Here is a 43,139-nt window from a genome sequence, read left to right as displayed (position 1 = left end):
TGACCTGCCAGAGCACAAGACGCGCATGACCATCAAGAGCCAGACCCATAAAGGCGACGGCTACAACGAACTGCGTTTCGAGGATGAGTTGGGCAGAGAGGAAGTGTTCATCCATGCCGAACGGGACCAGAACAACATCGTCAAGCATGACGAGACCACTCGCGTGGGCAATGACCGTACCGAACGTGTCGAACGTGACGAGACGATCTCGATTGGGCAGGACCGCTTCGAAGAAGTTGCCCGTGACGAAGCAGTCAACATTGGCCAGAACCGGGTACATGAAATCGCCAACGACGACAGCCTGAGCATTGGTCGTACCCATACCATCACCACAGGCAAAGACCGTATCGAACAGGTTGGCAACCACCGGCAAGACACCACCAAAGCTAACCACACGGTAGAAATCGGCGGCCACCTGGAACAGGTAGTGGCCGGGCACAACACCTTGCAGACCGGCGAAGCCATCCGACACACCACCAAGGTTTATGACATTCAGGTCAGCGAAAGCCTGACGATCAGGAGCCCGGCCGGTCTTTTACGGGTCGACGGCGCTGGCATCACGCTGGACGGCCTTGCGCTCGCCTTCAAGGGCCCAGTCAGCCAACAGGCCAACGGCACCCAGCGTCTGACGTCCACCACTGGCATCCCCGAACCTGGCGAACCCATTTGCCTGAGCTGCCTGCTGAAAGCAATCGCCGACGGCCACAACATGATCCGCATGGAGGGAGGCAACTGATGCCCAGCCCATTCATCAGAGCGCTGGTTAAGGTGCTGCGAACGTCCCACCAGTATCGCCTTAGCGCGGTCGTGGAAATGGCCAATCTTTCACCCCAGGTCCGAGAAACGCTGACCCAATACTATTCGGGTCGCTGTTGGCCTTTGTTGCAACAAGCACAGTTCAGCAAGTTACGCGCGGTGGGCCCCTGGCTGTTCGGGTCCAGGCCCGGCTCTGATGTTTCGGCCCAGTACGATTTTCAGTGGCAGCTGGAGCAAGGTGCACCTGGTGCAGTCAGTGGTTGGATAGTCAGCGCGCTACCAGCCGCCGAGCTTGCGCGGCATTTGAGCCAGGCCAATACCGTCACCGGTCCGGATGGCCACGCTTACCTGTTGCGTTACCACACTTCGGCTGCCCTGCAAGTGCTGGATACGTATCGCGAGTCGCCTGGCGTGAGCGAATGGCTGGCGCCCATCCACTACTGGTGGGCCCCCGTTGCACATCCACACAAAAAGTTATGGGTACAAATCACGGGTGGCGACCAGCCTCAGGCGCTGCAGGTCCCGCCAATCACTTTGGGTGAACACTGCTGGGCAGCCTTGGCAGGTGACCCGCTCAGCTATCAGCTTGCCGAGCTACTGAAGCAAGAGCCGTCCTGCCCAGCCTTGTCCGCTGTTTGCCACGGTACGCGGGTAGACCTGATCCAACACTACCTGGACCAGGCACGCGAGCAAGGTCTGGACCGTGAGCAGGACCTGATCAGCTTTGTGCTGCTGATGGCCCGCGACGCAGACCAGCTCAGCGAATCACCTGCCTGGCAGGAAGCAATCACTGCTACACGCGAGCAACGTACTCACCTGATTGAAAACGTGCAGCGATGCCTGCGCAAAAAGGACTAAGGCACACCCAATGGACTCACTGACCGAAACCCTCGAACTGTGCCGGCGCATCACCACCGGCTACCGCCCCGCCCTGCGCAACAGCCCCGTCGCCGACTGCACCCGCCGCTTCGAGTTGCTGCCCCTGCGCTACGCCGCCGTCGGCGGCAACCCGGCGCAACGCGCTCGCCTGCCCAAACTGCCGGGCTACCTCAGCCCCTTCCAGGACGTCGGCGAGATGAGCCACTCCAGCTACGCCATCCGCCCCCTGCGCGAAGGCTTTCTCTACCTGCTGATCAAGCGCCACAGCGCAGCGGCCCACGAGTGGCACAGCCAGTACCGCGTCGCGCCCAACGGATCGCTGCAATACATCAGCGCCGACGCGCCCTGGGAGCCCGCTCCTCTTGCCGGCAACCTGGACGACATCATCCGCAGCTTCGGCTGGACCATCACCCTCTACGACCTCGACGATATCCAGGAACTGCGACCGCTGTTCAGCCCTTCTCCGCTCACCCCGCGGATGCTCGACAACTACCGCCTGCTTGAGGACGAGTACCGCAACAGCCTGCCCGCCATCGATATCGCCCGTTTCATCCAGCCCTCCGAGGCCCCGCCGCAGCCCCACGTACTCAAGCACGATCAACTGAGTTGGGTAGCCGACTTCAAGGCCGAGAACGATGCCGATCTGCAAGCGCTGCTGGACCTGCAACCCTTCAACAACGACCAGATCGTCTCGCCCCACGCCTCGCGGCAAGCCCTGGCACCGCTGGTAAACCAGACCAAACCCCGTGGCGCCGCCATCGTGATCGAAGACGCCATCGGCATTACCCAGGAGCTCAATGCCTGGCGCAATGCCGCGGTCGATGATGTGAAGACCCTGTGGCTGGAACGCACCGTGGAACCCGGCGTGGACAACGAGCGCAAACTGCTGGTCGCGCAGTCGTTTCTGGAGATCGAGAAGCTCTACCCGCAGATGATGGCCGAGCAGATCGTCAAGCGCGAAGTCATGGCCGAAAACGTACGCAACCAGCCCTACGTACATGCGGAAATCTACGCGTTTTCCGAACGGGCCAGGCAACAGGCTGATGCACACGACGAACGCATGAAGCCCCACCTGGCGCAGTTCGAGCGCGACGTCCGCGTCAAGGTACAAGTCCGGCAAGAGGCCGGGGAGTTCAGCAAGAAGTTCGACCAGAAGTACGGCCACCTGGTCGACCGCCAGGCCATGCACGATCAGCTCGACGGTTTCGAGCAGGCCATGCAACACGCCCAGCAAGCCGCCGAAGACCGCGCCAAGGACCATGCCCGCTGGGTGATCAGCGAACGCTTGCTGCAAGCGCTGGACCGCTACGACAACGCCGACCTGATCAGCGGCCTGGCCTTTGCCGAGCAGACCGGCCAGTGCGTGATCGGCATGGAGTTGAGTGACTGGGGTACGAAAGTGCTGGACCACTGGTGGCGCAGTGACGTGGCCGAGCGGGGCAACCTGGCGCTACGCGGCATCAGCTATAACCAAAACGATATCCGGGAAGAGCTTGCGGCGCTGATTGAGGCCGCCAAGGCCGAACCACCCGCAGAATCATCCTTCATGCTGCGCGAAGCGCTCGCCCGGCAAGCGCACATCGCCGCAAATGCCTTCGGGCGTATCAACTCGCTGTACGAGGAACTGCAAAAGCGTAACAACACCGCCAGTATCGGCCTGCATGCGTGGTATGTGGCGCTTGGGCGACAGGTACTGCGTACCGGAGCACCCAACAGTGCCGACCGGGCGCTGCACCATGGCCTGCGGCTGACGTTGTTTGCTTCGGTGCATGAAACAGCGGTCGACATTCGTCTAAGCGAAGCTGCGCGTAGCGGGCACGCCATTGACCCACAACGCAGCGGTGGCCAGGTTGCACGCTTTCTGGACCAGGCCTGGGCTGAAGGCTTGATGCAGGCAGACGGCCAGAAGAGTGACTTCTACAAAGTGCGGGCTGCCGGTCTGGTCTGCCTGCTGGAAGGCATGCTGATGGCATTCAAGGCTCGCGAATTGCCGGACAGTGATGCACGAGTTAAGACCGAACTCTTGGCAGCCGCGATGACCACGGCTGCGGCGGGCTTCGAAATCGGGGCCAGCTATGTGGACCAGGTCGTAACCCGATACGGCGCTAAAAGTGCGACCGGGAAAGGGGCAGCAGCGACATTGGGAAGGTTGAAACTATGGGGCGCTGGATTGGCGGGTATCGGAGGTTCGCTGCTAGCGTGGTGGGATTTCACTGATTCAGTTGAGCATTTCAATAGCAGCCTGAGTGGCGCTTCCAAGCGGGCTGAAAAAAACTCCAGACTCTTAGCCGCTACGTATTTTGCAAGAGGGATGGCCACAATAACCCTTTCACTGGCAGAGTTAGGAACAGCAGTTGCGATTGCAAAACCTCTCTTCGACTATCTGTCTCGGAGTGCAAAAATAAAAGCCGTGCGTATGTTTTCCAAATCCATGAGTATTCTAGCAAAAAAACTTGGAACCCAAGCCGCTCGCCTACTGCTTGCGCGCTTGATACTAGGAGCATTTTGGGTAGGGCTGGCCTTGACGATAATAATCTACATATTCGAAGACGACGCACTGGAAAATTGGTGTAAGCGCAGCACTTACCGTTTAACAAAAAGCTCAAAGCCCTATTCGGACGAAGAAGAATTGGCAGAACTTTACTCAGCTCTTAATGAGGTCCTGTAATGTACTTGGTCGAATGGGGATTCTGGAAAATGGCCACGGAGTCCGAGGCCGCACGTAAAGCATACGAAGCGGAACTGACCGCCAAAGAAAAGCGCGATAGCCAGGATTTATATGAAAACGAGATAGAGGAAGAGATGCACTTCCGATCGGTCAGTGACAAACCAGACGCAAGAGGCCCTGTTTACGCTTTCAACGAAATTTTTTTTGAAATGCGCTGTGGAGGTTCAGAGGAAAAACGCGGTCTCATTACGCTCGCCACATTCGGCGCTGTTGCTCCAGCCCTGATTCTCGGAATTATCATGACCACGGGGTTTGTTTGGATGGACATCACCGACCCTGAAGGTCGTTCCTTCGTCACTATCCTTGCTACACTTATAATGCTCTCAGTTACTTCGACCACACTCTACCTTTACTCAAAATATGGAATACACCTAACCAGGCTAGAAATGCTGACCAGCCGCCATTTGCTGATTCGCTTCAATCGAAAGACTCAACAGGTCCATCTTCATCGCCCCAGCTACTGTGGGGGGATAGTAACCTTCCCATGGAAATCAACGTGGAGCACAGCCATCAGTCCAGAAGATGATTGGCTCAGCTCCGGAATACGTCTTGCCCTAATCTGGCACCCGAGCCGTACCGACCTCCCGCACATGGAAATAGCCCAGATCGGCAAACAAGGCCAAGGCGGCAGTGAACTCCGTGACGAGTGGGAGTTCATCCGCCGCTACATGGAAGAAGGCCCACACGCAGTCCCCCGCCCTCGCCTGAGCACCCAGCTACCCTCGCCCATCCAGGCCTTCAGCGCCCAGTTTGAAGGCCTGGGCCGCTTCTTCCGCAAAAGCAGCTGGCTGTTCAAGGTCGTCCTGCTAATGGTCTGGCCCGCCTTCGTCATCGTCGGTACCGGCCACTGGCTCAGCCTGCTGCTGTGCTGGCGGCCACGCTGGCCAAAGGTGATCCGCGAGGCCGGCATGCCTGGGAAACCCGTTCCACCGGTAACGACCTTGAGCGACTACCCGCCCGCCATTCAAGAGCGCCTGCTCGCCAACGCCGACCGCTGGCAACTCAAGCCTGGCAAGCGCCCCGAGAGAAAACCACGCAAACGGCGTACGCCCAGAAAACCAAAGGAAATCAGCTGATGCCATCTGCCCCCCTGAAACTGGAGCAATGGTGCAAACGCAGCACTTACCGCTTAACAAAAAGCTCAAAGCCCTATTTGGACCAAGAAGAACTGGCAGAACTATACGCAGCTTTCAATGAGGGCCTGTAATGTACTTAATCGAATGGGGATTCTGGAGAATGGCCACTGAGTCCGAGGCTGCACGTAAAGCATTCGAAGCGGAACTGACACCCAGAGAAAAGCTCGATAGCCAAGATTTATATGAGAACGAGATAGAAGAAGAAATGCACTTCCGCTCCATCAGTGACACCCCAACCTCTAGAGGCCCTGTTTTTGCTTTTAACGACACCTTTTTAGAAATGCGCTGCGGAGGTTCAGAAGAAAAGCGTGGACTTATCACACTCGCAACGCTCGGGGCTATCGCCCCCGCGATCGCTGCCGCACTCATCACAACCACTGGCTTTCTATGGATGGATATCACGGATCCTGAGGGGAGATCCGCAGTCACGCTTATCACCACAGTTATAATGTTCTCGGTTACGTCAGCCTTACTCTACCTTTACTCGAAGTATGGAATCCACTTAACCCGATTGGAAATGCTCACCAGCCGCCACCTGCTCATTCGGTTTAATCGAATAACTCAGCAGGTCCACCTCCATCGACCAAATTATTGCGGTGGCATCGTAACACTCCCATGGAAAGCAACGTGGAGCACAGGCATCAGTCCAGAAGATGATTGGCTCAGCTCCGGAATACGTCTTGCCCTAATCTGGCACCCGAGCCGTACCGACCTCCCGCACATGGAAATAGCCCAGATCGGCAAACAAGGCCAAGGCGGCAGCGAACTCCGTGACGAGTGGGAGTTCATTCGCCGCTACATGGAAGAAGGCCCACACGCAGTCCCCCGCCCTCGCCTGAGCACCCAGCTACCCTCGCCCATCCAGGCCTTCAGCGCCCAGTTTGAAGGCCTTGGCCGCTTCTTCCGCAAAAGCAGCTGGCTGTTCAAAGTCGCCCTCCTCATGGTCTGGCCCGCCTTCGTCATCGTCGGTACCGGCCACTGGCTCAGCCTGCTGCTGTGCTGGCGACCACGCTGGCCAAAGGTGATCCGCGAGGCTGGCATGCCTGGTAAACCCGTTCCACCGGTAACGACCTTGAGCGACTACCCGCCCGCCATTCAAGAGCGCCTGCTCGCCAACGCCGACCGCTGGCAACTCAAGCCTGGCAAGCGCCCCGAGAAAAAACCACGCAAGCCGCGTACGTCGAAGCCAAAGAACACGCCAACCGGGTAATGCTCAAAACTCGACCGCATACCCCACAATCACCCGGTTCTCATCCGCCGCATCGGCAAAGTTCGAGCGCATGCTCGCATTACGCCAACGCAGCGATACATTGCGCAGCGGCCCCGACTGCACCACGTAGGTGATATCCGTGGTCCGCTCCCATTCCCGCCCTTCGCCATCACCGGCCGCCAACGCCCGGCCTTTGCTGCTGGCGATGCGCTGCGGGTCCACCTGATCGCCCTTCACATAGCGCACATTGAAGGTAAGCCCCGGAATACCCAAGGCAGCAAAGTTGTAGTCATACCGCAGCATCCAGGCCCGCTCGTTCGCCAGGGCAAACGTGCTGACCTGCTGTTCGCTGAACAGCCAGGTATCGGTGCCCCCCACGTAGGCGTACGCCGTATCACCTCGCACTTTCTGATAACCACCGCTGAGCGTATGGCCTTGAACGCTATACCCGAAGTTGGTGCTGAGCGCCTGGTTGTCGACTTCGCCGAGCATTGCACGGCCCTGCTCCCGTGCGTTGAACCAGCGCCACTCGGTGAAGACGTCCCCCGGGCCTAGGCGGGCCTTGAACTTGAACCCGGCAAAATCTCGACGGAACAGGTCCTCCAGGGTACTGGTGTGCAGGCTGAGGGAGAGGTTGTTCAGTGTTTGGTAGTCAGCACCTGCGTAATACAACCGGTCACTGGTGACCGTTGCCGAATAGGCCCCTTGCTGCGCCATGGCCGTCAGGTGCTCGTAGTCGGTGGAGTCGCGCAACTTGGTGGCATCGACTTGCAGCAGGGTAAAGGTAAACCGGTCCAGGTCCTTGCTCACCAACAGCGCACCGTTGAACCACTGAGGGAACAGTCGGCTGTTGTTGGACGCCAGCAGCGGTAGTTGCGGGCTCAGGCCACCGACTTTCAATTCGCTCTGCGCCAGCCTGGCCTTGAAGGTAGCGACAGCCTTGGCGTAGTCATCCACGGCTCTTTTGTCACTGCCACGTGGCAGCAGGCCGGTGCCGCTGCGGTCGGGCGAGGAATCCAGCTTGACCCCCAGCATGCCTGCCAGGTCCAGGCCAAAGCCGAGCACGCCGTCGGTGTAGCCGGACTGCAAGCGCAGCATAAAGCCCTGGGCCCATTCCCCACGCCGGGATTGGCTGGCGCTGTCACCGTGAAAGTCGCGGTCGAAATAGAAATTGCGCAGTTCCAGGTTGCCACTGCCGTCCTCGACAAAGGCGGCCTGGGCGGTTTGCCAGGCGTAGCAAAGCGCCGCGAGCATCAGCGATGCTCGCCGGGAGGTATTGATCATGGGTGTGCCTTGTTCTTGTTGTTGTTCGCGAAGGCTCGGCGCCAATCAGTTTTTCGGGTTGCGCACGTAGCGCATCACCACCAGGCAGGCAATCAGGATCAGCGGGGCAATGGACAGCATGCCCATGGAGGTGCTGCCGGTAAGGTCATTGATCTTGCCCACCATCACCGGTGCAACAATGCCGCTCAGCTGCCCGACCGAGTTGATCGCCGCCGTACCGGTGGCAATCGCCAGGCCCGAGAAAGTCGATTGCGGGATGGTCCAGAAGATCGGGATGGCAATGAAGGTGCCTGCGGTGGCCAGCACCAACGCGGCCATCATTGCCACCGACGAGTCGGAAAACAGGCACGCCAGCAGGTAGCCGACAGCCGCTGCAAGCAGGCAATACACCAGGTAGCGCTTGCGCTCGCCGGTACGGTCGGAGCGGCGGGTCAGCAACACCATGCCGATGCAGGCCACCGCGTAAGGCAACGCAGACAGCACACCGACCCAGAGCATGTCCTGCACACCCGATGACTTGATCAGGTGCGGCATCCAGAAGTTGAGGCCATAGGACGCGGTTTTGACCACGTAGTAGATGAACGCCATGATCGCCACTTCGCGGGTCAGCAATACCCGCCAGATCGAGCCGAGAATGGGCTTTTCGGTGCGTTTGTCCTGGGCCAGGTTTTCCTTCAGCAGGTCTTTCTCTTCACGGCTCAACCATTTGGCTGCGTCGATGTCACGGTCCAGCTTCCACAGCACCAGCAAGCCCAGCACCACGCAAGGCAGGCCGGACATCAGGAACAACCAGTGCCAGCCGGCAAGGCCCAGCACGCCGTCCATGGTCCCCAGCAAGAAGCCAGCTGCCGGGCCACCCACCGCGCCGGCCAGTGGCACCGCCAGGAACCACAAACCATTCATCTTCGCCAGGTGCTTGCGGGGGAACCAGCAGGCCAGGTAGAACAGGATCGCCGGGCCGAAGCCGGCTTCCATCACGCCGATCAGAAAACGCAGGAAGTACAGGGTGTACTGGGTATAGGCAAACACCAGCGCGGCCGTGGCCAGGCCCCACGACACCATGATCCGGCAGATCCAGGCCGGTGCGCCGTAGCGCTTCAGGCCCAGGCTGCTGGGCACCTCGAACAGCACGTAGCCCACGAAGAACATGCTTGCGGCCAGGCCGTAGGCGGCATCGCTCAGGCCCAGCTCCTGCTGCATCTGGGCTTTGGCGAAACTGATGTTGATACGGTCGAAGTACGAGAACAGGAAGCAGATGATGGCCAGCGGCATGATGCGCCAGGCCACGCGGCGGTACAGCAGCAGTTCATCGATGTGGCTGTCGGTGCGCTCACGCGCCAGTTCGCCTGTCATGGCAACCATGGTGGATCTCCATTCTTGTAATTATTGGAGAGCAGCAGCGCCTCGCTGGGCGCCGCTTGCAGATCTTTCAGCGGATGCGGATCAGTTTTTCCTTGAAGGCCTGGCCTTTGTCGACGTACTCGGCGGCGTTGCGCTGCATGGCGGCGATGGCTTGCGGCGTCAGTTCTCGCACCACCTTGGCCGGCGCCCCCAGGATCAGCGAATTGTCTGGGAACACCTTGCCCTCGGTAACGATGGCACCGGCACCGACCAGGCAGTTTTTGCCGATGACCGCGCCATTGAGGATCACCGCCTGAATGCCGATCAACGCACCATCACCGATGGTGCAGCCATGCAGCATTGCCTGGTGGCCGATGTACCCCCCCTGCCCCACGGTCAGCGCAAAGCCGGGGTCGGCGTGCAGCACCGCACCTTCCTGCACGTTGCTGTGCTGGCCGATACGAATGGGTTCGTTGTCACCCCGTAGCACGGCCTGCGGCCACACACTGACGCCTTGTTCCAGGGTAACGTCGCCAATCACGCTGGCATCCTCGGCAACGAAGGTTTCCGGGTGCAGGCTGGGCACGAGGGTGTCGTATTGGTAAATCGCCATTTCAACCTCTCCTCAAGCCACGTCGTCGGTTTTCAGTACGCCGGCTGCGCAGAGTTGGGCGATGTGCTCATCGCTGTAACCCAGCTCGCGCATCACCTGGCGGGTGTGCTCGCCAACCCGCGCAATCGCCCGGCGTGGCTGCAGGCGCTGGCCGTCCAGCGACAGGGGCAGCAATGGCATCGGTGTGTAACTGCCGTCTTCCAGTTGCAGGTCGGCCATGCCGCCGCTCTGCTGCAGGTGTGGGTCGGCGAACAGTTCTTCCGGGCGGCGGATGGGCGCGAAGGGTATGCCGCTGGCTTCCAGTTGCAACGCCAGCTGCCCGGCGTCCAGGGGTGCGAAGACCTCGGCCAGGTGCGCCAGCAGCCGCGGGCGTTGCAACACGCGGTCGTTATTGCTGGCCAGCGTCGGGTCATCGAGCAAGGCGGTCTGCCCCAGTAGCTGGCACAGCGCGTGCCACTGCCCCTCACCGGTTGCGGCGACAAACATCTGCTCGCCACCGGCGAAGGTGAACACGTCGTAAATGGCCCAGGCACTGATGCGGTTGGGCATCGGGGCTGCGGCCTGGCCAGTGACCACGTATTGCTGCATGTGCTGGGCGGCCAGCAGTACGCAGTTCTCGTACAGGGCGCTTTGCACCTCGCGGCCAGTGCCGGTGGTGTGGCGCTCGTTGAGCGCCGCCAGCACGCCAATGGCACCGAACATGCCACCCATGATGTCGTTCACCGAACTGCCGGCGCGCAGCGGGCGGCCCACCGGCCCGGTCATGTAGGCCAGGCCGGCCATCATCTGCACCACTTCGTCCAGCGCCAGGCGGTTGTCATAGGGCCCGCTGAGGAAGCCCTTGTGCGAGGCGTAGATCAACCGTGGGTTACGTTGACGCAGCGCGGCATAGTCCAGGCCCAGCTTGTGCATGCGCCCGGGTTTGAAGTTTTCGATGAACACGTCGGCGGTGTCGATCAGTTGCAGCACGGCCCCACGGCCTTCAGGCGTTTCGACATCGACGGCAATGCATTGCTTGTTGCGGTTGAAGGTGCGAAAGAAGCCCGCACCGGCCCCCAGCAGCCGGCGCGTGCCGTCGCCACGTACAGGTTCGATCTTGATCACTTCGGCGCCAAGGTCACCGAGGATCATGCCGCAGGTCGGGCCCATGACCATGTGCGAAATCTCGACGACACGGATGCCGTCCAAGGGAAGTCTGGACATCTGTTCATTCCTCGTTCGGGCGGGTCAGGCGGTGGCGAAATCCAGCGGTAATCCGGCGCGGGCGATGCAGCCGTACAGGGGCTCGCCCGGCAACGCCTCGCTCAGCACATGGCGCGACTCGATCAGCGCAGGCAAGTCGATACCGGTGTGGTAGCCCATGCTTTGCAGCATGAACACCAAGTCTTCGGTAACGGTGTTGCCAGAGGCGCCCGGGGCGAACGGGCACCCTCCCAGGCCCGCCAGCGAGGCATCCAGTTCGCGGATGCCCTGCTGCACCGCGACCAGGCTGTTGGCCAGGGCCAGGCCACGGGTATCATGAAAGTGCGCGGCCCTCAGACGGTCGCCGGCAATCGCCCGCACCGCCTGCAGCACCGTCGCCACCTGGCCCGGGTTGGCGTAGCCAGTGGTGTCGCCCAGCGAGACAAGGTCGCAGCCGGCTTCTATCACCTGACGCGTCAGTGCACACAGGTCGGCCAGCGGCACCTCGCCCTGGCGCGTGCAGCCAAAGGCCACTGACATGCCGGCAATCACCTGTACCGCTTGCAGGCCCATTTCGCTACGCAACTGGCACATGCGCCCCAGTTCCTCGACCATTTCCATTGGCGTGCGCCGCACGTTGGCCAGGCTGTGGGCCATGCTGACCGACACCGGGGCGACAATACGATGGGCGCCGGACTCCAGTGCATCCCGGGCCCCGCGCAGGTTCGGCGCCAGTACAGTGACGTGCAGATCCGGGTATGTCAGGGCATGGGCCACGACTTCACGGGCATCGGCCATTTGTGGCAGCAAGCGTGCCGGCACGAACGAGGCGACCTCCATATGGCGCACGCCGGCGGCATAAGCGGCGTCGATCCAGCGGCGTTTGGCCGCTGTCGGCATGATCGTCTGCAGGCTCTGCAACCCATCGCGCATACCGACTTCGTTGATTGTTATTGTTGTCATCACGGTCTCTCTGTCTGAAGCGTTGCGCCAGACTACGAGCTGCATGACAGTGGGAAAAGACGTCTTTCACGGGCTGATCCATCGTCAACCACGATGGATCAGCCCGGCGTCTGCCAGGCAGGCGCGCGCAACAGCAGGTGGTCCAGCAGGCGGCGCGCCGACAGTGACAACGTGTGCCGGTCGCGCATGCAGATGACGAACTCACCCAGCGCCCAATCGTCAGTCAGCGGGATCACTCGCAGGTCGAACAACGCCGCGTAACGGGTCACGGCCTCCTGCGGGAACACCGCCAGGCCCAGGCCGAACTGCACCAGGCGGTACGCGGCGTCAAACGACGACACATACGAGCGAAAGCGCAACTCCCTGCCCGCCTGTTCGGCACTTTTGCGCATGAAGCTGTTCAAGGTGGCGAAGGCCGACAGGCCCAGGTGTTCGTAGTCCAGCGTGTCTGCAAAGGCAACCTGGCTGCGCCCGGCCAAGGGGTGCTCGGCGCCAACCACCACCGCCAGGTGGTCCTGGCGATAGGACACGAACTCCAGGTCGCCCACCGCCATGGACTTACGGCATACCCCCAGGTCTGCATTGCCCTCCGCCACACCGCGTACTACGTCCGGGCTGAAGCGCTCTTCGATATCAGCCTGGATCAGCGGGTTTTCCAGCATGAACGCCGACAGCTCTTCAGGCAGGAACTCCATGATCGACGACACATTGGCCAGCACCCGCACATGGCCGCGCGCACCTTCAGCGTACTCGCTCAGCTCACTGTCCAGGCGTTCCATGGCGCGGGTCATCTCCCGCGCATGGCGTAGCAGCGCCTGGCCGGCCGGGGTAGGCTCCACGCCGCGTTTGCTGCGCTTGAGCAAAGCGGTGCCAAAACGCGCCTCAATGTCCGAGATACGTTTGCTGACGGCGGACGGCGCCATGAATGCGCGCTCGCCGGCGCGGGCGATGGTGCCTTCTTCGCAAACGACGATAAACAGGCTCAGGGACAGGTGGTCGAGGGGCTGCATGGCTTGGCTCGGCATGGGGAGGTGGAAGGCCGGTGCACTGTAGCAAAATCGGCAAGGCCCCCGCCTGTTGGGTCGCCAAGGCCTGCCCCATTCCCCAATGCTGGGGGAACGGTGCCCACCCACAACACCGTGAGAAACGCCTTGATCAAACGCTGAAGCCCACGTGCCGCAAGGCCTGCAACGCAATTTTCAAGTTATGGCACAGCTCTTGCCGATCTCCTGCCAAACGCCCCAAGTCCATGGGCCCGTTTGCAGGAGGAATAGACTCATGCACCGACCGATCCCCCACCCGCTGGCAGTGGCGATTTTCGCCGGCATGCTCCAGCTCCCGGCGCAGGCTGCCCTGAACGCTGTCGATCCAGGCGCCTACGTCCCCGCCAACGGCGGCTTCCCAGCCTGGTACCAGGACAGTCACGGTCGCACCCTCGATCTGTGCCTGACCAAGGCGGTCAGTTCCAGGGTTGCCGGCGCACCCGGCGCACCGTCGTACATGTGCACGCTGCTGCCCACACCCGGTGTGTTCGACGATACCCAACCCATCGTCTTCCCCACCAACTTCCCAGACGAAGCGTTCTGGTTCACCGCTGACGCGGCCATCGTCGACGCCGCCCGTGGCATCGACCTCAGCTACGGTACCGCGATCGAAGCGGCATTCGCCGCCGAAGAACCGGTCGAGGGTGACCAGGTCAGCTTCGCCCGGGTGCGTATCCGGGTAGATGTACCCTCCGCTGGCACCTACGTGGTCACCCACCCCTACGGCGTCGAAGTGTTCGATGTGCCTGCCGCAGGGCGCCGGGCGATCAACATGACCCGCGACATCGGCATTGCCGGCACAGGCGACTTCACCGGCGCGCTCAAGGGCGATGTCGGGCCGTTCCTGCGCAGTGTCAACGGCCCGTACACCGAAGGCAACGAACGCTTCATCGGTGACCCGAACCTGGAAGAACGGGTTACCGGCAGCCCGTTCAACACCAACTTCGTACGTATCGAAGGCCCCGGAGGCATCGACCTGCGCACTGAACTGTTCGCGATTTCCGGCAAGCTCTCGACCGTTGCCCTGCCTACCCCGCTGATGCCTCAGCGCAGTACGTATTCGCGGCACACCGAGAACGGCAACCTGCGTGCGCAGCAGGACATCTTCGTGATGGCCCCACCACCACCGGCCACCGTCACCCTGACCAGCCAGACACCCAGCCTGAACCTCACCGAGGCCAATGGCACCGGCGCCTGGTACGCCCAGTCGGCCCTCAACCCGGCAGCCGGCAGCATCCTGACGCTGAGCGCCGACAACAGCGTGGCGATCCCGACCAGCAGCCTGACCACCCACAACGTGCCACTGACCGACCTGGTCACCATTACCCAGGCGCAATACCGCCTCTCCACGGGCGAGCTGACCCTGGTGGCAAGCACCAGCGACGAAACCACCCCGCCAGTGCTCACCGCACATACCGGCAACGGCACGTTGATCGGCAACCTGGGCGGTACCGGCGCCGTGAAAACGTTGAGCATGACCCTTTCGCCGATCCCGCCGGCCAAGGTGCAGGTCACCAGTGCCAATGGCGGTAGCGACACCGAAGACGTGGTGCTGGTGCCATGAACAGACAAAGGCTCAGCCTTCAAGGAGGCCGCATGAACACTTGGTCGCGCCGTGCGCTGTTCGCCGCCGGTTTTTCCCTCACCGTTACCAGCGCAGCCTTCGCCGCGCTGTCTGAAGTCGACCCGGGGCCCTATACCTTTGCCACGGGCGGCTACCCCATGTGGTACAAGGACAGCCTCAACCAGTCCCTGGAGCTGTGCCAGTCACGTGCCACCAGCACCCGTGTACCAGGTACCCCGGCTGCCCCGTCGTACATGTGCACCCTGCTGCCGGAGCCCGGCATCTACGATGACGCACTGCCGCTGGTGTTCCCGGACAACTGGCCGCCAGAAATGTTCTGGTTCCTGGCCGAAGCCACCATCCCTGCCGTGGGCAACAGTGGCTATGAACTGGATGCCTACGTTGCAGGGCTGGAAGCCGCCTTTGCGGCCGAAAACCCGGTAGACGGCGACCAGCAGAGCTTCGCCCGTATCCGCATCCGCGTTTCGGTGCCGCGCGCCGGTACCTACACCATCACCCACCCCTACGGTGTAGAGACGGTCAACGTCACCACGCCCGGGCGGCGGGCGATCAACATCACCCGCGACATCGGCATCGGTGCACCGGGCAACTTCGCAGGGGCGCTCAACGGTGCACTCGGGCCATGGCTGCGCGGGGTTGGCGGGCCGTACACCGAGGTCAACCCGGACACCGGCTCCACCGAAACCTTCATCGGTGACCCGAACCGCCCGGAAGCCGTGGTCGGCAGCCCGTTCAACACCAACTTCATCCGCATCGACGGCCCGCCCGGGCGTATCGAGACCGCGCTGTTCACGGTATCCGGCAAGGTGCTGGACCAGCGCGCGCAAACCCCGGTCACCCTGGAGCGCGCCACCTACTCGCGCAACGGCAACGGCACCCGTGTGGAAGTGTTCGCCAAGGCGCCGAAAGAGGCCAGCTTGTGCATGCGCAATGGTCTGGCCCTGATCGGCACACCGCCTTCGCCTTGCCAGTTCAACCTCACGGCAGACAACAACGGCCTGTTCTTCAGCCAGCAGCTCAGCCAGGCCGTGCCGCCAGCAGTGGTGGTGGTCACCGCCAGCAACAGTGCCGGCGGCACCCAGCCGACTGCACTGTCGAGCAAGCTGACCGACGTGGTGAAAGTCAGCACCGCACGCTATGACTGGGCCAACAAGCGCCTGCTGATCGAGGCCAGGTCCAGTGACGAGGTCGTCGTGCCGGACATGCTCGCCCAGGGTTACGGCCGCATGTCCAAATCTGGCACGCTGCAAAGCATCACGGTCAACGACGTGTCGCAACCGCCAGCCACCGTCACGGTCAAGTCTGCCCACGGCGGCAGCGACGTTGAGCCGGTGCTGGTGGTTGGCAATGCCCCGGCCGAAGCAGCCAACCAGCCACCACTGGCACAGGCCGACGTCGGCAGCACCAGTGTCGGTGTGCCGATCACCCTCAACCTGCTGCAAAACGACAGCGACCCCGACGGCAACGTGCCGCTGAGCATCAGTGACCTCACCCAACCCGGCACGGGCCTGGGTGGCGTGGTGCTCAACGGGACCACCTCAGTGACCTACACCCCGCCAGCCGGGGCCACGCAACCGCTGGTGGCCACCTTCAGCTACCGGGCGATGGACGCCAAGGGCCTGAAGTCGACACCGGCCACGGTCACCATCAATGTCGCGCCTAACCAGGCGCCAACCGCCAACCCGGAAACCGTCGCCACCCTGGGCGTGCCTTTGACCATCAACGTGCTGGCCAACGACACCGACCCGGAAGGCAACCTGCCGCTGGCCGTTGCCGCCGTCACTCAACCCGCTGCTGGCCGCGGCACAGTCAGCACCGATGGCAGCACCGTGACCTACACGCCACCGGCCACGGTAACCGCCGCCTTCACCACCACCTTCACCTACCAGGCGCGTGACTCGCTGGGGGCGCTGTCCACCCCGGGTACGGTGACTGTCAACGTGTCGCCTCGGCCTGCCGCCGAAACCTTCGCAATCACGGCAGCCACCGTCACGGCACGCTCCAACAACCGATACAACTGGGACCTCAGCGGCACCTCATCGGTAACCACGGGCAACGTTGTCACCGTCCGGGTCACCACCACCACCGGGGTGCAAACACTGGGTACCGCCACGGTGCCGGTGAATGGCCGCTGGCGCCTGTCGGTGAGCAACAGCACCACGATTATCCCGACCGCCGCGCCGACGGCCACCATCACCACCAGCCCGGGTACCACCCGCACCGTCAACGTGGTTGTGCAGTAAAGGCGGGGTAACGCCATGAAATGCCTGTATCCACTGCTGCTCAGCCTGGCCCTGGTGGGCCAGGCCAGTTGGGCCGACGACCTGATGGACAATGCCGACCTCGCGCCCGGCAATGACCTCGGTGACCCGGTGATCATCCGCCTGTTACCGGTCGGCGCCGGCCAGGCTGCGGTGATCGAGCAGCAAGGGTCGGGCAACCGCGCCGCCCTCGACCAGAATGGCCAGGCCCTGCTGGGCCGCATCATCCAGGCCGGTGGTGCGCAGGAAGCGTACATCCTGCAAGAAGGTAGTGACCTGATGGCCAGCATCAGCCAACAGGGAAATGGCAACAGCGCGTCGATCCGCCAGAGCGGCAGCAGCAACAAGGCTGCCATCGAGCAGATCGGCAACGACAACAGCGCCAGCATCGTGCAGTCCGGTTCGGGCCTCAACAGCTCCGTGTCCCAGACCGGCAATGGCCAGCATGTTCAGATCACCCAATACCGATAGACCTGGAGGCACCACCATGTACAAGCTCGCTCCCCTCAGTGCCGCTATCGTCCTGGCCCTTGCAGGCCAGGCCATGGCTGCTGACAGCACCTCGTCCCAGACCCAGGACGGTAAAGAGAACATTGCCGAGGTCACCCAGACCCAGGCGTCCTTCGCTTCTGCCACCCAGAACCAGACCGGCAAAGGCCACAACCACCTGGCCGTGCAAACCGAAAGCACCAGCGATATCAAGCAAACCGCCACAGGGCAGTACAACGCCGGCTACGCCGAGCAACTGTTCGAGAACGGTAGCCAGATCACCCAGCACGCCAGTGGCAGCCTCAACGACGCCTTCGCCAGCCAGTCGCTGGGCCTGGGCAACGAAACCTTGCAAACCCAGCAAGGCAGCGGCAACGCATCAACGGTGTGGCAGGACACCCAGGAAGGCAGCAAGGCTACCACCTGGCAATCCGGCCAGCGCAACGAGGCCTTCATCGAGCAGACCTTCGGCGGCAGCAACAACCGCAGCACCGTCAACCAGGCCGGCCAGGACAACTACACCGCTGCCGAGCACCTGAACCACCGCGATGGTGAAATCCAGGTCTACCAGGATGGCCAAGGCAACTGGGCCTATGGCGACCAGCGAGACGGCACCGGCGGCACCATCGGCATCGGCCAGTATGGCAGCGGCAACTCGGTGGAAGTGTGGCAGGACACCCAGATCGGCAGCCAGGCCTCGGTGACCCAGACAGGTCAGCTCAACGAGGGCTACATAGACCAGAGCTTCGGTGCCGACAACAAGGTCAGCCTGACGCAACAGGGCCGCGCCAACGCCAGCTGGTCCGACCAGTTCGAGACCAGCAACGCCACCGCCACCATTACCCAGACCGGCAACAACAACCTGCATTACACCTACCAGAATGGTGAAAACCTCAACCTCACCATCAACACCAAGGGCAATGGCAACACCATCACCGCCAGCAACTGGAAAGGCGCCAAGCTGGGTGGCCAGTTCGGCACCAACCAGAACGCCACCATCAACCAGACCGGTAACAACAACGGCGTCAACCTGACCCAGAACGGTGACAACCAGCGGGCCACGCTGACCCAGAAAGGCAACGGCAACCAGATGCAGACCAAGCAGGCCGACAGCAACAACGAGCTGTATTTCGAGCAGAACGGTACCGACAACATCCTGATCGCCGACCAGCGCGGTACCGACAACTATGCCTACGGCAACAGCCAAGGCACCGGCAACTCCATCACGCTGGACCAGTCCGGCTACAGCAACCAGAGCTACACCAACCAGCTGTACGGTAGCGGCAACGAAGCCACCATCAAACAGACCGACAGCATCAACGTCGCCTACGTGACCCAGGGAGGCCAGGGTAACAAGGCGTTCGTCGACCAGAGCGGTATCGCCCAAACCGCCACCATCACACAGATGGGCAGCGCAAACATGGCCACTGTGACCCAGAAGTAGTCCGTTCCCCCTTGAACCGCGGTGCTCCTCTCCCTGGTGCCGCGGTTCCTTTTTTTCCTGCACCATTTGCGTTTGTTTTTCCGGCCCATTCGCGGGCAAGCCCGCTCCCATAGAACTGCATATCTCTTACTGATTTAGCAGGGGCTCTGTGGGAGCGGGCATGCCCGCGAACACCGGCGCAGCCGGTGCCATGCACCGCGTTGGATTCTTCGCGGGCACGCCCGCTCCCACAGGGATTCGCGCCAGCTTTTAGAAATTGAGTAAGACAGTTGCTCCCACAAGTACTGCGCATGTCATGTGGTAAGCACTGGCCCTGTGGAGTTCACCCGCGAATAGGCCAGACCTGCCAAGCCGCATTACAATGCTCAGCACCCAACCCGATGTTCACCCCCATGATCCAGTCCGACCTCGACCTGTTCGGCCCCCGGCCGCAACGCCTGGCCAGCCATACCGTGCTGCTGCCCGGGCTCGCCCTGGGTGAAATCGAGCCCCTGCTCGACGCCCTGCGCCCGGTGCTGCGTGCCGCGCCGTTCCGGCACATGCACACCCCAGGTGGCCTGCGCATGGCAGTTGCCCTGACCAACTGCGGCGCACTGGGTTGGGTCAGCGATGAACGCGGTTACCGCTACAGCCCCACCGACCCGCTCAGCGCAAAGCCTTGGCCGGCCCTGCCCCCGGTCTTGCTCGCCTTGGCTGCCCGGGCCGCCGCCATGGCCGGGTTCGAGAATTTCGTACCAGACGCCTGCCTGGTCAACCACTACCTGCCCGGCACCCGCCTGAGCCTGCACCAGGACCGTGACGAGCAGGATTTCGGCCAGCCGATCGTGTCGGTGTCACTGGGGTTGCCGGCAGTGTTCCTGTTTGGCGGGTTGCAAAGAAGCGACAAGACCCAGCGCATACCACTGAGCCATGGCGATGTGCTGGTGTGGGGCGGCGAAGACCGCCTGCGCTTTCATGGTGTATTGCCGATCAAGCCCGGCGTGCATGCGCGCATGGGCGAGCGGCGCATCAACCTGACACTGCGCAAGGCAGGTGGCTGAGCCGGTTGACCGCTTGGAAAACAAGATGAACGTGCATGAAACATGTTGAACATCTTGGTCAGGCAAGCTTCAAATGATAAGCCGCTTCCATCACCCGGAGCCTGCCATGCCCTGCACCTCTCGCCCTATGCCTCCCGTCGAAGGAGCCGCGCGCCCATGAAAATGCCCGGCCGCGCGCCCAACGCTTCGCTGCAACTGGATTACGTGCGTGACACCCTGTTCGGCCCTGTCGCACAAAGCGTGGAGTGCCAATGCCAGCTCGCCGACCTCAGCCTGCAAGGCCGCCCGGCGCTGCGCCTGCACATCTGCCCGCCGCTCCCGGACAAGGTTGACCGGGCGCACAGCGTGGCGTTCGTCTGGGATGGGCGCAACTACCATGGGGTGGTGCGTGACCACGTCAAATGCGGGGATGGGGGCTTGAACCTGGTGCTGGAACTTCAATAGCAGAATAGCGTGGTTCAGGCAAAGTACGCACACCCGGCCAGGCTCTGCTGGCCGGGGTACGTCGGCGCAATCAGGCGATGGCCTTGAGTGCCCCCGGTTGGCTGTCACGTAATGCGTGCAGCTGACCTACCAGGTGGACCAGGTCACGGCAGCTGTTAAGGCTTTGCAGCGGGACCCCGCTCAGGGTCACGCCCTCGTCGAGACGCTGACCCTGACCCAGGCGGATGGTCAGGTTGGTGCCATCCAGGCAGCTGACTTCACAGCGATCAGGCAAGCAGGCTTGCTCGATCATCTGCCGCATCTCTAGCATCGAAACTCCTATCAACGACATGGTACGACCCTCTCTGTGCGATGGCCTGTTGTGTGTGATTACGCCTTTTTCGGGCGGGGCGCCAATTGATATTGCGCATGCCGGGGCAGGCGTCCATGCGCCGGGGCAATGATCATGCGGGGAATCCCTTAGCACCTTAGTGGATGATTGCCCGCGGCGGCCGCGGGTTCGAACGCAATCGCGCACTTAACGACGAGTGGTCTTGCTCGTGCCCAGCGATGCCCACAAGTGCTGCGCTGCGTAGGCGCGCCATGGTCGCCAGGCCAAGGCGCGTTCACCCAGTTGCGCGCCCTCGCCCTCCAGCAAGCGCAACGCCTTGACCAACGCCACGTCGCCCAATGGCAGGGCATCGGCCGCGCCGGCCTGGCGCAATGCCAGGTACTGGGCGCTCCAGGGCCCGATGCCTTTGAGTTGGCACAGGTTGCGCAGCAGGTCATCCAGTAATTGACCGGTGCACAACAACCCAGGGTTGGCAAGCAGTGCATTGGCCAGCGTGCCCAAGGTTGCGGCGCGAGCCCTTGGCATGCCCAAGTGCTCGAACTGCGCTACCGCCAGCGCCGGCAACGTCGGAAACACATGGCTAAGGCCCTGCGAGCAAATGCGTAGCGGCGCGCCGTAACATTGCACCAGGCGACCGGCCAGGGTCATGGCGCCGGCCACGCTGATTTGCTGGCCCAGCACGGTCCGTATGGCTTGCTCACAGGCGTCCCAGCCTTGTGGCACGCGCAGGCCTGGGCGTTCATGTAGCAAACGGGCCATCAAGGGGTCGCGGGATAACTCGGCCTCGATGCGCACGGGCTCGGCGTCGAGGTCGAAGAAGCGGCGCAACCTGGCAATCAGGCCGGGCAGCGCAGTTGAGGGAACGCCATCGAGGCGCACGCGCAGCAGGTTGCGCAATGGCGTGGCGTGCAGCACGGCGTGGTGGCCGGCGATTGCCAGGGTGCGACGGTAGGTATCGCCCTCGTATGCTTCGATGCCAGGGATGCAGCGTGCGGCGAGGAAGGCCAAGGTAGAGGGCCAGTGATAAGGCTCGCGGTAGCGCAGCCACAAGGTGTGGCGCCCGGAGCTGGGCAATGACCTGCGCACGGCGTGTAGTCTGGAAAGCTTGGGCATGGGTGCATCATGCCAGCAAATGGACCGCCTGTACTGGCCCTATCGCCAGTACAGGACAATCCACCAGGCACGATCAGTGCGCCGCACCTTCGCGCTCATCTTGCATCTGCCCAAACCGCCCGGCATGGAAATCGTCGAACGACTCGGCAATCTCTGCCTGGCTGTTCATCACGAACGGGCCATACCCGACAATCGGCTCGTCGATAGGCTCGCCACTGAGCAGCAGCACACTGGCACCTTCCAGCGCTTCGACGGCTATGTCCTCGCCACCCCGGTCAAGCAGCACCAGGCTGGATGGCCCGGCGTCGCGCTCGCCGTTGATCCGCACGTTACCGCGCAACACTACCAGCGCTGCGTTGCGCCCGGCGGCCACCGGCAGTTGCAGGGCCGCACCGGCATTCAGCCGCAGGTCCCATACATCCATGGCGGTAAACGTGCGCGCCGGGCCTGCGTGCCCACGGTAGCTACCGGCAATCACCCGCAAACTGCCTCCCTCTAGCGCAATCACCGGAATGTCCTGTGCCAGCAATGTCTGGTAACCGGCTGCCGCACGTTTGTCACGCGCCGGCAGGTTGACCCACAGCTGCACCATTTCCAGCGCACCGCCACTGCGGGCAAAGCCCGGGGAGTGAAACTCTTCATGGATGATGCCATTGGCCGCGGTCATCCACTGCACATCGCCCGGGCCGATCAAGCCGCCAGCGCCTGTGGAGTCACGGTGCTCCAGTTCGCCCTGGTAAACGATGGTCACGGTCTCGAAGCCGCGATGCGGGTGCTGGCCAACGCCACGCCGCGCAGTGGTCGGGGCGAAGTCATGGGGGCCGGCATAGTCCAGCAACAGGAACGGGCTGATCTGGCTGGCCAGGTTGTCGTAGGTGAACAGGCTGCGCACCGGGAAGCCGTCACCTACCCAATGGGCATGTGGGCTGCGGTGGATACCCAGAATCTTTTTCATGAGAAGGCTCCTCTCTTGGCTGAGATAACCTTATCAATGTTGCCAATCCGGCGGTAGCTAGCCGATATGGCATGCATCGTTCCACATATGGAACAGTCAGCCCTGCAGGAAACCGATCACCTGCTCCGCAGCCATGGCCGGGTCTTCCTGCATGAAACAATGCCCACCCGCGACCTGTTGTGCGCTCACATGCGGGTTGAGCGCCGTCAGGCGGTTCACCGAATGTGGCACGAAGGGATAGGTCTGCTCGCCATACAACACCCGCGTTGGGGTACTGATCGCAGCAAGACTCGCCCACATGCGTTTGGGGAAGGAACTGAAGATTTCCACTTCCCGGCTGGGCCGGCACTTGAGCACCACGGCGTCACCACAATCGCCGATGGCATGTTCGACATAGGCTTGCAACGCCGCATCGGTCCAGCCCTTGAAAATGCCCCGCCCTTTCAGTGAAGCCAGCGCCGCTTCGCGGTCAGGCCAGTGGCTGCGGCGGCTGGCGGCCTTGCGTGCCAACGCATGGCGCTGGTGCAGGCCAACCAGTGCTGCCGCCCCCATCACACCGATCATGCGTCGGCTGAACAGTACCGGGTCAAGCAGCACTGCACGGGCAAACAGTTGCGGCTCGCTGGCCAGCATCAGGCCGGTGAGCACGCCACCAAAGCTGTGCCCTGCGGCAAGCCGCGGTACGTCGCCGTACTCGCCACGCCCGGCCTGGAAGGCTTGCACTGCCAGCTCGGCAGTGCGGTTCCAGCCCCGAAACACGCCGCCATGGTCACTGTCGCCATGCCCCTGAACATCGCAAAGCCACAGGTCGAACTGCTCGCCCAGGCGCATCAGCAACGGCTGGTAGGCCAGGCAACAAAAGCCGTTGCCGTGCAAGAAATGCAGCAACGGTTTGCCACTGGCCGGGGTTTGCCAGCCACGCAGGGTGAAACCTTCGGCGCATTCGTGGGACCAGGGATTCAACTGCATCGGCTTGCGGTACTCGCGGGGCTAGGAAAACGACGATTCTACAAACAGCAACGGGTAGAGTGAAATCACCAGCAACAAGGCCATCAGGACATTGAACAGCATCAGCCAGCGCGGGTTCTGCAGCAGGTTGCGCAGGGCACTGCCAAACATCACCCAGACACCGACACTGGGCAGGTTGACCAAGGCGAACAAGGCGGCGATGACGATCACATTGGTCACATAGCCTTGCGCCGGCGTGTAGGTAGTGATTGCCCCCACCGCCATCACCCAGGCCTTGGGGTTGACCCACTGAAACGCCGCTGCACCCCAGAAGCCCAGCGGTTTGCGGGCGCTGGACGAAGCCGAGCCGACCGGCCCGGACGTGGCGATCTTCCATGCCAGGTACAACAGGTAGGCAGCGCCGGTGTAACGCAGCACCGTGTACAGCGGCGGCCAGGCCTTGAACACCTCACCCAGGCCCAGCCCGACTGCCAGCACCATCACCATGAAACCCACGCTGATACCCAGGGCATGAGGGATAGAGCGGCGCACGCCGAAGTTCACCCCCGAGGCCAGCAACATGGTGTTGTTGGGGCCTGGGGTGATGGAAGACACGAAGGCAAACAGCACGAAGGCGGTCAGCAGGTCGGCAGAGGCAAGCATGGCGGGCATTCCACTTTCGTTATAGGTGCTGTCACACTAACGGAGTCGCCCTCTCCTGCGACCGGTACAGTTATATTAAATTATGTGGTTACACATTACTGTACTGCCAACCCGGACCAAGGAAGCCGTCACCATGAGCCTCACCATTCGCCCTGCCGTTCGCACCGACGCCGAGCAGATCCTGGCCTTCATTACCGAGTTGGCCGACTACGAGCGCGCCCGTCACGAAGTGGTCGCAACATTGGCCGATATCGAGAAGAGCCTGTTCGACGAGGGCAGCACGGTGCACAGCCTGATGTGCGAACGTGATGGCCGGGCCGTCGGTTTTGCCGTGTACTTCTACAGCTACTCGACATGGCTCGGGCGCAACGGCATTTACCTGGAAGACCTGTACGTTACGCCTGAGCAGCGCGGCGACGGTGCCGGGCGGCAATTGCTGCGGCACATTGCCCGCGAAGCGGTGGCGAACAATTGCGGGCGGCTGGAGTGGAGCGTGCTGCACTGGAACGAGCCGGCGATCGGCTTCTATCAGAAGCTGGGGGCCGAGGCGCAGGACGAGTGGGTGCGGTACCGGCTGGATGGCGAGAAGCTGGCGGCATTTGCCCGCGGGTGATGGTTCGCTACACACGGTCATTTGTAGGAGATCTCCCAGCCCTTTGGGCTGCGCTGTCGCGCATGGAACAAAGTCAGGGAGTGCGCCGCAGTTCCCAGTGGTAGCAACTGTCTTGCTCAATTTCTAAAAGCTGGCGCGAACCCCTGTGGGAGCGGGCTTGCCCGCGAACACCGGCAAAGCCGGTGCCATCCACCGCGTTGCCTGCTTCGCGGGCTCGCCCGCTCCCACAGGTGCCGCTGCCAGCCCGAAAGGTAAGTTACCGCCGCCACACCGCCCCGGCGATGTCGACCCGCCTGGGTAGTATCTTGTTGTCGAAGAACAACTCGGCGGTGTGCTGCTGCGCCGCCACGATCTCATCCGTTACCGGCAATACCGGTGACGCTGGCCGGTGGCTGAAACTGCGCCGCACTACCTCCACAGGCAAGCCCATGAACTGCGCCAGCAAGCGAATGCTCCCGGCTTCGTCGCTGCGGGTAAGCGCCTCGGCCCGGCTGATTTCATCCAGCAATTGCCCGACAAAGGCGCCATGGGCTTCGACATAGCTGCGCGAGCCCAACATGAACGGCCCGATCAGGCCCAGCCCCTGGCCGTCAGCCAGCAACCGTGCCTTCCCCTCCAGATCGATAGCCGAATAGAACGGGTCCCAAATCGCCCAGGCATCCACACTGCCCCGCTCGAACGCCGCTCGGGCATCGGCAGGTGCCAGGTACACCGGCTGCACATCGCGCATGCTCAGCCCGGCCTTGGCCAAGGCACGCAACAGCAGGTTGTGCGCGCTGGAGCCCTTCTGCAAGGCGATGCGCTTGCCCTTGAGCTCAGCCACTGTGCGCACCGGGCTGTCCTTGGGCACCAGAATAACCTCGGCCTGGGGCTTGGGCGGCTCGGCGCCGATGTACAACAGGTCGGCGCCGGCAGCCTGGGCGAATATCGGCGGTATATCACCCGTCGAGCCGATATCAAGGCTGCCAATGTTCAACGCTTCGAGCATCTGCGGCCCGGCCGGGAACTCGATCCATTCCACGCGGGTATCGGCAAAGCGTTGCTCCAGCAAACGATGCTGCTTGGCCAGCACCAGGCTGATCGAGCCCTTCTGATAACCAATACGCAAGGTTGCCGGGTCTGCGGCCTGGGCGGCTGCGGCAAAGGTCAGCAACAGCAGCATGGCAAGGCGTAGCACGTGCATCGGTCACTCCTTCCAGTCGGTCGAGGGTTTTTCCCACAGGTTGATCCCGCCTTCCACGGCGTACTGGTCGATGGCGGCCAACTCTTCGGCACTGAACGCCAGGTTGTCGAGCGCAGCAACGTTCTCGGTGATCTGCTCGGGCCGGCTGGCACCGATCAGGGCAGACGTTACGCGAGGGTCACGCAGCGTCCAGGCCAGCGCCAGTTGGGCCAGGCTCTGGCCGCGCTGACGGGCGATGTCGTTCAGGGCGCGGGCACGGGCGATGTTGGCTTCTGACAAATGCTGGGGCAGCAATGAGCCGCCGCCAGCGCGGTTGACCCGAGCATCGGCAGGAATGCCATTCAGGTACTTGTCGCTCAGCATCCCCTGGGCCAGCGCCGTGAACACAATCACCCCGGCGCCCACTGTTTCGGTGGTATCGAGCAGGTCGCGCTCGATCCAGCGGTTGAACAGGTTGTACGACGGCTGGTGAATCAGCAGCGGCACCTTCAATGCCTCAAGCAATGCCGCTATTTCGGCGGTTTTCCCGGCCGAATAAGAAGAAATACCAATGTACAGCGCCTTGCCCTGGCGCACGATGTCGGCCAGCGCAATGGCCGTTTCTTCAAGTGGCGTGTCGGCATCGAAGCGATGCGAATAAAAGATGTCGACATAGTCCAGGCCCAATCGCGCCAGGCTCTGGTCCAGGCTGGAAATCAGGTATTTGCGCGAACTCCCACCCTGCCCGTACGGCCCCGGCCACATATCCCAGCCGGCCTTGCTGGAGATGATCAGCTCGTCGCGGTAACTGCGCAGGTCTTCACGCAGCAGCCGGCCGAAGTTGGTCTCGGCGCTGCCATAAGGCGGGCCGTAGTTGTTGGCCAGGTCGAAATGGTTGATGCCGGCATCGAACGCCGTGTGCAGCAAGGCGCGCTGGGTGGTGACAGGCGTAGCATCGCCAAAATTGTGCCACAGGCCCAGCGACAAGGCCGGCAGCACCAGGCCGCTGCGGCCCACGCGGCGATAAGGCATGTGCGCATAGCGCTCGGGGTTCGCGAAGTAGCTCATGGTTGACCTCGTTGGGCAAAGTAAGGGTTGGCTGGGCGCTGCAAGCCCAGGTGTTCTCGCAGGGTGTGGCCTTGGTACTGGCGGCGGAACAGGCCACGCCGCTGCAACTCGGGCACCACATGCAGGGCGACGTCTTCCAGGCCCAGGGGCAGGTGCGGCACCAGCACATTGAAGCCATCGGCAGCGCCGCCTTCGAACCAGGCTTGCAGTTCATCGGCTATCTGTACCGGCGTGCCGACCAGGCTGTAGTGCCCTCGCCCCCCGGCAATGCGCCGGCCCAACTGGGCCAGGGTCAGTTGCTCGTTGCCGGCCAGTTCGGTCAGTAACTGCTGGCGGCTGCGTTGGCCGTCTGCGGTGGGCGGCAGCTCCGGCAGCGGGCCGTCCAGCGGGTAACCGGACAGGTCGAAATTGCCCAGCATGCGCCCAAGCAGGCCAACCCCGACACGGGGGTCTACCAGCCTCTGGAACGCGTCGTACTTGTCCTCGGCCTGCGCCTGGCTTTGCCCCACGACCACGAACACGCCGGGCATGATTTTCAGTGATTGCTCATCGCGCCCATGCGCGGCCAGGCGCCCTTTGAGGTCGGCGTAGAAGGCCTGTGCGCGGGCCAGGCTGGGCTGGGCGGTAAACACCACTTCGGCGCTTTGGGCAGCTAGCTCACGGCCGGTCTCGGACGAGCCGGCCTGCACCAGCACCGGCCGCCCCTGTGGCGAGCGGGCGACGTTGAGCGGGCCCTTGACGCGAAAGTGCTCGCCGACATGGTCAAGGGCGCGCACGGCTTGCGGGTCGTGGAACCGGCCACTGGCCTTGTCACGCACGAAGGCGTCGTCGGCCCAGCTGTCCCACAGGCCCTGCACCACCTGCTGGAATTCTCGGGCGCGGGCATAGCGCTCGGCATGCGCAATGTGCGCCTGGCGGCCGAAGTTGCCGGCTTCTGCGGCCGCGTCGGAGGTGACTAGGTTCCAACCGGCCCGGCCTGCGGACAGGTGATCGAGCGAGGCAAACTTGCGCGCCACATGGTACGGCTCGTTGTAGCTGGTGGTGGCGGTGGCGATCAGGCCGATGCGCTGGGTGAGTGCGCTGAGCGCCGACAGCAGGGTCAAGGGTTCGAAGTACACCGAGCGGGCGCTGTGGCTGGCCAGCGGGTCGCTGGGCGCGGCGACGCTGTCGGCGACGAACAAGGCATCGAAGCAGGCGGCTTCGGCGATTTGTGCGGTGCGCTTGTAGGTGGCGAAATCCAGCGGGTCGGCCGGTACGTCCGGGTGGCGCCAGGCGGCCACGTGGTGACCGGTGGCCATGAGGAAAGCACCCAGGCTCATTTGGCGGGGCATGTTGTTCTCCTTGTCGGAAAAGGTCGCGATCCCGGTGGGAGCAACTGTCTTGTTCAAAATCTTCAAGCTCGCACAATCTCTGTGGGAGCGGGCATGCCCGCGAACACCGGCAAAGCCGGTGCCATCCACCGCGTTGCCTGTTTCGCGGCGGTTCGACGCCTCGACGCGCCCGCTCCCACAAAAAGCGGCGCCGCGTCAGAAATCCTTGCGCAGTTGCACGCCGAAGTAGCGCCCGTCATCGCGCGGTACCGAGCGGTAGATGTAGTCGCCACCACTGGCCAGCAACTGCGCATACGACTTGTCGCCCAGGTTCTTGCCCAGCAGCGCCACGCGCCAGCCAGCGTTGTAATCGGCCAGGGCAATGCTGGCGTTCCAGATGCCATAGGCGCCCTGCACGGTGTCCGGGTTCTGGTCGAGGCTGAACTGCACGGCGTCCTGCCAGCTGTAGTCGCTGCTCAGTTCCACATCCAGGCCGTTGTCCAGCGGGATGACGTAATCGGCGCGCAGGTAGGTCTTCCAGTCCGGCGTAAATGGCAGGCGGCCACCGTCGATGTTGCAGTTGGCTGCCGCACCCGCAGGGCAGTTGAAATGGTCGACGCGGGCCTTGGTGTAAGCTACGGCGGTCGACAGCTTCAGGCGCGAAGTGGCCTGGAAGCTGGCGTCCAGTTCCACACCCTGGGTCTTGACCTTGCCGGCGTTGACCAACCGGGTCACCACCTGGTTGGCCACGGTGTCGTAGAAGTTGGCCTGGTAGTTGTCGTAATCGGTGTGGAACACCGCCAGGTTGGCGGTCAGGCGGTTGTCCAACGCCGTGCTTTTCAGGCCGATTTCGTAGGCATCGGAGGTCTCGGGCTTGAGCGCCTCGGTGTCACGCGGCTGCATGTTGAAGAACACGTTGTAAGCCGGGCCCTTGTAGCCGCGCGAGTAGGTGACGTAGCCGGTCAGGTTGTCGTTGAAGTCGTATTGCAGGCCGGTCCGGCCGCTCCAGCCGTCCTCGTCCACCGAGCCGGAACTTGCGGTCGAGGGCTGGATACCGGTCACGGCAGTGGCCGAGGTGGAGACACGACGGTGGTCATACTCAAGGTCGTCGTGGGTCCAGCGCAGGCCGAATATGGCTCGCAGGTCGTCGGTGAAATTGAAGGTGTTCTCGCCGAACAACGCGACACTGTCGTTGCTGGTGGAATAGTCGGCGCGACCACTGTTGGCGACACCACCGTTGACCGACAGGCGCTGGTAGGTCTCGTTTGAAGTGCCGTGCATGTAGAAGGCACCAAGCACGTACTCGTTGAACTGGCCTTTCGGTGAGGTCAGGCGGAACTCCTGGCTGTACTGGTCATAGTCCACCGTGCCCTTGTCATGGGATGCGGTCACCGGCAGCAACGCACGGCGGTCACCGTCCTGGTACTGGGTATTGTCCCAGCCGCGCCAGGCGCTGATCGAGGTCAGGGTGTAGTCGCCCAGCTGCCAGTCCAGCTGCGCCGACAGCCCCTGGTTCTCGTCCTCGACGTGGGTGTTGAAGTCGCTGTTGATGTCGCGGTTGTGCGCGCTGGGCGTCACCGGGCGCAACTGGCTGGCAAATGCAGCGCTGGCGCTGGTGATCACGCCGCTGGGCAAGGTGTCCTCACCCTTCATGTAGTCGGCGATCAGGGTCAGGCGCAGGTCTTCGTTGGGTTCGAACTCCAGCTTGCCGCGGGCGCCTTTGCGTTCGTAGCCATTGACATCGTGACCATTGGCGACGTTCTCGACATTGCCATCGTAGTCGCCCCACAAGGTGCTCAACGAGCCCTTCAGCTGCTCGTTCAGGCGCCCGCCTATGCCAAAGCGCAGGCGGTTCTCGTCGCCACCACCAAAATGCGAGTAGTCCACATAGCCCTGGGTCTGCTCGGGGATGGCCTTGCTGACCACATTGAGCACACCGGCCGAGGCGTTCTTGCCAAACAGCGTACCCTGCGGCCCGCGCAGCACTTCGATGCGCTCCAGATCCAGCAGGTCCAGGGTCGACTGGCCCGGGCGACCGAACACCACGCCGTCAACCACCGTTGCCACCGTTGGCTCGACACCCGGCGAGGTGGAAATGGTACCCACGCCACGGATGAACAGCGAAGTGTCCTTGTTGGAAGCGCCGGCGCGATAATTGAGCGTAGGCACCTGCTGGACGATGCTGGCAACGTTGTTGCGGTTGTCGCGCTCCATCTGCTCGCCATCGATCACCGACACTGCCACCGGTACTTCCTGCAAGGTGGCTTCACGACGCGTGGCGGTAACGGTAACAGCGCCCAATGCAGTGGCCTGCGGAGCGCCCGCTTCAACCGGTTCGGCTGCCTGGGCGCCTTGGCCGAAAGCGGCCAGAAGGATTGCTGCGGCCAGTGGCCGACGTTGCGTAGCGGGGAACGGTGTACGGCTTTTATGCATGATGCTCACTGCCTCGGGAAACCAGACCAGGCCCCATCTCGCGGGGCCGACACGGAATTGCTGTGGTTGTCTGGTCTCGCTCGTGCGAGTGGCAGGCGCTTGCCAACAGCAGCGCTTGTTAGCGCTAACATGAGCAAGTATCAGAGAGCGTTGTTTAGCACGTCAAATACTTAAAAATACGATTGATATGCAATAAAGCTATTTGCCAAGCGCGTTGTCGTTAGCGCTAACATCGCGCCATTTCTCCAGGAGGCAGCCCGGTGAGCCAGGCCAAGGATCCCCCACGCAAACGTCGCGGCGCAGGCCGTGTCACCCTCGCCGAGGTGGCGCGGGCCGCCGAGGTCTCGGCCATCAGCGTGTCGCGCTACTTCAACCAGCCAGAGCAGGTTTCACCGCCGTTGCGCGAACGTATCGAAGCCGCTGTACAGGCGCTGGGCTATGTGCCCAACCTGGTCGCAGGGGGGCTGGCCTCGGCGCGCGGGCGCATTGTCGGCATGGTGATCCCGAACATCTCCGGGCCGATCTTCGCCCAGACTATCCAGGCCTTCAGCGATACCCTCGGCAGGCATGGCTATCAGCTGCTGCTGGCGTCCAGTTACTTCAGCGAAGCGCAGGAAGAAAGCGCGGTGCGGGCCTTTCTTGGCTGGTCGCCGGCGGCCTTGGTGGTCACTAGCCATTTCCATAGCCCGACCACGGAAAAGATGCTGGCCGACGCCGACGTGCCCGTGGTGGAAATCTGGGATTACCGCCCGGAACGGGCGCCGTTGCAGGTAGGTTTTCTTCATCATCAGGTGGGCGTGCAGGCTTGCCGTTACTTGCTGGGCAAGGGCCACCGGCGCATCGCATTCGTGCAGAACAGTGCAGCCGGTGACCTTAGCGCGCTGGAGCGGCGTGACGGCTATGTCGAGGCATTGCAGGAAGCCGGGCTCGAGCCTTGGGTATTCGTGCCTTGGGCCGACTGCGCGCCGTTCGAGGCGGGCAAGCAGGCCATGCAAGCGTTGATCCGCCGTGCTCCACGGCCCGAAGCAATCATCTTCGCCAATGACAACCTGGCCGCTGGCGCCCTGCTGGCCGGCCAACGCGCCGGTTTGCGCCTGCCTGAAGACATGGCCATCGTCGGCTTTGGCGATTACCCCTTTGCCGACATGCTGTTGCCCAGCCTGACCACCCTGCGCCCACCCTCGCGGGAAATTGGCGAAGTGGCGGCGCTGCGGGTGCTGCAGCACCTGGGGGTGGTGGAGTGTGAAGGTGAGGTACCGCGGCTGAACCTGTTGGCGTGTGAGCTGATTGCCCGGGAGAGCGCGTAAGGGGCACAGCGGTTGTGACATTCCAGGCAATGAGGATTATTCTCCTCTGGTATGTCCCACCGCCCCACTATGTGAGCGCCGTATATGAAAATCGATGACATGGACGCCTTCGTGGCGGTCATCCGTTGCCAGTCGACCAACCTCGCCGCCGAGGCGTTGCAACTGACCCAGCCGGCCATCACCCGCCGGGTGCAAAACTTCGAGGAAGACCTGGGCGCCACCCTGCTCGACCGCAACACCAAACCCCTGAAGCCCACCCCCATGGGCCTGCGGGTGTACGAGCAGTGCAAGGCGATACTGCGTGAGATCGACTCGTTGCGCGAACTGGTGGCCAACGACGGTGCACCGTCCGGCACCCTGCGCCTGGGCGTTCCGCAAACCCTGGGCGATGTGGTGCTGCTCGATGCCCTGGCACAAATCCGTGAAACCTACCCGGACCTGCGCACCCAGGTTACCAGCGGCTGGGGCAGCAGCCTGATCGCCCGCATGGAAAACGGCGAACTGGATGCCGCCGCCGCCCTGTTCCCACCGGGCAAGATCTTCCCCGAGGGCATTGCCAGCCAGTCGATCGCCCGCATGCCGCTACGGGTGGTGGCGGCCAAGGGCAGTAGCGGCAAGCGCAGCGTCAAGCTGAAAGACTGCTACACCCGCGGCTGGGTGCTCAACCCCGACGGTTGCGGCTTCCGCGCCGGGCTGCAGCGTGCCCTGAGCGAACAAGGGCTGAGCCTGTCGATCAACCTGGAGACCTTTGGTACCGAGTTGCAATTGGGCCTGGTGGCCAATGGGCAGGGGCTCGGGCTGGTGCCCGAACCGTTGTTGCAGAACAGCCGCCATCGGGATGCGCTGGACGTGGTCAATGTGACGGACTTCAAACCGCAGGTGGACCTGTGGCTGTTCCACCCGCGCTACCTGGGCAATTTGCAGGAGCCCGTAGAACTGTTCGGCCGGGTGGCTGGCCAGCAGCTCTGTGGTTGAGCCGAAGCGCAGCACAATTCCCTGTAGGAGCGGCCTTGCGTCGCGAAAGGGCTGCGCAGCAGCCCCCCTGGCCCACCTCATTAAAATAACAAATTCGCATAACAGTTAACTTACGTAATTCTTACAGCAAATAATTAGCATAGAACTAAAAAGACTTTTACAGCGGTCATCCATACGAATACGGTCTTAGAAACCCACCGTGTTCCAGGGATGAATACCCATGAGTCACCCCCCTTGCGCCAGCGCACTTGCCGAACTCACCCAGGCCCTGGCCGCCAACGCCGAACGTTACGATCGCAGCGGTCAGTTCCCCGCCGACAACTTCAACCTGCTGCACCGCCATGGCCTGCTGGGTTTCACGGTGCCCCGCGCCCTGGGCGGCGGCGGTGCCGACCTGGCCAGTGCACGCCAGGTGATCGCCGCCGTCGGCAAAGGTTGCCCGTCGACCGCCTTGATCCTGGTGATGCAGTACCTGCAGCACTTTCGCCTGCAAGACGAAGCCCGCTGGCCTGAGCACCTGCGCCTGCAAGTGGCCCGCACCGCAGTGGCCGACGGCGCGCTGATCAACGCATTTCGCGTCGAACCGGAACTGGGCACCCCCGCCCGTGGCGGCCTGCCGGCCACCCTCGCCCGGCGCACTGCCGAAGGCTGGCGGTTGTCCGGGCGCAAGCTCTACTCCACCGGCAGCCACGGCCTGACCTGGTACCTGGTATGGGCCCGCAGCGACGACCAGGACCCACTGGTGGGCGGCTTCCTGGTGCACAAGGACACCCCGGGCATTCGTATCGTCGAAGACTGGGATCACCTGGGCATGCGCGCCACCTGCAGCCATGAGGTGCAGTTCGACGAGGTGCTGATCCCGCTCGACCACGCCGTCAGCGTCAGCCCGGCCAGCGCACCGCGCCCCGAACTCGACAGCACAGGCTTGCTGTGGATGGCAGTGCTGTTACCGGCGCTTTACGACGGTGTGGCCCAGGCGGCACGCGACTGGCTGGTGCAGTTCCTGAACCAGCGGGTGCCGTCCAACCTGGGTGCACCGCTGGCCAGCCTGCCGCGCTTCCACGACGTGGTCGGGCGTATCGACACGTTGCTGTTCGCCAACCAGAGCCTGCTTAACGCGGCCGTGACCGGACAGGTCGATCCGCGCCATGCCGGGCAGCTCAAGCACCTGGTCAGCCGCAACGCCATACAGGCCGTAGAGCTGGCCATCGAGGCTGCCGGCAACCCTGGCCTGTCGCGGCGCAACCCGCTGGAGCGACACTACCGTGATGTGCTGTGCAGCCGCATCCACACCCCTCAGGACGACGTGGTGCTCGGCCATGTCGGCCGCGCTGCACTGACGCAGGTGGCGGCATGAGCCATTCGATCATCGCCAGCCAGCTGGACGCCCCGGCCAACCAATACCTGCGCGACCACTTGCCCGACCACGAGGTGATCGATATCGCCCCGGGCCAGTTGCAGCTGGATGTCCCCGCCGACGTGTTCATCGTGCGCCCGATCAACGTACGCGGTCACCGCGTAGACAACCCGCCAGCCGGCTGGCCTTGGTCGTTGCGCTGGGTACAGGTGGTTTCTTCGGGCATCGACTTCTACCCCGACTGGGTGTTCCAGGGCCCGCCGGTCACCAGTGGCCGCGGCGCCAACGCCGAGCAGGTAGCCGAGTTCGCCCTGGCGCTGGTGTTTGCCGCTGCCAAGCAATTGCCGGGCCTGTGGGTAAAGGATGCCGACTGGCGCCTTACGCCGTTGGCCCCCGTACGTGGCCGCACCCTGGGCATCTTCGGCTTTGGCAGCATTGGCCAGAGCCTGGCACGCAAGGCAAGCGCCCTGGGCATGCCGGTACTGGCGCTTAACCGCCCAGGCCAGCCCATTGCCGAGGTGCCGGGCGTGCAGCGCGTCGACAACCTGCAGCAGCTGTTTGCCGGCAGCGATCACCTGGTGATCGCCGCCCCGCTCACCCCCGCAACCCGTGGCCTGATCGGCCGCCAGGTACTGGCCCAAGCCAAGCCAGGGCTGCATCTGGTCAACATCGCCCGCGGCGGCCTGCTGGACCAGGATGCCCTGCTCGATGCCCTGGACAGCGGGCTGATCGGCCGCGCCAGCCTCGATGTCACCGAACCCGAGCCACTGCCGGCAGGCCACCCGCTGTACCACCACCCACGGGTATTCCTGTCGCCGCACACCTCAGCCATTTCCGAGGATGGCTACCCCGCCTTGCTCGAAGCCTTTATCGACAATTTCGCCCGTTACCGCGAGCAGGTGCCACTGCACAACCTGGTCGATACCCAGCGCGGCTACTGAACCACACATTCTGGAGAACACCATGACTGCACTGTCTATCGTCACCCCCCAGGAAAACACTGTGCGCCAACGGGTCAGCGCCGAAGAATGGGAGGTGCGGGTAAAGCTGGCGGCGGCCTACCGGCTGGCCGCACTGTTCCGCTGGACCGACCACATCTACACGCATTTTTCGGCACGTGTACCGGGGCCTGACGAGCACTTCCTGATCAACGCCTTCGGCCTGCTGTTCGACGAGATCACCGCGTCCAACCTGGTGAAGGTGGACGTGGACGGCACCATCATCGACGACCCGCTGGGCCTGGGCATCAACCAGGCAGGCTATGTGATTCACAGTGCCATCCACCGCGCCCGGCATGACCTCAAGGCCGTGCTGCACACCCACACCCGCGATGGCGCGGCGGTGTCGGCCCAGCGCGATGGCCTGCTGCCGATCTCGCAGCACGCCTTGGCGTACTACAGCCGCGTGGTGTACCACGACTACGAAGGCGTTGCCCTGGACCTGGACGAGCAGCAACGGCTGGTGGCCAACCTGGGTGACAGCAACATCCTGATCTTGCGCAATCACGGGCTGCTGACCGGAGGTGTCAGCGTGGAACATGCCTTCCGCGAACTGCACGGGCTGGAGCGGGCCTGCAACATCCAGGTGGCGGCGCAGGCCGGGGGCAATGACCAGTTGCTGCATGCAGCGCCGGCAGCGATTGCCAAGGTGCATGAGCAGTCGAAACGGTTTTCCGATGGGTTGGGGGAAGGCATTCAGCGGCATTGGGATGCACTGATCCGGCAACTGGACCGGGAGGGGCTGGATTACCAGGACTGACAGGTTTTCTGTGGCCTGTACCGGCCTCTTCGCGGGCACGCCCGCTCCCACAGGGATCGCACCGATCTTGAAATGCATGCAGTACCTGTGGGAGCGGGCGTGCCCGCAAAGAGGCCAGCACAGGCAAAATCACTATCACGCAAGGATCACCCAATGCCCCCATTCCACCTGGCCAGAAACCTGCTGGCCTGCGCCACCCTGGCCTTCACACTCGCCGGCTGCTCCCCTTCCAGCGAAGAAAGCACCAGCAAAACCCTGAACATCGCCTTCTGGGGCGACAACACCACGCTGGTCAGCGTCGACCCGTTCCAGGTCTACTGGCTGGAGCACCGCGTATTGCTGCGCAACGTCGCCGAATCGCTGACCGACCAGGACCCGGCCACAGGCCGCATCATCCCCTGGCTGGCGACCAGCTGGGAGGTCAGCGACGACGCCCTGCAGTACACCTTCCACCTGCGCCAGGACGTCACCTTCAGCAACGGCGAGCGCTTCGACGCCCAAGCCGTGAAAACCGCCTTCGACAGCAACAAGGCCTTCGCCACACAACTGCCCGCCACCTTTGGCGCCACCTACCTGGCAGGCTTCGACCATGCCGAAGTGGTCGACCCGTTCACCGTACGCCTGGTGCTGTCGCGCCCCAACGCCGGCTTCCTGCAGGCCACCTCCACCACCAACCTGGCCATCCTCGCCCCCGCCTCCTACGCGCTCAGCGCCCAGGAGCGCTCGCTGGGCAAGATCATTGGCACCGGCCCGTTCACCCTCGAACACTACACCCCGGAAGTCGGCGCGAGCCTGGTCAAGCGGGCGGACTACGCCTGGGCCTCGGCCAACGTCAAAAACCCCGGCGCGGCCTACCTCGACCGCGTGGAGATCAGCTACATCCCCGAAGAAAGCGTGCGCAACGGCCTGTTCCTGCAGGGCAAGGCCGACATCCTCTGGCCGCGCAACCCGTTTTCCGAAGTTGACCTGAAACTGTTCCAGGCAAAAGGCGCGACCATCCAGAGCCGCTCGCTGCCAGGCCCGGCGCTCAACCTGTACCCCAACACCCGCAACGACCGCCTGCTCGGCGACCGCCAGGTGCGCCTGGCCCTGCAGAAGGCCATCGACCGCACCAGCTATGCGCACACCGTATACAACGCCGAGTTCCCGGTAGTAACCGGGGTGTATGACGTGACCACACCGTACTTCAAGCCTCAAGCCGACAAGCTCGCCTACGACCCGCAAGGCGCCGAACGCCTGCTGGATGCTGCCGGCTGGAGCAAGGGTGACGATGGCTACCGGCACAAGGACGGCAAACGCCTGACCCTGCGCTACAACCTAACCCCTGCCGAAAGCGCCGGTGATGTGCTGGTACAGGACCAACTGCGCAAGGTCGGCATCGACCTCAAGCTGAACGTGCTGACCCGGGCCGAATGGGTGGCCGGCAATGCCTCGGGCAACTACGACCTCACCTCTACCTACATGACCCGCGCCGACCCGATCATCCTGCAGACCATTCTCGACCCACGCGCCGCCAGCAGCGCCACCCTGGCGACCAATACCTACGAGCCGCACACCCTGGCCCAGGCGCAGACCTTGTTCGACGACGGCATCACTGCCACACGCGACGCTCAACGCGCCCAGGCCTACGGGCAGTTGCAGGACCTGCTGGTGGATGAAGCCTCGGCATTCCCGCTGTACGAACGCGTCTGGCAGGCCGCTACCGCACCACGGGTCAAGGACTTCCGCTGGACAGCCGAGGGCTTTGCTTTCCTCAGTGACATCCAGGTCGCGCAGCCATGAACCGCTACCTGATCGGCCGCATCGGCCAGGCGCTGCTGGTACTGTGGGGCGCCTACACCATCACCTACTTCATCCTGTACATGCTGCCCGGCGACACCTTGGCGATCATGCTCAGTGCCTCGGGCATGGAAGCCGATGGGCTGTCGCCCGAGGACCTGGCCAAGGCACGTGCCTACTACGGGCTGGACAAGGGTATCTTCGAGCAGTACTTCGACCTGCTGTGGCGTGCACTGCATGGCGACCTGGGCCAGTCGCTGTCGTTGAACCGGCCGGTAACCGCACTGCTGGCCGAGCGCCTGCCGCAAACCCTGGCGCTGGCCGGCTTTGCCATCGTGCTGTCGTTGCTGGGTGGCATCGGCCTGGCCTACCTCACCGCCTACCTGCAATGGCAACCCTTGAAAGTTGCGCTGTCGCGCTTGCCATCACTGGGCTTTTCGGTGCCGGTGTTCTGGATGGGGCTGCTGCTGATCCAGGTGTTCGCCTTCGGCCTGGGCTGGTTCCCGGCCACCGGCAGCCAGGGTTTTGCCAGCCTGGTGCTGCCGGCCGTGACGTTGGCCATCCCCAGCGCCGCGGTATACGCCCAGGTGCTGCAGCGCGGCTTTCAGGGGGTGTGGCAGGAGCCATACATCGCCACCGCATTCGCCAAGGGCCTGAGCCGTGCCCAAGTGCAGGCGCGTCACGGCATGCGCAATGCCGCATTACCGATCCTCACCCTGGTCGGCCTGCAAGTGGGTAATACGGTGTCCGGGGCGGTACTGGTCGAGACCATCTTCTCGCGCAACGGTGTGGGCCGGCTTGCCCAGGAGGCGGTGCTAAGGCAGGACATTCCGGTGGTGCTGGCAATTGTTGCGGTGTCTGCGGCCGCCTTCGTGCTGGTGAACCTGATCGTCGACCTGCTCTACCCGTACCTCGACCCCCGTATCGCTCACGCCACGAAGGTGACCTGACCATGACCGCCGATACTCACCCCTTGCGAGCCGCTGCCCCGCCGGCAACCTGGAAGCGCCGCACCCGCCTGCAACGCCTGGGCCAGGCACTCGCGCCTTTGTTGGCACGCCCGGGCTTCAGCCTGGCGCTGGTGGTGGTGCTGTTCGCCGTGCTGGCGGCACTGGCGCCGCACTGGCTGACCAGCTTCGACCCCTATGCCACGTCGCCCCTGGACAAACTACGGGCGCCCAGCGCCACCCACTGGTTCGGCACCGACGAGTTGGGCCGCGACCTGTATACCCGCGTGGTGTATGGCGCCCGCCTGTCGGTGCAGGCGGCACTGCTGGCAGTTGGCATCGCCTTGGCCGGTGGCCTGACCCTTGGCGTGCTGGCCGGGTTTGCCGGCGGCCGCGTGGATGCCGCCCTGATGCGCCTGGTGGATGTGCTGCTGGCCCTGCCAGGCCTGCTGCTGGCCCTGGCCATCGTCACCGCCATCGGGTTTGGCACGGTGCCGGTAGCGATTGCTGTCGGTGTCGGCATTATCCCCGGCTTTGCCCGCACCACCCGCGGCGAAGTGCTGCGGGTCAAGACCCTGCCTTATGTCGAGGCCGCACGCCTGGGGGGCGCCAGCTGGCGCCGCACCTTGCTGCGGCATGTGCTGCCCAATGCCTGGGGGCCGGTGGCGGTGCTGGCCACGCTGGACTTCGGCGCCGCCATCCTGGCCACCGCCGGCTTGAGCTTCCTCGGCTTTGGCGCAGCACCGCCAGCAGCTGAATGGGGCACCTTGATCGCCAACGGCCGGCACTTTTTGATCACCGCCCCTTGGGTATCGCTACTGCCTGGCCTGTTCGTGGTCGCGGTGGTGTTCAGCCTCAACCACCTGGCCCGTACCTTCGAGGAGCACGCACGATGAACGACCAGCCACTGCTTGCCGTGCGCGACCTGTGCATCAGCTACCGCGCAGCCAGCCATACCACGCAAGCCGTCAAACACCTCAGCTTCAGCATGGCCCAGGGTGAAACCGTGGCCATTGTCGGCGAATCGGGCTCGGGCAAGTCGACCCTGGCCAACGCCCTGCTCAGCCTGCTGCCTGCTACCGCGCACATCGACAGCGGCCAATTGTGGGTAAACGGACTGGATGTAGCGCGGGCCAGTGAACGGCAGAAACGTCAGTTACGCGGGCGCACCATAGGCCTGGTGCCGCAGGACCCGATGGTCAGCCTCAACCCCACCTTGCGCATTGGCGAGCAGATCGGCGAAGCGCTGGTGCTGGCCCAGGGCGGCCGGTCGCGCAGCGTCGATGCCGATGTGCTGGAGCTGCTCACTCAGGTTGGCTTGGACAACCCGCCCTTGCGCGCCCGCCAATACCCACACGAACTGTCTGGCGGCATGCGCCAACGGGTGCTGATTGCCATTGCCATGGCCGGCAACCCGCGCCTGATCATCGCCGACGAACCCACCAGCGCACTGGACGTAACCGTGCAGCGCAAGATCCTCGATCATTTGCAGCGGCTGGTGGCCGAGCGTGGCATCTCGCTGCTGATCATCACCCACGACCTGGGCATGGCCACCGACCGCGCCGACCGCCTGCTGGTGATGAAGCAGGGCGAACTGGTGGAGCAAGGCCCACCCGCGCAGATCGTGCAGGCACCGCAGCACCCTTACACCCGCGCCCTGCTCAATGCAGCGCCGGCATTCAGTGCCCGTCGCCAGCCTCGGCATCTGGCGCCGGGTTCAAAGCCGATTCTCAGCCTGCAAGGGGTTGGCAAGGCCTTCGACCTGCCCAAGGTAAAAGGCCAGGACAACCGTTTTGTCGCCCTGCAAGGCCTCGACTTGCAGGTGCACCCCGGGCAGACACTGGCCATTGTCGGCGAGTCGGGTTCGGGCAAGAGCACCACCTTGCGCATTGCCTTGGGCCTGGAAGCACCCAGCCAAGGCCGCATTCTGTTCGACCAGCAGGACGTCACCGGTTACAGCTGGCAGCAGTTTCGGCCCTTGCGCCAGCGTATGCAGCTGGTGCAGCAGAACCCCTTCGCCGCCCTCGACCCACGGTTTACCGTGTTCGACAGTATCGTCGAGCCGCTGGTGTCGTTTGGCCTTCTCAAAGGTGCCGCATTGGAGCAGCGTGCACGCGAACTGGTCGAGCGCGTGCACCTGCCGCTCAGCTACCTTGACCGCCTGCCTCGCGAATTGTCGGGTGGCCAGCGCCAACGCGTGGCTATCGCCCGGGCGCTGGCGTTGCAGCCGGAGTTGCTGCTGCTCGACGAGCCAGTGAGTGCGCTGGATGTGTCGGTACAGGCACAGATTCTGGCACTGCTGGAGGAGCTGCAACGGGATCTGGGCATGGCGTATGTGCTGGTGTCGCATGACCTGGCGGTGGTCGCCAGCATGGCTGATCAGGTGCTGGTGCTGCGCCAGGGGCAGGTGGTGGAGCATGGACCGGTTGAACAGGTCTTCGAGCGGCCGGTGCACGACTATACGCGGGAGTTGATGGCCGCAATTCCGCGCAGTCTGGCTACGACCGCTGCTTGATTCAACCAGTCACCGCCCAACATATAATGCGCATAAAGCATTTTGGATAATTAACCAAATGCACATTAAGCATTATTAGCATAGGTCCAAAAAACCTTTCACAACCCTACCCACACCACGTTATGGTCTACCCAACAAGACCGACCCCACACCTGGCGGAGGCCATCTACCACAGCCCCGCCAGGCAGTCTCCCCTGCATCACGCAGCGCTCCTGTCGCGGCTCGATTCGCCCACTCAACAGTACAGGAGCTTCACCCATGAGCCTCGAATTCATCGGCCTCATCGGCCCGCAGGAAAGCAGCGAATCCCAAGCGCCACGCGGCCCGCTGGTTGATCTGGAGTTCATCAAGGCCTTCTCCCAGGCCCAGGAATACGGCGGTTTCGACAAGGCGCTGCTGGCGGTCAACACCAGTGCGCCAGACTCGATGATCCTAGCCAGCTACGTGGCAGCGCTTACCGAGCGCATCGGCCTGCTGGTCGCCCACCGCCCAGGGTTCCAGGCGCCAACCTTCGCTGCCCGCCAGTTCGCCACCCTCGACCAGCTGAGTCGCGGCCGGGCCTCGATCAACGTCATCACCGGCGGCGACAGCGGCGACCTGCAGCGCGACGGCGACTTCCTCGACAAGGATGCCCGTTATGCCCGCACGGATGAGTACCTGCAGGTGCTGCGCAACACCTGGACCCGCCACGAACCCTTCGACCACCAAGGCACCCACTACCGCGTCGAGGACAACCTGACGCTGGTCAAGCCGGTGCAGCACCTGCCGATCTATTTTTCCGGCGCGTCGGACGCCGCCGTCGAAGTGGCTGCCAAGCACGCCGATGTGTACATGATGTGGGGCGAGCCGCTGGAGCAGGTGCGCGAGCGCATCGCCAAGGTGCGCAAGGCCGCAGCCCGCTACGGGCGCGAAAAGCACATCCGCTTCAGCCTGTCGTTGCGGCCGATTCTGGGGGGCACCGAGGCCGAAGCCTGGACCCGCGCCGAGCGTATCCTGGCCGACGCCCAGGAACGCATCGGCATCCGCCAGGGCAACCGCCGCGAGAAGAACTTCGGCAAGAGCAATGCCGGCTCCGAACGCCTGGTGCAGTTGGCCAGCCAACGCAAGGTGCATGACACCCGGCTGTGGACCGAGATTGCCGCGCTAGGTGGCGGTGCAGGTAACTCCACTTCGCTGGTGGGGACGGCGGACCAGGTGGCCGAGGCCGCATTGGCCTACTACGACCTGGGGGTTACCACCTTCCTGTTCCGTGGGTTCGACCAGTTGCGTGATGCGGTTGAGTATGGGCAAGACCTGATTCCTCGAATCCGGGCACTGGTCGAACAGCGCGAGGCCGGGCGCAGCACGCGCACGGCCTAGATCTTTGATCTGCAACAGATTGCAATAGGGCTGAGACTCGTATGCCTTGGGCTTTTCAGCGCCTGTGAGATCGAGCGCCGCCCGCGCGGCGCTTCGCGGGGCAAGCCCGCTCCCACATTTGTTGCAACGTGCCGAACCTGTCAGGCCA

The 43,139-nt window shown here is 63.2% G+C and carries 37 protein-coding genes; 22 read left to right on the top strand and 15 right to left on the bottom strand.

Annotated features, from left to right (window positions below):
- The 5 genes from ACIQUI_RS26775 to ACIQUI_RS26755 all read left to right on the top strand — a co-directional run.
- Positions 1-736: bacteriophage T4 gp5 trimerisation domain-containing protein (locus ACIQUI_RS26775; protein WP_403203804.1), on the top strand; the 736-nt coding region annotated here is incomplete at its 5' end.
- Positions 736-1,614: a DUF4123 domain-containing protein gene (locus tag ACIQUI_RS26770; protein WP_403203806.1), complete on the top strand. Its 879-nt coding sequence runs from the start codon at positions 736-738 to the stop codon at positions 1,612-1,614. The genes ACIQUI_RS26775 and ACIQUI_RS26770, both read left to right, overlap by 1 nt.
- Positions 1,615-1,624: 10 nt before the next feature.
- Positions 1,625-4,303, top strand: coding sequence for a T6SS effector BTH_I2691 family protein (locus ACIQUI_RS26765; protein WP_403203802.1), 2,679 nt, complete (start codon positions 1,625-1,627; stop codon positions 4,301-4,303).
- Positions 4,303-5,439, top strand: a complete 1,137-nt coding sequence (locus tag ACIQUI_RS26760) for a DUF6708 domain-containing protein (RefSeq protein WP_403203800.1) — start codon at positions 4,303-4,305, stop codon at positions 5,437-5,439. Before ACIQUI_RS26765 ends, ACIQUI_RS26760 begins: the two co-directional genes overlap by 1 nt.
- 130 nt (positions 5,440-5,569) lie before the next feature.
- Complete coding sequence (locus ACIQUI_RS26755; RefSeq protein WP_403203798.1) at positions 5,570-6,709, top strand: DUF6708 domain-containing protein; 1,140 nt, start codon at positions 5,570-5,572, stop codon at positions 6,707-6,709.
- 3 nt (positions 6,710-6,712) lie between these two features.
- Here the strand turns inward: ACIQUI_RS26755 and ACIQUI_RS26750 are convergent, their stop codons facing one another.
- The 6 genes from ACIQUI_RS26750 to ACIQUI_RS26725 all read right to left on the bottom strand — a co-directional run bounded on the left by ACIQUI_RS26750 (position 6,713) and on the right by ACIQUI_RS26725 (position 13,102).
- A complete protein-coding gene (locus ACIQUI_RS26750; RefSeq protein WP_403203796.1) occupies positions 6,713-7,993 on the bottom strand; it encodes an OprD family porin in 1,281 nt (426 codons plus the stop codon).
- A 45-nt stretch (positions 7,994-8,038) separates the two neighbouring features.
- Positions 8,039-9,355: an MFS transporter gene (locus ACIQUI_RS26745; protein WP_403203794.1), complete on the bottom strand. Its 1,317-nt coding sequence runs from the start codon at positions 9,353-9,355 to the stop codon at positions 8,039-8,041.
- A gap of 67 nt (positions 9,356-9,422) precedes the next feature.
- The gene (locus ACIQUI_RS26740) at positions 9,423-9,947 is read right to left on the bottom strand and encodes a gamma carbonic anhydrase family protein (protein ID WP_403203792.1); all 525 of its coding nucleotides are present in this window, start codon (positions 9,945-9,947) and stop codon (positions 9,423-9,425) included.
- Positions 9,948-9,959: 12 nt separating this feature from the next.
- Entirely contained in the window at positions 9,960-11,150 is a 1,191-nt protein-coding gene (locus ACIQUI_RS26735; protein ID WP_403203790.1) for a CaiB/BaiF CoA transferase family protein, read from the bottom strand.
- A 24-nt stretch (positions 11,151-11,174) separates the two neighbouring features.
- Positions 11,175-12,092, bottom strand: a complete 918-nt coding sequence (locus tag ACIQUI_RS26730; protein ID WP_403203788.1) for a hydroxymethylglutaryl-CoA lyase — start codon at positions 12,090-12,092, stop codon at positions 11,175-11,177.
- A gap of 98 nt (positions 12,093-12,190) precedes the next feature.
- On the bottom strand, positions 12,191-13,102 hold the full coding sequence (locus ACIQUI_RS26725; RefSeq protein ID WP_403203786.1) for a LysR family transcriptional regulator: 912 nt from the start codon (positions 13,100-13,102) through the stop codon (positions 12,191-12,193).
- Between the two features lie 268 nt (positions 13,103-13,370).
- Here ACIQUI_RS26725 and ACIQUI_RS26720 point away from each other — a divergent pair, with 268 nt between their 5' ends.
- From ACIQUI_RS26720 to ACIQUI_RS26695, 6 genes are all read left to right on the top strand, one after another.
- A complete protein-coding gene (locus ACIQUI_RS26720; protein ID WP_403203784.1) occupies positions 13,371-14,699 on the top strand; it encodes a hypothetical protein in 1,329 nt (442 codons plus the stop codon).
- 32 nt (positions 14,700-14,731) lie between these two features.
- Positions 14,732-16,963 carry an Ig-like domain-containing protein gene (locus ACIQUI_RS26715; protein ID WP_403203782.1) on the top strand — a complete coding sequence of 744 codons (2,232 nt, stop codon included), beginning with the start codon at positions 14,732-14,734 and terminating at the stop codon, positions 16,961-16,963.
- Positions 16,964-16,978: 15 nt separating this feature from the next.
- The gene (locus ACIQUI_RS26710) at positions 16,979-17,452 is read left to right on the top strand and encodes a curlin (RefSeq protein WP_403203781.1); all 474 of its coding nucleotides are present in this window, start codon (positions 16,979-16,981) and stop codon (positions 17,450-17,452) included.
- A 16-nt stretch (positions 17,453-17,468) separates the two neighbouring features.
- Positions 17,469-18,914 carry a curlin gene (locus tag ACIQUI_RS26705; RefSeq protein WP_403203779.1) on the top strand — a complete coding sequence of 482 codons (1,446 nt, stop codon included), beginning with the start codon at positions 17,469-17,471 and terminating at the stop codon, positions 18,912-18,914.
- Positions 18,915-19,306: 392 nt separating this feature from the next.
- Positions 19,307-19,954: a DNA oxidative demethylase AlkB gene (gene alkB / locus ACIQUI_RS26700; RefSeq protein WP_403203777.1), complete on the top strand. Its 648-nt coding sequence runs from the start codon at positions 19,307-19,309 to the stop codon at positions 19,952-19,954.
- Positions 19,955-20,110: 156 nt separating this feature from the next.
- Positions 20,111-20,398, top strand: a complete 288-nt coding sequence (locus tag ACIQUI_RS26695) for a hypothetical protein (protein ID WP_391133156.1) — start codon at positions 20,111-20,113, stop codon at positions 20,396-20,398.
- A gap of 70 nt (positions 20,399-20,468) precedes the next feature.
- Here ACIQUI_RS26695 and ACIQUI_RS26690 read toward each other — a convergent pair whose 3' ends face one another.
- The 5 genes from ACIQUI_RS26690 to ACIQUI_RS26670 form a co-directional block, all read right to left on the bottom strand.
- Positions 20,469-20,729, bottom strand: coding sequence for a DUF1652 domain-containing protein (locus ACIQUI_RS26690; protein ID WP_403203774.1), 261 nt, complete (start codon positions 20,727-20,729; stop codon positions 20,469-20,471).
- A gap of 186 nt (positions 20,730-20,915) precedes the next feature.
- On the bottom strand, positions 20,916-21,842 hold the full coding sequence (locus ACIQUI_RS26685) for a DNA-3-methyladenine glycosylase family protein (protein ID WP_403203772.1): 927 nt from the start codon (positions 21,840-21,842) through the stop codon (positions 20,916-20,918).
- A gap of 73 nt (positions 21,843-21,915) precedes the next feature.
- Positions 21,916-22,797: a pirin family protein gene (locus ACIQUI_RS26680; protein ID WP_403203770.1), complete on the bottom strand. Its 882-nt coding sequence runs from the start codon at positions 22,795-22,797 to the stop codon at positions 21,916-21,918.
- 96 nt (positions 22,798-22,893) lie between these two features.
- Positions 22,894-23,766, bottom strand: a complete 873-nt coding sequence (locus ACIQUI_RS26675) for an alpha/beta fold hydrolase (RefSeq protein ID WP_403203768.1) — start codon at positions 23,764-23,766, stop codon at positions 22,894-22,896.
- A 21-nt stretch (positions 23,767-23,787) separates the two neighbouring features.
- The gene (locus ACIQUI_RS26670; protein ID WP_403203766.1) at positions 23,788-24,417 is read right to left on the bottom strand and encodes a LysE family translocator; all 630 of its coding nucleotides are present in this window, start codon (positions 24,415-24,417) and stop codon (positions 23,788-23,790) included.
- 124 nt (positions 24,418-24,541) lie between these two features.
- On the opposite strand from ACIQUI_RS26670, the gene ACIQUI_RS26665 reads away from it, so the two are divergent.
- Entirely contained in the window at positions 24,542-25,021 is a 480-nt protein-coding gene (locus tag ACIQUI_RS26665; protein WP_403203764.1) for a GNAT family N-acetyltransferase, read from the top strand.
- 256 nt (positions 25,022-25,277) lie between these two features.
- On the opposite strand, the gene ACIQUI_RS26660 is transcribed toward ACIQUI_RS26665, so the two are convergent.
- The 4 genes from ACIQUI_RS26660 to ACIQUI_RS26645 form a co-directional block, all read right to left on the bottom strand.
- Positions 25,278-26,204, bottom strand: coding sequence for an aliphatic sulfonate ABC transporter substrate-binding protein (locus ACIQUI_RS26660; protein WP_403203762.1), 927 nt, complete (start codon positions 26,202-26,204; stop codon positions 25,278-25,280).
- Positions 26,205-26,207: 3 nt separating this feature from the next.
- Positions 26,208-27,251 (bottom strand): L-glyceraldehyde 3-phosphate reductase, encoded by a 1,044-nt coding sequence (mgrA, locus tag ACIQUI_RS26655; RefSeq protein WP_403203760.1) that lies wholly within the window; start codon positions 27,249-27,251, stop codon positions 26,208-26,210.
- Positions 27,248-28,582, bottom strand: coding sequence for an LLM class flavin-dependent oxidoreductase (locus tag ACIQUI_RS26650; protein ID WP_403203758.1), 1,335 nt, complete (start codon positions 28,580-28,582; stop codon positions 27,248-27,250). Before ACIQUI_RS26650 ends, mgrA begins: the two co-directional genes overlap by 4 nt.
- 195 nt (positions 28,583-28,777) lie before the next feature.
- Positions 28,778-30,994 carry a TonB-dependent receptor gene (locus ACIQUI_RS26645; RefSeq protein ID WP_403203756.1) on the bottom strand — a complete coding sequence of 739 codons (2,217 nt, stop codon included), beginning with the start codon at positions 30,992-30,994 and terminating at the stop codon, positions 28,778-28,780.
- A gap of 260 nt (positions 30,995-31,254) precedes the next feature.
- Here ACIQUI_RS26645 and ACIQUI_RS26640 point away from each other — a divergent pair, with 260 nt between their 5' ends.
- The 10 genes from ACIQUI_RS26640 to ACIQUI_RS26595 all read left to right on the top strand — a co-directional run bounded on the left by ACIQUI_RS26640 (position 31,255) and on the right by ACIQUI_RS26595 (position 42,991).
- Entirely contained in the window at positions 31,255-32,301 is a 1,047-nt protein-coding gene (locus ACIQUI_RS26640) for a LacI family DNA-binding transcriptional regulator (RefSeq protein ID WP_403203754.1), read from the top strand.
- Between the two features lie 84 nt (positions 32,302-32,385).
- On the top strand, positions 32,386-33,276 hold the full coding sequence (locus ACIQUI_RS26635; protein ID WP_403203752.1) for a LysR family transcriptional regulator: 891 nt from the start codon (positions 32,386-32,388) through the stop codon (positions 33,274-33,276).
- 220 nt (positions 33,277-33,496) lie between these two features.
- Positions 33,497-34,633 carry an acyl-CoA dehydrogenase family protein gene (locus tag ACIQUI_RS26630; RefSeq protein WP_403203750.1) on the top strand — a complete coding sequence of 379 codons (1,137 nt, stop codon included), beginning with the start codon at positions 33,497-33,499 and terminating at the stop codon, positions 34,631-34,633.
- A complete protein-coding gene (locus tag ACIQUI_RS26625) occupies positions 34,630-35,574 on the top strand; it encodes a D-isomer specific 2-hydroxyacid dehydrogenase family protein (RefSeq protein WP_403203748.1) in 945 nt (314 codons plus the stop codon). Before ACIQUI_RS26630 ends, ACIQUI_RS26625 begins: the two co-directional genes overlap by 4 nt.
- A gap of 22 nt (positions 35,575-35,596) precedes the next feature.
- Positions 35,597-36,391, top strand: coding sequence for a class II aldolase/adducin family protein (locus ACIQUI_RS26620; RefSeq protein WP_403203746.1), 795 nt, complete (start codon positions 35,597-35,599; stop codon positions 36,389-36,391).
- A gap of 153 nt (positions 36,392-36,544) precedes the next feature.
- The gene (locus ACIQUI_RS26615; RefSeq protein WP_403203744.1) at positions 36,545-38,173 is read left to right on the top strand and encodes an ABC transporter substrate-binding protein; all 1,629 of its coding nucleotides are present in this window, start codon (positions 36,545-36,547) and stop codon (positions 38,171-38,173) included.
- Entirely contained in the window at positions 38,170-39,120 is a 951-nt protein-coding gene (locus ACIQUI_RS26610; RefSeq protein ID WP_403203742.1) for an ABC transporter permease, read from the top strand. Before ACIQUI_RS26615 ends, ACIQUI_RS26610 begins: the two co-directional genes overlap by 4 nt.
- A gap of 2 nt (positions 39,121-39,122) precedes the next feature.
- On the top strand, positions 39,123-40,013 hold the full coding sequence (locus ACIQUI_RS26605) for an ABC transporter permease (RefSeq protein ID WP_403203740.1): 891 nt from the start codon (positions 39,123-39,125) through the stop codon (positions 40,011-40,013).
- On the top strand, positions 40,010-41,632 hold the full coding sequence (locus ACIQUI_RS26600; RefSeq protein WP_403203738.1) for a dipeptide ABC transporter ATP-binding protein: 1,623 nt from the start codon (positions 40,010-40,012) through the stop codon (positions 41,630-41,632). The genes ACIQUI_RS26605 and ACIQUI_RS26600 overlap by 4 nt, the downstream gene beginning before the upstream one ends.
- Positions 41,633-41,890: 258 nt before the next feature.
- Complete coding sequence (locus tag ACIQUI_RS26595) at positions 41,891-42,991, top strand: LLM class flavin-dependent oxidoreductase (RefSeq protein ID WP_403203736.1); 1,101 nt, start codon at positions 41,891-41,893, stop codon at positions 42,989-42,991.
- Positions 42,992-43,139: the final 148 nt, after the last annotated feature.

The sequence above is a fragment of the Pseudomonas sp. NPDC090592 genome, from assembly GCF_044769185.1.
Lineage (GTDB): Bacteria > Pseudomonadota > Gammaproteobacteria > Pseudomonadales > Pseudomonadaceae > Aquipseudomonas.
This window is presented reverse-complemented; position numbering and strand designations above follow the sequence as displayed.

Bases quoted from the DNA above. Each gene is read 5' to 3' on its own strand.
- ACIQUI_RS26710 (WP_403203781.1), top strand. From the start codon at position 16,979: ATGAAATGCCTGTATCCACTGCTGCTCAGCCTGGCCCTGGTGGGCCAG.
- ACIQUI_RS26755 (WP_403203798.1), top strand. From the start codon at position 5,570: ATGTACTTAATCGAATGGGGATTCTGGAGAATGGCCACTGAGTCCGAG.
- ACIQUI_RS26715 (WP_403203782.1), top strand. From the start codon at position 14,732: ATGAACACTTGGTCGCGCCGTGCGCTGTTCGCCGCCGGTTTTTCCCTC.
- ACIQUI_RS26605 (WP_403203740.1), top strand. From the start codon at position 39,123: ATGACCGCCGATACTCACCCCTTGCGAGCCGCTGCCCCGCCGGCAACC.
- ACIQUI_RS26720 (WP_403203784.1), top strand. From the start codon at position 13,371: ATGCACCGACCGATCCCCCACCCGCTGGCAGTGGCGATTTTCGCCGGC.
- ACIQUI_RS26750 (WP_403203796.1), bottom strand. From the start codon at position 7,993: ATGATCAATACCTCCCGGCGAGCATCGCTGATGCTCGCGGCGCTTTGC.
- ACIQUI_RS26705 (WP_403203779.1), top strand. From the start codon at position 17,469: ATGTACAAGCTCGCTCCCCTCAGTGCCGCTATCGTCCTGGCCCTTGCA.
- ACIQUI_RS26670 (WP_403203766.1), bottom strand. From the start codon at position 24,417: ATGCCCGCCATGCTTGCCTCTGCCGACCTGCTGACCGCCTTCGTGCTG.
- ACIQUI_RS26635 (WP_403203752.1), top strand. From the start codon at position 32,386: ATGAAAATCGATGACATGGACGCCTTCGTGGCGGTCATCCGTTGCCAG.
- ACIQUI_RS26680 (WP_403203770.1), bottom strand. From the start codon at position 22,797: ATGAAAAAGATTCTGGGTATCCACCGCAGCCCACATGCCCATTGGGTA.
- ACIQUI_RS26745 (WP_403203794.1), bottom strand. From the start codon at position 9,355: ATGGTTGCCATGACAGGCGAACTGGCGCGTGAGCGCACCGACAGCCAC.
- ACIQUI_RS26660 (WP_403203762.1), bottom strand. From the start codon at position 26,204: ATGCACGTGCTACGCCTTGCCATGCTGCTGTTGCTGACCTTTGCCGCA.
- ACIQUI_RS26695 (WP_391133156.1), top strand. From the start codon at position 20,111: ATGAAAATGCCCGGCCGCGCGCCCAACGCTTCGCTGCAACTGGATTAC.
- alkB (WP_403203777.1), top strand. From the start codon at position 19,307: ATGATCCAGTCCGACCTCGACCTGTTCGGCCCCCGGCCGCAACGCCTG.
- ACIQUI_RS26685 (WP_403203772.1), bottom strand. From the start codon at position 21,842: ATGCCCAAGCTTTCCAGACTACACGCCGTGCGCAGGTCATTGCCCAGC.
- ACIQUI_RS26610 (WP_403203742.1), top strand. From the start codon at position 38,170: ATGAACCGCTACCTGATCGGCCGCATCGGCCAGGCGCTGCTGGTACTG.
- ACIQUI_RS26730 (WP_403203788.1), bottom strand. From the start codon at position 12,092: ATGACAACAATAACAATCAACGAAGTCGGTATGCGCGATGGGTTGCAG.
- ACIQUI_RS26675 (WP_403203768.1), bottom strand. From the start codon at position 23,766: ATGCAGTTGAATCCCTGGTCCCACGAATGCGCCGAAGGTTTCACCCTG.
- ACIQUI_RS26600 (WP_403203738.1), top strand. From the start codon at position 40,010: ATGAACGACCAGCCACTGCTTGCCGTGCGCGACCTGTGCATCAGCTAC.
- ACIQUI_RS26650 (WP_403203758.1), bottom strand. From the start codon at position 28,582: ATGCCCCGCCAAATGAGCCTGGGTGCTTTCCTCATGGCCACCGGTCAC.
- ACIQUI_RS26740 (WP_403203792.1), bottom strand. From the start codon at position 9,947: ATGGCGATTTACCAATACGACACCCTCGTGCCCAGCCTGCACCCGGAA.
- ACIQUI_RS26735 (WP_403203790.1), bottom strand. From the start codon at position 11,150: ATGTCCAGACTTCCCTTGGACGGCATCCGTGTCGTCGAGATTTCGCAC.
- ACIQUI_RS26615 (WP_403203744.1), top strand. From the start codon at position 36,545: ATGCCCCCATTCCACCTGGCCAGAAACCTGCTGGCCTGCGCCACCCTG.
- ACIQUI_RS26690 (WP_403203774.1), bottom strand. From the start codon at position 20,729: ATGTCGTTGATAGGAGTTTCGATGCTAGAGATGCGGCAGATGATCGAG.
- ACIQUI_RS26760 (WP_403203800.1), top strand. From the start codon at position 4,303: ATGTACTTGGTCGAATGGGGATTCTGGAAAATGGCCACGGAGTCCGAG.
- ACIQUI_RS26645 (WP_403203756.1), bottom strand. From the start codon at position 30,994: ATGCATAAAAGCCGTACACCGTTCCCCGCTACGCAACGTCGGCCACTG.
- ACIQUI_RS26665 (WP_403203764.1), top strand. From the start codon at position 24,542: ATGAGCCTCACCATTCGCCCTGCCGTTCGCACCGACGCCGAGCAGATC.
- mgrA (WP_403203760.1), bottom strand. From the start codon at position 27,251: ATGAGCTACTTCGCGAACCCCGAGCGCTATGCGCACATGCCTTATCGC.
- ACIQUI_RS26770 (WP_403203806.1), top strand. From the start codon at position 736: ATGCCCAGCCCATTCATCAGAGCGCTGGTTAAGGTGCTGCGAACGTCC.
- ACIQUI_RS26595 (WP_403203736.1), top strand. From the start codon at position 41,891: ATGAGCCTCGAATTCATCGGCCTCATCGGCCCGCAGGAAAGCAGCGAA.
- ACIQUI_RS26765 (WP_403203802.1), top strand. From the start codon at position 1,625: ATGGACTCACTGACCGAAACCCTCGAACTGTGCCGGCGCATCACCACC.
- ACIQUI_RS26630 (WP_403203750.1), top strand. From the start codon at position 33,497: ATGAGTCACCCCCCTTGCGCCAGCGCACTTGCCGAACTCACCCAGGCC.
- ACIQUI_RS26620 (WP_403203746.1), top strand. From the start codon at position 35,597: ATGACTGCACTGTCTATCGTCACCCCCCAGGAAAACACTGTGCGCCAA.
- ACIQUI_RS26625 (WP_403203748.1), top strand. From the start codon at position 34,630: ATGAGCCATTCGATCATCGCCAGCCAGCTGGACGCCCCGGCCAACCAA.
- ACIQUI_RS26725 (WP_403203786.1), bottom strand. From the start codon at position 13,102: ATGCAGCCCCTCGACCACCTGTCCCTGAGCCTGTTTATCGTCGTTTGC.